61 protein-coding genes and 2 tRNA genes (1 of these 63 cut by a window edge) are annotated in these 55675 nt (G+C 40.1%); 49 read left to right on the top strand and 14 right to left on the bottom strand.

Annotated elements, in window-relative coordinates:
- From cysN to nadA, 15 genes are all read left to right on the top strand, one after another.
- Nucleotides 1-1221 carry the 3' portion of a sulfate adenylyltransferase subunit CysN gene (gene cysN, locus ACMUMJ_RS09450; protein ID WP_414678589.1) on the top strand. It extends 393 nt beyond the left edge of the window, so the window shows 1221 of its 1614 coding nt (coding positions 394-1614); its start codon lies beyond the left edge, outside the window; the stop codon is at nucleotides 1219-1221.
- A gap of 307 nt (nucleotides 1222-1528) precedes the next feature.
- On the top strand, nucleotides 1529-2011 hold the full coding sequence (locus tag ACMUMJ_RS09445) for an FKBP-type peptidyl-prolyl cis-trans isomerase (RefSeq protein ID WP_414678588.1): 483 nt from the start codon (nucleotides 1529-1531) through the stop codon (nucleotides 2009-2011).
- A gap of 112 nt (nucleotides 2012-2123) precedes the next feature.
- A complete protein-coding gene (locus tag ACMUMJ_RS09440) occupies nucleotides 2124-2609 on the top strand; it encodes a GreA/GreB family elongation factor (protein ID WP_414678587.1) in 486 nt (161 codons plus the stop codon).
- A 304-nt stretch (nucleotides 2610-2913) separates the two neighbouring features.
- Entirely contained in the window at nucleotides 2914-4683 is a 1770-nt protein-coding gene (aspS, locus tag ACMUMJ_RS09435; protein WP_414678586.1) for an aspartate--tRNA ligase, read from the top strand.
- 160 nt (nucleotides 4684-4843) lie between these two features.
- Complete coding sequence (gene ruvC / locus ACMUMJ_RS09430) at nucleotides 4844-5404, top strand: crossover junction endodeoxyribonuclease RuvC (RefSeq protein WP_414678585.1); 561 nt, start codon at nucleotides 4844-4846, stop codon at nucleotides 5402-5404.
- The gene (gene ruvA / locus ACMUMJ_RS09425) at nucleotides 5401-6009 is read left to right on the top strand and encodes a Holliday junction branch migration protein RuvA (RefSeq protein ID WP_414678584.1); all 609 of its coding nucleotides are present in this window, start codon (nucleotides 5401-5403) and stop codon (nucleotides 6007-6009) included. The genes ruvC and ruvA overlap by 4 nt, the downstream gene beginning before the upstream one ends.
- Complete coding sequence (gene ruvB, locus ACMUMJ_RS09420) at nucleotides 6009-7022, top strand: Holliday junction branch migration DNA helicase RuvB (RefSeq protein WP_414678583.1); 1014 nt, start codon at nucleotides 6009-6011, stop codon at nucleotides 7020-7022. Before ruvA ends, ruvB begins: the two co-directional genes overlap by 1 nt.
- Before the next feature lie 9 nt (nucleotides 7023-7031).
- Nucleotides 7032-7712, top strand: coding sequence for a protein TolQ (tolQ, locus tag ACMUMJ_RS09415; RefSeq protein WP_414678582.1), 681 nt, complete (start codon nucleotides 7032-7034; stop codon nucleotides 7710-7712).
- Between the two features lie 35 nt (nucleotides 7713-7747).
- On the top strand, nucleotides 7748-8140 hold the full coding sequence (tolR, locus tag ACMUMJ_RS09410; protein ID WP_414678581.1) for a protein TolR: 393 nt from the start codon (nucleotides 7748-7750) through the stop codon (nucleotides 8138-8140).
- Complete coding sequence (gene tolA, locus ACMUMJ_RS09405) at nucleotides 8140-9162, top strand: cell envelope integrity protein TolA (RefSeq protein WP_414678580.1); 1023 nt, start codon at nucleotides 8140-8142, stop codon at nucleotides 9160-9162. The genes tolR and tolA overlap by 1 nt, the downstream gene beginning before the upstream one ends.
- Nucleotides 9162-10454, top strand: coding sequence for a Tol-Pal system beta propeller repeat protein TolB (gene tolB / locus ACMUMJ_RS09400; protein ID WP_414678579.1), 1293 nt, complete (start codon nucleotides 9162-9164; stop codon nucleotides 10452-10454). Before tolA ends, tolB begins: the two co-directional genes overlap by 1 nt.
- A 20-nt stretch (nucleotides 10455-10474) precedes the next feature.
- Nucleotides 10475-11032, top strand: coding sequence for a peptidoglycan-associated lipoprotein Pal (gene pal, locus ACMUMJ_RS09395; RefSeq protein WP_414678578.1), 558 nt, complete (start codon nucleotides 10475-10477; stop codon nucleotides 11030-11032).
- Between the two features lie 2 nt (nucleotides 11033-11034).
- Entirely contained in the window at nucleotides 11035-11793 is a 759-nt protein-coding gene (gene ybgF / locus ACMUMJ_RS09390) for a tol-pal system protein YbgF (protein WP_414678577.1), read from the top strand.
- 44 nt (nucleotides 11794-11837) lie between these two features.
- Nucleotides 11838-11913, top strand: a tRNA-Lys gene (locus ACMUMJ_RS09385).
- Between the two features lie 72 nt (nucleotides 11914-11985).
- A complete protein-coding gene (gene nadA, locus ACMUMJ_RS09380; protein ID WP_414678576.1) occupies nucleotides 11986-13035 on the top strand; it encodes a quinolinate synthase NadA in 1050 nt (349 codons plus the stop codon).
- Between the two features lie 34 nt (nucleotides 13036-13069).
- Here nadA and ACMUMJ_RS09375 read toward each other — a convergent pair whose 3' ends face one another.
- Entirely contained in the window at nucleotides 13070-14482 is a 1413-nt protein-coding gene (locus tag ACMUMJ_RS09375; RefSeq protein WP_414678575.1) for a M48 family metalloprotease, read from the bottom strand.
- Nucleotides 14483-14508: 26 nt separating this feature from the next.
- Here ACMUMJ_RS09375 and ACMUMJ_RS09370 point away from each other — a divergent pair, with 26 nt between their 5' ends.
- The gene (locus ACMUMJ_RS09370) at nucleotides 14509-14754 is read left to right on the top strand and encodes a sulfurtransferase TusA family protein (RefSeq protein ID WP_414678574.1); all 246 of its coding nucleotides are present in this window, start codon (nucleotides 14509-14511) and stop codon (nucleotides 14752-14754) included.
- Between the two features lie 12 nt (nucleotides 14755-14766).
- Nucleotides 14767-15840: an AI-2E family transporter gene (locus ACMUMJ_RS09365; RefSeq protein WP_414678573.1), complete on the top strand. Its 1074-nt coding sequence runs from the start codon at nucleotides 14767-14769 to the stop codon at nucleotides 15838-15840.
- A gap of 58 nt (nucleotides 15841-15898) precedes the next feature.
- Here ACMUMJ_RS09365 and bcp read toward each other — a convergent pair whose 3' ends face one another.
- The gene (gene bcp / locus ACMUMJ_RS09360; protein ID WP_414678572.1) at nucleotides 15899-16351 is read right to left on the bottom strand and encodes a thioredoxin-dependent thiol peroxidase; all 453 of its coding nucleotides are present in this window, start codon (nucleotides 16349-16351) and stop codon (nucleotides 15899-15901) included.
- A gap of 172 nt (nucleotides 16352-16523) precedes the next feature.
- On the opposite strand from bcp, the gene dapA reads away from it, so the two are divergent.
- The 5 genes from dapA (at nucleotide 16524) to ACMUMJ_RS09335 (ending at nucleotide 21239) form a co-directional block, all read left to right on the top strand.
- Nucleotides 16524-17402: a 4-hydroxy-tetrahydrodipicolinate synthase gene (gene dapA, locus ACMUMJ_RS09355; protein WP_414678571.1), complete on the top strand. Its 879-nt coding sequence runs from the start codon at nucleotides 16524-16526 to the stop codon at nucleotides 17400-17402.
- Entirely contained in the window at nucleotides 17402-18478 is a 1077-nt protein-coding gene (locus tag ACMUMJ_RS09350) for a hypothetical protein (RefSeq protein WP_414678570.1), read from the top strand. The genes dapA and ACMUMJ_RS09350 overlap by 1 nt, the downstream gene beginning before the upstream one ends.
- Nucleotides 18479-18512: 34 nt before the next feature.
- Complete coding sequence (purC, locus tag ACMUMJ_RS09345) at nucleotides 18513-19229, top strand: phosphoribosylaminoimidazolesuccinocarboxamide synthase (protein WP_414678569.1); 717 nt, start codon at nucleotides 18513-18515, stop codon at nucleotides 19227-19229.
- Nucleotides 19230-19312: 83 nt separating this feature from the next.
- Nucleotides 19313-20557 carry a lipoprotein-releasing ABC transporter permease subunit gene (locus ACMUMJ_RS09340; RefSeq protein WP_414678568.1) on the top strand — a complete coding sequence of 415 codons (1245 nt, stop codon included), beginning with the start codon at nucleotides 19313-19315 and terminating at the stop codon, nucleotides 20555-20557.
- On the top strand, nucleotides 20550-21239 hold the full coding sequence (locus ACMUMJ_RS09335) for an ABC transporter ATP-binding protein (RefSeq protein ID WP_414678567.1): 690 nt from the start codon (nucleotides 20550-20552) through the stop codon (nucleotides 21237-21239). Before ACMUMJ_RS09340 ends, ACMUMJ_RS09335 begins: the two co-directional genes overlap by 8 nt.
- 31 nt (nucleotides 21240-21270) lie before the next feature.
- On the opposite strand, the gene ACMUMJ_RS09330 is transcribed toward ACMUMJ_RS09335, so the two are convergent.
- Nucleotides 21271-21813 (bottom strand): DUF2062 domain-containing protein, encoded by a 543-nt coding sequence (locus ACMUMJ_RS09330; protein WP_414678566.1) that lies wholly within the window; start codon nucleotides 21811-21813, stop codon nucleotides 21271-21273.
- A 17-nt stretch (nucleotides 21814-21830) separates the two neighbouring features.
- Between ACMUMJ_RS09330 and ACMUMJ_RS09325 the strand changes: the two genes are divergently transcribed.
- The 7 genes from ACMUMJ_RS09325 to murB are packed head-to-tail and all read left to right on the top strand — an operon-like array spanning nucleotide 21831 to nucleotide 27326.
- The gene (locus ACMUMJ_RS09325; RefSeq protein WP_414678565.1) at nucleotides 21831-23522 is read left to right on the top strand and encodes a ComEC/Rec2 family competence protein; all 1692 of its coding nucleotides are present in this window, start codon (nucleotides 21831-21833) and stop codon (nucleotides 23520-23522) included.
- 25 nt (nucleotides 23523-23547) lie between these two features.
- Nucleotides 23548-24180, top strand: a complete 633-nt coding sequence (locus ACMUMJ_RS09320) for a MotA/TolQ/ExbB proton channel family protein (RefSeq protein WP_414678564.1) — start codon at nucleotides 23548-23550, stop codon at nucleotides 24178-24180.
- Nucleotides 24177-24599: an ExbD/TolR family protein gene (locus tag ACMUMJ_RS09315; RefSeq protein WP_414678563.1), complete on the top strand. Its 423-nt coding sequence runs from the start codon at nucleotides 24177-24179 to the stop codon at nucleotides 24597-24599. The genes ACMUMJ_RS09320 and ACMUMJ_RS09315 overlap by 4 nt, the downstream gene beginning before the upstream one ends.
- Nucleotides 24596-25642, top strand: coding sequence for a tetraacyldisaccharide 4'-kinase (gene lpxK / locus ACMUMJ_RS09310; RefSeq protein ID WP_414678562.1), 1047 nt, complete (start codon nucleotides 24596-24598; stop codon nucleotides 25640-25642). The genes ACMUMJ_RS09315 and lpxK overlap by 4 nt, the downstream gene beginning before the upstream one ends.
- Nucleotides 25639-25836 (top strand): Trm112 family protein, encoded by a 198-nt coding sequence (locus ACMUMJ_RS09305; protein ID WP_414678561.1) that lies wholly within the window; start codon nucleotides 25639-25641, stop codon nucleotides 25834-25836. Before lpxK ends, ACMUMJ_RS09305 begins: the two co-directional genes overlap by 4 nt.
- The gene (locus ACMUMJ_RS09300; protein ID WP_414678560.1) at nucleotides 25833-26312 is read left to right on the top strand and encodes a low molecular weight protein-tyrosine-phosphatase; all 480 of its coding nucleotides are present in this window, start codon (nucleotides 25833-25835) and stop codon (nucleotides 26310-26312) included. Before ACMUMJ_RS09305 ends, ACMUMJ_RS09300 begins: the two co-directional genes overlap by 4 nt.
- A 3-nt stretch (nucleotides 26313-26315) precedes the next feature.
- Nucleotides 26316-27326: a UDP-N-acetylmuramate dehydrogenase gene (murB, locus tag ACMUMJ_RS09295; RefSeq protein ID WP_414678559.1), complete on the top strand. Its 1011-nt coding sequence runs from the start codon at nucleotides 26316-26318 to the stop codon at nucleotides 27324-27326.
- A gap of 32 nt (nucleotides 27327-27358) precedes the next feature.
- On the opposite strand, the gene ACMUMJ_RS09290 is transcribed toward murB, so the two are convergent.
- Both ACMUMJ_RS09290 and rne read right to left on the bottom strand, forming a co-directional pair.
- On the bottom strand, nucleotides 27359-29023 hold the full coding sequence (locus ACMUMJ_RS09290) for a SulP family inorganic anion transporter (protein ID WP_414678558.1): 1665 nt from the start codon (nucleotides 29021-29023) through the stop codon (nucleotides 27359-27361).
- Nucleotides 29024-29169: 146 nt separating this feature from the next.
- On the bottom strand, nucleotides 29170-32454 hold the full coding sequence (gene rne, locus ACMUMJ_RS09285; RefSeq protein WP_414678557.1) for a ribonuclease E: 3285 nt from the start codon (nucleotides 32452-32454) through the stop codon (nucleotides 29170-29172).
- Nucleotides 32455-32936: 482 nt separating this feature from the next.
- Here rne and rluC point away from each other — a divergent pair, with 482 nt between their 5' ends.
- A complete protein-coding gene (gene rluC / locus ACMUMJ_RS09280) occupies nucleotides 32937-33911 on the top strand; it encodes a 23S rRNA pseudouridine(955/2504/2580) synthase RluC (RefSeq protein WP_414678556.1) in 975 nt (324 codons plus the stop codon).
- A 111-nt stretch (nucleotides 33912-34022) separates the two neighbouring features.
- Here rluC and ACMUMJ_RS09275 read toward each other — a convergent pair whose 3' ends face one another.
- Nucleotides 34023-34439 carry a MaoC family dehydratase gene (locus ACMUMJ_RS09275; RefSeq protein ID WP_414678555.1) on the bottom strand — a complete coding sequence of 139 codons (417 nt, stop codon included), beginning with the start codon at nucleotides 34437-34439 and terminating at the stop codon, nucleotides 34023-34025.
- A 68-nt stretch (nucleotides 34440-34507) separates the two neighbouring features.
- Here ACMUMJ_RS09275 and ACMUMJ_RS09270 point away from each other — a divergent pair, with 68 nt between their 5' ends.
- Complete coding sequence (locus ACMUMJ_RS09270) at nucleotides 34508-35158, top strand: HAD-IA family hydrolase (RefSeq protein ID WP_414678554.1); 651 nt, start codon at nucleotides 34508-34510, stop codon at nucleotides 35156-35158.
- On the top strand, nucleotides 35155-36189 hold the full coding sequence (locus tag ACMUMJ_RS09265) for a S49 family peptidase (RefSeq protein WP_414678553.1): 1035 nt from the start codon (nucleotides 35155-35157) through the stop codon (nucleotides 36187-36189). Before ACMUMJ_RS09270 ends, ACMUMJ_RS09265 begins: the two co-directional genes overlap by 4 nt.
- A 104-nt stretch (nucleotides 36190-36293) precedes the next feature.
- Here the strand turns inward: ACMUMJ_RS09265 and ACMUMJ_RS09260 are convergent, their stop codons facing one another.
- Complete coding sequence (locus ACMUMJ_RS09260; protein WP_414678552.1) at nucleotides 36294-36914, bottom strand: Maf family protein; 621 nt, start codon at nucleotides 36912-36914, stop codon at nucleotides 36294-36296.
- 117 nt (nucleotides 36915-37031) lie between these two features.
- Here ACMUMJ_RS09260 and ACMUMJ_RS09255 point away from each other — a divergent pair, with 117 nt between their 5' ends.
- The 7 genes from ACMUMJ_RS09255 (at nucleotide 37032) to fabF (ending at nucleotide 42156) form a co-directional block, all read left to right on the top strand.
- Nucleotides 37032-37577, top strand: coding sequence for a YceD family protein (locus ACMUMJ_RS09255; RefSeq protein ID WP_414678551.1), 546 nt, complete (start codon nucleotides 37032-37034; stop codon nucleotides 37575-37577).
- Between the two features lie 15 nt (nucleotides 37578-37592).
- On the top strand, nucleotides 37593-37772 hold the full coding sequence (gene rpmF / locus ACMUMJ_RS09250; RefSeq protein WP_414678550.1) for a 50S ribosomal protein L32: 180 nt from the start codon (nucleotides 37593-37595) through the stop codon (nucleotides 37770-37772).
- Between the two features lie 14 nt (nucleotides 37773-37786).
- Nucleotides 37787-38722: a fatty acid synthesis protein gene (locus ACMUMJ_RS09245; RefSeq protein WP_414678549.1), complete on the top strand. Its 936-nt coding sequence runs from the start codon at nucleotides 37787-37789 to the stop codon at nucleotides 38720-38722.
- Nucleotides 38722-39654 carry an ACP S-malonyltransferase gene (gene fabD / locus ACMUMJ_RS09240; RefSeq protein WP_414678548.1) on the top strand — a complete coding sequence of 311 codons (933 nt, stop codon included), beginning with the start codon at nucleotides 38722-38724 and terminating at the stop codon, nucleotides 39652-39654. The genes ACMUMJ_RS09245 and fabD overlap by 1 nt, the downstream gene beginning before the upstream one ends.
- A 55-nt stretch (nucleotides 39655-39709) precedes the next feature.
- Entirely contained in the window at nucleotides 39710-40453 is a 744-nt protein-coding gene (gene fabG, locus ACMUMJ_RS09235; RefSeq protein WP_414678547.1) for a 3-oxoacyl-ACP reductase FabG, read from the top strand.
- Nucleotides 40454-40581: 128 nt separating this feature from the next.
- The gene (acpP, locus tag ACMUMJ_RS09230; protein ID WP_414678546.1) at nucleotides 40582-40815 is read left to right on the top strand and encodes an acyl carrier protein; all 234 of its coding nucleotides are present in this window, start codon (nucleotides 40582-40584) and stop codon (nucleotides 40813-40815) included.
- A 102-nt stretch (nucleotides 40816-40917) separates the two neighbouring features.
- Nucleotides 40918-42156, top strand: coding sequence for a beta-ketoacyl-ACP synthase II (gene fabF / locus ACMUMJ_RS09225; protein ID WP_414678545.1), 1239 nt, complete (start codon nucleotides 40918-40920; stop codon nucleotides 42154-42156).
- A gap of 45 nt (nucleotides 42157-42201) precedes the next feature.
- Here the strand turns inward: fabF and ACMUMJ_RS09220 are convergent, their stop codons facing one another.
- Nucleotides 42202-42621, bottom strand: coding sequence for a PA2817 family protein (locus ACMUMJ_RS09220; protein WP_414678544.1), 420 nt, complete (start codon nucleotides 42619-42621; stop codon nucleotides 42202-42204).
- Nucleotides 42622-42679: 58 nt separating this feature from the next.
- Between ACMUMJ_RS09220 and ACMUMJ_RS09215 the strand changes: the two genes are divergently transcribed.
- From ACMUMJ_RS09215 to queF, 3 genes are read left to right on the top strand one after another with little or no spacing between them, the layout of a single operon-like run.
- Nucleotides 42680-43600 (top strand): ABC transporter ATP-binding protein, encoded by a 921-nt coding sequence (locus tag ACMUMJ_RS09215; protein ID WP_414678542.1) that lies wholly within the window; start codon nucleotides 42680-42682, stop codon nucleotides 43598-43600.
- Nucleotides 43597-44370: an ABC transporter permease gene (locus ACMUMJ_RS09210; RefSeq protein ID WP_414678541.1), complete on the top strand. Its 774-nt coding sequence runs from the start codon at nucleotides 43597-43599 to the stop codon at nucleotides 44368-44370. The genes ACMUMJ_RS09215 and ACMUMJ_RS09210 overlap by 4 nt, the downstream gene beginning before the upstream one ends.
- 11 nt (nucleotides 44371-44381) lie before the next feature.
- Complete coding sequence (queF, locus tag ACMUMJ_RS09205) at nucleotides 44382-45209, top strand: NADPH-dependent 7-cyano-7-deazaguanine reductase QueF (protein ID WP_414678540.1); 828 nt, start codon at nucleotides 44382-44384, stop codon at nucleotides 45207-45209.
- Between the two features lie 248 nt (nucleotides 45210-45457).
- Here queF and ACMUMJ_RS09200 read toward each other — a convergent pair whose 3' ends face one another.
- Entirely contained in the window at nucleotides 45458-45580 is a 123-nt protein-coding gene (locus ACMUMJ_RS09200) for a hypothetical protein (protein WP_414678539.1), read from the bottom strand.
- 338 nt (nucleotides 45581-45918) lie between these two features.
- Between ACMUMJ_RS09200 and ACMUMJ_RS09195 the strand changes: the two genes are divergently transcribed.
- Complete coding sequence (locus tag ACMUMJ_RS09195; protein ID WP_414678538.1) at nucleotides 45919-46479, top strand: nitroreductase family protein; 561 nt, start codon at nucleotides 45919-45921, stop codon at nucleotides 46477-46479.
- A 90-nt stretch (nucleotides 46480-46569) separates the two neighbouring features.
- Nucleotides 46570-46657, top strand: a tRNA-Ser gene (locus tag ACMUMJ_RS09190).
- Between the two features lie 282 nt (nucleotides 46658-46939).
- Here the strand turns inward: ACMUMJ_RS09190 and ACMUMJ_RS09185 are convergent.
- Entirely contained in the window at nucleotides 46940-47419 is a 480-nt protein-coding gene (locus ACMUMJ_RS09185) for an FKBP-type peptidyl-prolyl cis-trans isomerase (RefSeq protein WP_414678537.1), read from the bottom strand.
- A 716-nt stretch (nucleotides 47420-48135) separates the two neighbouring features.
- Between ACMUMJ_RS09185 and ACMUMJ_RS09180 the strand changes: the two genes are divergently transcribed.
- The 5 genes from ACMUMJ_RS09180 (at nucleotide 48136) to ACMUMJ_RS09160 (ending at nucleotide 51813) form a co-directional block, all read left to right on the top strand.
- Entirely contained in the window at nucleotides 48136-48567 is a 432-nt protein-coding gene (locus ACMUMJ_RS09180; protein ID WP_414678536.1) for a GNAT family N-acetyltransferase, read from the top strand.
- 361 nt (nucleotides 48568-48928) lie between these two features.
- Nucleotides 48929-49543: a PAS domain-containing protein gene (locus ACMUMJ_RS09175; RefSeq protein ID WP_414678535.1), complete on the top strand. Its 615-nt coding sequence runs from the start codon at nucleotides 48929-48931 to the stop codon at nucleotides 49541-49543.
- A 24-nt stretch (nucleotides 49544-49567) separates the two neighbouring features.
- A complete protein-coding gene (locus ACMUMJ_RS09170; RefSeq protein WP_414678534.1) occupies nucleotides 49568-50776 on the top strand; it encodes an aminotransferase class I/II-fold pyridoxal phosphate-dependent enzyme in 1209 nt (402 codons plus the stop codon).
- Between the two features lie 21 nt (nucleotides 50777-50797).
- The gene (locus tag ACMUMJ_RS09165) at nucleotides 50798-50941 is read left to right on the top strand and encodes a hypothetical protein (protein WP_414678533.1); all 144 of its coding nucleotides are present in this window, start codon (nucleotides 50798-50800) and stop codon (nucleotides 50939-50941) included.
- On the top strand, nucleotides 50938-51813 hold the full coding sequence (locus tag ACMUMJ_RS09160) for a Rossmann-fold NAD(P)-binding domain-containing protein (protein WP_414678532.1): 876 nt from the start codon (nucleotides 50938-50940) through the stop codon (nucleotides 51811-51813). Before ACMUMJ_RS09165 ends, ACMUMJ_RS09160 begins: the two co-directional genes overlap by 4 nt.
- Nucleotides 51814-51915: 102 nt before the next feature.
- Here ACMUMJ_RS09160 and ACMUMJ_RS09155 read toward each other — a convergent pair whose 3' ends face one another.
- The 4 genes from ACMUMJ_RS09155 to ACMUMJ_RS09140 form a co-directional block, all read right to left on the bottom strand.
- Nucleotides 51916-52989, bottom strand: coding sequence for a flavin monoamine oxidase family protein (locus ACMUMJ_RS09155; protein ID WP_414678531.1), 1074 nt, complete (start codon nucleotides 52987-52989; stop codon nucleotides 51916-51918).
- A complete protein-coding gene (locus ACMUMJ_RS09150; RefSeq protein ID WP_414678530.1) occupies nucleotides 52989-53672 on the bottom strand; it encodes an SDR family NAD(P)-dependent oxidoreductase in 684 nt (227 codons plus the stop codon). The genes ACMUMJ_RS09155 and ACMUMJ_RS09150 overlap by 1 nt, the downstream gene beginning before the upstream one ends.
- 209 nt (nucleotides 53673-53881) lie before the next feature.
- Entirely contained in the window at nucleotides 53882-54274 is a 393-nt protein-coding gene (locus ACMUMJ_RS09145) for an acyl-CoA thioesterase (protein WP_414678529.1), read from the bottom strand.
- A 115-nt stretch (nucleotides 54275-54389) separates the two neighbouring features.
- Entirely contained in the window at nucleotides 54390-55397 is a 1008-nt protein-coding gene (locus ACMUMJ_RS09140; RefSeq protein ID WP_414678528.1) for a GGDEF domain-containing protein, read from the bottom strand.
- Nucleotides 55398-55675: the final 278 nt, after the last annotated feature.

Raw genomic sequence — 55675 nt, 5'->3', positions numbered from 1 at the left:
ATTATTTTGATTGATGCTCGATACGGTGTTCAAACACAAACTAAGCGTCACAGTTATATTGCTGCTCTTCTTGGTATTAAGCATTTAGTTATTGCTGTCAATAAAATGGATTTAGTTGATTTTTCAGAAGACCGATTTAACGAGATTAAAACGGACTATATGGCATTTAATGGCCAGCTTGGTGGTCGTGCAGTAGGTGATATTAACTTTGTTCCTTTATCGGCATTACAAGGTGATAATGTTGTCAACATATCTGAGCATACGCCTTGGTACAAAGGCGATTCTCTAATGTCGATACTTGAGAATGTGAAAATTAATCGAGACGTTAAGCGTGATGCTTTTAGGTTCCCAGTTCAGTACGTTAATCGCCCGAATCTAGATTTTAGAGGTTTCTCTGGAACGATTGCTTCCGGATTAGTGAGACAAGGTGATGAAATTATTGCTTTACCTTCTGGTAAATCCAGTAAAGTAAAAGCGATTGTTACTTATGATGGTAACCTTGAAGTCGCCAAGTCTGGGCAAGCCGTAACCATTACCTTAGAAGATGAAATTGATGTGAGTCGTGGGGATATGTTGGCTCATAAAGGTGATGAACCTTTGATGGCTGCGAGTTTAAGGGCCTCTATTGTGTGGATGGCTGAACACCCCCTTATTCCAGGCAAGCTTTATAATTTCAAAGTCGGTACTCAATCGGTTCCCGGTAAGGTCCATCATTTCGAGCATAGGGTGGATGTTAATACGTTAGAGAAAAGTAATATTGATCAACTAGAGCTAAACGGCATTGCTGAATGTGTTATTCAGTTTGATGCTCCTGTTGCGTTCGATTCTTATGTTGATAGCCGTTATACAGGCTCAATTGTTGTTATAGATCGACTAACTAATGTAACCGTTGGCGCTGCAATGGTAGAAGACGTTGCTGCTGATCTAGACGCAGATACTGTTGTAACGGCAGAAGATAGAGCGGCGAGATTAGGACAAAAACCAGCGGTTATATCATTGTCTAAAAGTGCTTTAGAGCAATCTGATTCAATTGAACATGTGCTTCTTAAAAATGGCATTGTTTCTATCATTAAAGCAAACGCCACAGCGGCTGAAGTTGCTCTTTTGAAACAAACGGGTTTGATTGTGTTGATTGGTGATGAGTCATTGTCAGACTCTCATAAGGTTGAAAGCAAGCTTGATGATCTTGTTAGTAGTATTATTGAGCAAGTACGATTGTAGCGTTAAGAAAAGTGATGTGATTAGGTATTATTGAATTAATGTAAGTTCGTAAAAAATCCCAGTGTAAGCTGGGATTTTTATTTGAGCATTTTATCAGTATTGAGAAACCAGAGTTTTAGAGAAAAAAGACGTATTTTTTAACTAAATCAAAATGGAAAATCGTGTTTTAAGGTAGTTTTCGAAAAAATTGACAGCTATTATATGTTCAATTATCTAACAAGGTACGTGAAGTCTCACAGGTTTGGGCGGCTTTTACTGAATGAAAGTTTCGTTCCTCATATCTACAAATGAAAGTAAGGAAGTTACAATGCAAATAGCGTTAAATACTGTAGTCAGTATGCACTATACCTTGGTTGATGAAGAAGGTACGGAGCTGGATTCTTCAATTGGTCAAGAGCCGTTGGTTTTTTTGAGTGGTGCTCAAAATATTATAGATGGTCTTGATAAAGCACTTCAAGGGAAGCAAGTTGGTGATAAAGAGTCTGTTTCTGTTTCCCCTGAAGAAGCTTATGGCCCTGTTTATTCAGAAATGGTTCAAGAAGTGCCACGTGATAATTTTCAAGATGTTGATGTTATAGAGATCGGCATGCAGTTCATGGCTCAAACTCCAGGCGGTGAGCAACCTGTAACGGTTATTGCTGTTGGTGAAGAAGGTGTAACCCTAGATGGTAATCATCCTTTGGCTGGAAAGACATTGAATTTTGAAGTTGAAATTATGGATGTTCGTGAAGCGACTCAAGAGGAGTTAGATCATGGGCATGTCCATGGAGAAGGCGGTCATCATCACTAGGCTTCTATTAAAATAATTGAATTTATTTAGTGGCGCTTTTTGCGCCATTTTTATTTTAAATAGGCTGCTTTGTATTCTTGTTGTGAACTCAAGCCTTGAAAAGTTGATATCTATGTTAAAAAAAGAACGTGTGCTTGAATGTATTAAATGGTGTCTTGATGAACGTATGGAAATGGCTAGAAAAGCGGCTTTGCAGGCGTATGAACAAGCTACAAGTCAAGAAACCATTGCAGAAAATAAGTACGATACGTTTGGATTAGAAGCCTCTTACTTAGCGCATGGGCAGTCTCAACGTGTTATTGAGTGTGAAAATGACGTCTCTGTATTCTCCAAGGAAATGGCTGTGTATAAAGAAAATCACTCTCTAATTCGTGTTGGAAGTTTAGTTGCGTTACTGAATCAAGATGATGAGACGATTCATTTCTTTATCAGTCCTGTTGCTGGTGGAACGAACCTTGTTTGTGATGGCGTGTCTATAATGCTGCTTTCAATGACGTCTCCTATGGGGAATAGTCTTTTAGGGAAAGAAGAGGGCGACGAGATCGAACTGAATGCGATTCATACTCACAAAATGTATGAGATTGAGTATTGCTTATGAATATTGAGATAATGTTTGTTTTTTTACCGTATTTGGGGCAATCATTTGACACTGTTATTGTGTAGAAGCGAATACAAATTCATCAACAAACGTCTAAATTCATAAAGGACATTGATTTTTTCCTTCGTCCTCTAGAGTGAACTCGCTTGTTCGCTTATAATGCGGGACTTTTAAAATTTGCACAGCCTAAAAGTGACAGCATCAAATCGATTTTACTGTTTAAATGTCCTCAGTAACCTGTAAAAATCGAATTTTTAGGCATTAATAAACGCTTTTACTGAGCCAGTAACAGGATATAAATATTATGCGCAGCCATTATTGCGGCGAATTAAATGCTACAAACGTTTCTCAAGAAGTCACTTTATGTGGCTGGGTTCACCGTAGGCGTGATCATGGGGGCGTTATTTTTCTTGATGTTCGTGATCGTGAAGGTATTACACAGGTTGTTTTCGATCCTGACCGTGCAGAAAGCTTTGCTCTAGCAGACAGTGTTCGTAATGAATATGTTGTTAAATTGACGGGGAAAGTGCGTGCTCGCCCTGAAGGTACCGTTAATCCGAACATGTCTACTGGTGAAATTGAGATTTTAGGGCTTGAGTTAGACGTTCTAAACGCATCCGTTACGCCTCCTTTTCAGTTGGATGAACATCAATCTGTTGGTGAAGATGTTCGCTTGAAAAATCGCTTTATCGATTTGCGTCGTCCTGAAGTTCAACAAAAATTACGTTTCCGCTCAAAGGTAACATCAGTATTGCGTCGTTATCTTGACGATAATGGCTTCTTAGATATTGAAACGCCTATTTTAACGAGAGCAACACCTGAAGGTGCGCGTGATTACTTGGTGCCAAGTCGTACTCAGCAAGGCAATTTCTTTGCGTTACCTCAATCGCCGCAGTTATTTAAGCAGCTGTTGATGGTTTCGGGTTTTGATCGTTATTATCAAATTGCAAAATGTTTCCGTGATGAGGATTTACGTGCAGATCGTCAACCAGAATTTACACAGGTTGATATTGAAGCGTCATTCATGACAGAAGAAGAAATAATGCAGATGGCGGAATCTATGATTACTGGCATGTTCAAAGAGCTCATGGGTGTTGATTTGGGTACCTTCCCTCGTATGCCTTATTCTGAAGCAATGGAAGCATACGGTTCAGATAAGCCAGATTTACGTATCCCATTAACGATTGTTACTGTTTCTGATTTGATGACAGATGTTGATTTTAAAGTATTCTCTGGCCCTGCTAAAGATGAAAAAGGCCGTGTTGCTGCATTAAAAGTGCCGGGTGGAAATGCGCTAACCCGTAAACAAATTGATGAATATACTAAGTTTGTTGGTATTTATGGTGCGAAAGGTCTGGCTTATATCAAGGTAAACGATAAGTCTAATCTAGAGGAGGGCTTGCAGTCTCCAATTGTTAAGTTTTTACCGATCGAAGTGCGTCAGCAATTGCTTGATCGACTTGACGCACAAGATGGCGATTTGATTTTCTTCGGTGCAGATTCTGCAAAAGTAGTGAATGAAGCGTTAGGCGCTCTACGTTGTAAAATCGGTGAAGATCTTGATTTATATACAGCGAAATGGGCTCCTCTTTGGGTTGTTGATTTTCCAATGTTTGAAGAGACGTCTGATGGTGGCATTACTGCAATTCACCACCCATTCACAGCGCCATCTTGTTCCGCAGAAGAACTTAAGGCGAATCCACTAACGGCGCTATCTCAAGCATACGATATGGTTTTAAATGGTACGGAGTTAGGTGGTGGTTCAATTCGTATTCATAAAGGCGATATGCAGGAGGTAGTATTTGAGCTGTTGAACATTTCATCTGAAGAGCAAGAAGAGAAGTTTGGCTTCCTATTGGATGCTCTGAAATATGGTGCTCCAACTCACGGTGGCTTGGCATTTGGCTTAGATCGTCTTGTGATGTTAATGACAGACTCTCAATCTATTCGTGAGGTCATTGCGTTCCCTAAAACACAAAGTGCAACGTGTTTGTTAACTCAAGCGCCTGGTGATGTAAGTGAAAAGCAACTAAAAGAGTTGAGTATTCGCGTTCGTAAGCCTGTTGTTGAATAAAATTGATGTTGTTAGATGAAATGTTATTAATATTATTTTATTTGCATTAATTGTAAAGAAATCATAAAAAAGGTCGCTTACTGCGGCCTTTTTTAATTATGATTAATGATTAAGTGAAATACTGTTAAAATATACAGTTTTTAGATTGGAAGGTGGTAGTGTGTCGACGCGTATTTTGGCCATCGACCCTGGCTCAAGAATAACGGGCTTTGGTGTCATTGATGTGGATGATAGAAGTAAAATAAAATACGTAACAAGTGGTTGTATAAGGCTTCCTGATGAAGCGCTTTCTATAAGGTTAAAGAATATTTATCTCAACGTGCAAACACTTTTCGCTGAGTATCAGCCGAATGAATTTGCAATAGAAGAAGTCTTTTTGGCAAAGAATGCGAACTCTGCATTAAAGCTTGGTCAGGCTCGTGGCGCGGCGATTGTTGCTGCGGCCTTAAATGAGCTTTTTGTATATGAATACTCAGCTAAGCGTATAAAGCAATCTGTTGTTGGTAATGGCGCAGCGGAAAAGAGGCAGGTTCAGCAAATGGTTCAACTTCTGTTGTCATTAGATAGTCCTCCTCAAGTCGATGCAGCAGATGCTCTTGCTATTGCATTGTGTCATGCTCATACAAGAACGGCCGCTGGGTTAGAATATGGTGTTGGTAAACGTGCTGCGAGAAGTTCAGGGAAACGCTGGACTGAATCAGATGTAAGGAAAATGAAGTGATTGGTCGTTTAGTTGGAAAATTAATAGAGAAAATGCCACCGGATTTGATGCTTGATGTTGGTGGTGTTGGGTATGAATTAAGTGCTTCCATGACGACCTTCTATGAGTTGCCAGCGATTGGTGAAAATGTGGTGTTGTTTACTCATTATCAAGTCAAAGAAGATGCGCACTCTTTATACGCCTTTATCGATAGAGAAGAGAGAGCGCTCTTTCGCATTTTGATTAAAGTAAATGGTATTGGGCCCAAAATGGCTCTGGCTATTTTATCTAGTATGTCTTCCAATGAATTGGTAAGGTTCGTGCAAGAATCTGATGTGACGGCTTTGACGGGCATTCCCGGTGTGGGCAAAAAGACAGCCGAACGCTTAATCGTGGAATTAAGAGATAAGCTTGGTAAAGCGGCTAAGCGTGATTTGTTTTCTACGCCTGAAGTGTTGAAACAAGTTCAAACTGATCCAAGGCAAGAAGCCGAGTCTGCTTTAATTGCATTAGGCTATAAGCCTCAGGAAGCATCTAAAGCAATTGCTTTAATACCCGTTTCAAATGCAACCAGTGAAGAAGTAATTAAGGCAGCATTGAAAAATATGTTTAAAAAGGCGAATTAATGATTGAGTCAGATCGCATTGTATCGAGTGAGTTAAAGGGCGGTGAATTTCACCATGATCGTGCTATTCGTCCTCAAATGTTATCTGAATATGTGGGTCAGTCTGCAGTTCGTGAGCAAATGGAGATTTTTATACAGGCAGCAAAGCAGAGGAATGAGGCATTGGATCATTCTCTTATTTTTGGGCCTCCTGGTCTTGGTAAAACGACGTTAGCTAATATTATTGCCAATGAAATGGGAGTGGAGATTAAAACCACGTCAGGGCCTGTTCTCGAAAGGGCGGGGGATTTAGCTGCTTTACTTACTAATTTAGGTGAAGGAGATGTGCTTTTTATTGATGAGATTCATCGATTAAACCCTGCAATAGAAGAAGTGTTGTACCCAGCAATGGAAGACTACCAATTAGATATTATGATAGGGGAAGGGCCAGCGGCTAGATCTATTAAAATCGAAATCCCACCTTTTACATTAATTGGCGCAACAACAAGAGCGGGTTCGCTCACATCTCCATTAAGAGATCGCTTTGGAATAGTACAAAGGTTGGAATTTTATGATGTAGAATCTCTCACTTTCATTGTTCGTCGTTCTGCTGAAAAATTAGGTATTACTATGGATGATACAGGAAGTTTTGAGGTTGCTAGGCGCTCTAGAGGAACGCCACGTATTGCGAATCGTTTATTGCGTCGCGTGCGAGACTTTGCGCAAGTGGATGGTGATTTATGTGTGACTAAAAAGGTTGCTGAGCGTGCGCTGAACATGTTGAGTGTTGATTCTCAAGGGTTTGATCATTTGGATAGGCGTATGATGCTGACCATGATAGAGAAATTTGACGGACGGCCTGTAGGTCTAGATAATGTCGCTGCAGCGATTGGAGAAGACCGAGATACGATTGAGGATGTAGTTGAACCTTTTTTAATTCAACAAGGGTTTATCATGAGAACACCAAGAGGTCGTCAAGTAACAAAAAAGGCATACCAGCATTTTAATTATCAATTGCCATCGGATTTAACATAGAGGTAGAGAATGTCAGTTTGGGGACTTATTGCAAGTGCAAGTTTGGTTGTTCAGTTAGTAATGTTATTGCTGCTGACGGCTTCCGTTGTTTCTTGGGTTATCATATTTCAAAGAATACGCGTTTTGCGGAAAGCGAAAAAAGTTCGAAATGCGTTTGAAGATTTGTTTTGGTCTGGAATGGATCTTAGTCAGTTATATCGTCAAATTACAACAGAAGGGCGTACCGTTGATGGCATTGAAAATATATTTACGTCCGGAATTAAGGAGTTTACTCGTTTAAGACAAACGTCTAATGTCGACCCTGATGCTGTTATGGAAGGGGTTCAGCGTTCAATGCGGGTTGCTATGTTTAGAGAGGAAGAGAAGTTAGAGAGGCATTTATCGTTTCTTGCCACAGTAGGTTCAACCAGTCCGTATGTCGGGTTATTCGGGACTGTATGGGGGATTATGCATTCTTTCATTGGTTTGGCTGAAGTGCAGCAGGCAACGCTTGCAACAGTTGCTCCTGGGATTGCAGAGGCGCTTATTGCTACGGCGATTGGTTTGGCTGCTGCTATTCCTGCTGTTATTTCCTATAACCGTTTTGCTTCATTGTCCGATTCTTTATCATCAAGTTATGAAAATTTTTCTGATGAATTTGCCAGTATTCTTCATAGGAAAGTGCATGTTCGTGAGGGGGGGATTACGTAGTGCCTCGCTTAAAGAGACGTAATAAAAAGCGGCCGATGTCAGAAATCAATGTTGTCCCCTACATTGATGTGATGCTCGTACTGCTTGTTATTTTTATGATTACAGCTCCTATGTTGACTCAAGGGGTAAATGTTGAGTTGCCAAATGCAAATGCAACGCCAATACAAAACTCTGATACAGATGTTTTAATTGCATCTATAGATGGCCAAGGTAATTACTTTTTAGATTTTGGTGGATCACAAGATGCTATCAGTCTTGAAGATTTGCAGGATAAAGTAAGAAAAGTATTAACTCAAAATGCATCTCTTCCTGTTTTAGTGAGGGGAGACAAAAGTGTGTCTTATGGTGAAGTGGTTAGTTTAATGGTGGCTTTGCAGGCGGCAGGTGCGCCAAATGTTGGTCTTGTGACGGAGCCTGAGTCAAAGTAATGAAGCTGTTAAATCATAATAGTTATGCTTTACCTATTGTTCTCGCCGTGGCTTTGCATCTTCTTATCGTTTTGAGTGCTGTTTTCGCTTGGGATTTTACGGAGACAGAAGAATTGAAACCTAAGAGGGCGCCTATTGTTCAAGCGACGGTTGTGGATATAAAGCAAACTGTCATTGGTAAGCGGATTGAAGAAGAGAAAAAGGCTCAAATTAAAAAAGCACAAGCTGTTGTTGCAAAGAAAGAAAAAGAGCAAGCTAAGAAAAAGCGTGATAATGAGCGTGCCGCTTTAGAAGAGAAGAAAAAGCAACTGGCGCTTACTAAGAAAAAGCAAGAAAATGCGAAAAGAAAGGCCGAAGAGGCAAGAAAAAAACTGGAAAAAATAGAGGCGGATAACAAGCTTAAGAAAAAGCAAAAAGAAGAGGCAGCTAAACTGAAAAAGCAAAAAGAAAAGCAAGCTCAAGAACTCAAAAAACAAAAAGAAGCAGAACTGAAGAAGAAAGCGGCGGCAAAAAAAGCTGAAGAGAAAAAAAGATTAGAACAAAAGAAAAAAGCAGAAGCAGAAAAAAAGCGTAAAGAAGCGGCGAGATTGGCAGATGAAGAGAAAAAACGCCAAGAAGAGTTAAGGCGTAAGCAAGCAGAGGATCAGAAAAAACTGGCAGAGCAGCAAATGCTTCAGGCGCTCGCTGAGGAAGAATCAAGAGAGAGAGACATTGCTGAGCAGCAAATGGTTCAGTCATTAAGTTCCTTGATTAACGATCGGGTGGCTCGAGCTTGGATACGCCCACCAAGTGCTAGAAATAATATGAAAACTTTCTTAAAGATCTTCTTTTTACCTACAGGGGAAGTGAGTCAAGTTAATATTGTTGAAGGAAGCGGTGATGCTCTCTTTGATCAAAGGGCAGTGGATGCTGTAAAGCGTGTTGAAAGGATCGAGGAGCTAGCAGATTTGGATTCTTACGTTTTTGAGCGTAATTTCCGACAAGTTGATTTAATTTTTAATCCACAGGATTTGAGGCGTTAATGAAAAAAATACCATTATTGTTACTTTTTTGTGCTCTTTGGTTTTCGAGTTTCGCTCGTGCTCAATTAGTCATCGAAATTACTAATGGCGCAGATCAACTGTTGCCAATAGCCGTGGTTAAATTTGGGAGGCAAGGGACAGAGATTTTACCTGATATTGCTCAGATTGTTGAAAACGATCTTAAAAGAAGTGGTTTGTTTTCTGCAATACCAAGAAATGTCATGTTGAGTCAGCCAACAAAAAAAGAGGATGTTTTTTATCGGAACTGGCGTTTATTGAAAGCGGATTATGTATTGATAGGGTCCGTAAAACTACTTTCTGGTGATACATATGAAGTCGAGTTTGAGTTGCTTAATGTGCTGGCTCAAAAAAATGTTCAAAATAGAGAAAGTATTAAGGTTAAGAAAAGTAACTTTAGAGACGCGGGGCATTACATTAGTGATAAGGTATACGAGCTTTTAACTGGTGTTCGTGGAGCATTTAGCACTAAAATTCTTTATGTGACAGCTGAAGGCGATAAGGCTGCTCCAACATTTCAATTGCAAGTAGCTGATGCTGATGGTTTTGATCCTCAGGTTATTGTTGAGTCAAAGGAGCCTATATTGTCTCCGTCGTGGAGTAGTAATGGGCGTTTTATTTCGTATGTTATGTTTCGGGAGCGTAGGCCGAATATATTTATTCAAGAATTAGCAACAGGAAAGCGTCAAAAAATTGCTCAGTATAAGGGGCTTAATGGCTCTCCTTCTTGGTCTCCAGATGGGAAAAAATTAGCATTAGTCTTGTCGAAAGATGATAATCCAGAGATATATGTGCTGGATATTGCTACACAAAAGCTAGATAGAGTAACAAACCATTATTCAATTGATACAGAACCAAGCTGGGATCCAGATGGTAAGGGTATTATTTTTACTTCGGATCGGGGAGGGAATCCTCAAATCTACCGCGCGGATCTTCAGACCAAATCTGTTGAGCGTATTACCTTTGAGGGAGAGTTGAACTCTAGGGCAAGGATGACGCCCGATGGTCGTTTTTTGGTGACGGTTCAAAAGAATAATGGGCAATATAATATTTCATTACAAGACATGAGGTCGGGTCGGGTGCAGGTACTAACGGAGACGTATTTAGATGAGTCCCCAAGTATTGCTCCGAACGGTAGTATGGTCATGTATGCTACTACACATAATGGTAAAGGTATTTTATCCGTCGTTTCCGTTGATGGATTGGTTAAATATAGGTTACCATCAGCAGCGGGTGAAGTAAGAGAGCCCGCTTGGTCTCCTTATTTCAAATAGATCACTTAAAGGAGTGAAGAATGAGTATTACAAAATTAGGTAAAATTGCAGTAGTTGGTTTGTCAGCGGCTTGGATCGTGGGTTGTAGTACAACAGCTTCCGAAACTGATTCTTCTGCATCAACTGTAGAAACGTCTGAATCTACAGATCAGGCTTTTGGTGCTGGTGATGATGGTTCTTTGACAAGTGTTATTATTGCCGATGATTCTGCAAGCACAAATGCAAATGGTATGGACATGCTTGATGGTGTAGAAACTGTCTTTTACTTTGATTTTGATAAATCAATTGTGCGTCCTGAGTCTCGTGAAGCATTAACTAAACATGCTCAGTTTTTAGTTGCCAATCCAGATGCTCGTGTTGTACTTGAAGGTCATGCGGATGAGCGTGGGACTAGAGAATACAATATGGCATTGGGTGAGCGTCGCGCTAAAGCAATTAGTCGTTATTTGACTATTCAAGGTGTTGCAGCTTCTCAAGTTGAGTCTGTAAGCTTTGGTGAAGAAGTACCTGTAGCATTTGGGCACGATGATAACTCTTGGAAGCAAAATCGCCGTGTTGAAATTCGTTACGAAAAATAATCATGATTGATGCTTTTAAGCTTCGCTCTTTTGCAATGGTGCTGTCTTTGACAGTGCCATCTGCTTTAGTTTATGGAGCAGATAATAATGGGTTAACGCCTGCCGCCGCCGCAGATCTTCTATACCAATTGGAAAGCTTGCAAGTTGAAGTTTCTCAATTAAGAGGCAAGGTTGAAGAGCAATCTCACGAACTCTCGAAAATGAAACGCAGTCAATTGGATCGTTATATTGATTTGGATAAAAGACTGACTTTATTATTGAATAAACCGTCTCCAGTATCGATAACCGAACCAATAAAGGCGTCTACACCGTCAAATATTGTTGTTGCCCCCCCAGTATCAAATGCAGTCATTGTGCCTGCACCTATTCAAATTGAGAAACCGACCGCTGAAATTCAGAGTGTGTATCGATCCGCTTATGATTTAGTTCGTAGGAAGGATTACAAAGCAGCCGACGCAGCGTTTACTGCCTTTGCAAGTAAATATCCTAGAAATGAGTTAACAGGAAATGCTTATTACTGGTTAGGTGAATTAAAACTTGTTCTCGGTAATAAAGAGCAAGCACTTGAAAACTTTGCTGTTGTGTCTTCACGTTTTTCAGGGCATGCAAAAGAAGCGGACGCTCTTTATAAATCAGGTATTATTTATGATCAACTCAACCAGAAAACGAAAGCAAGGTCGTTACTTTCTCAAGTTATTGATCGCTACCCTGATACAAATACATCAAAACTAGCATCGGGTTATTTATCTAATATAAAATAATTTCTTGTGTTTTTTTTGTAATTCTATACTATGCGTTACCCCGTGGGTCGTTAGCTCAGTTGGTAGAGCAGTTGACTTTTAATCAATTGGTCACTGGTTCGAATCCAGTACGACCCACCACTTTATACTGCTTTAATCATACTCTTTCATAGTTTAGTCAGTACCCGCAAATTAGATAATAGGGTTTGTGAAATGCCTAATGTTGTTGATAAGTCATCACTAAGAAAAACTGTCCAAGAATATCTCAATTCTGCTGAGCAACTTATAAAAGATCCTTCTCCTGATTCAGGTTCATTGCGACAAGAGATAAAGTCTTTATTGATAGAAAAGGACGCTGTTTTAGTTGCTCACTATTATACTGATGATGATATTCAGTCTCTCGCTGAAGAAACGGGCGGTGTTATTGCTGATTCTTTAGAGATGGCTCGCTTTGGTGCGAACCATTCAGCCTCAACTCTTGTTGTTGCTGGTGTTAAATTTATGGGTGAGACATCTAAGATATTAAGCCCTGACAAAATAGTTATTATGCCGACATTAGAGGCAACGTGTTCTCTGGATATTGGTTGTCCTATTGATGAGTTTTCGAAGTTTTGCGATCAATATCCAGATCGAAAAGTAGTAGTTTATGCTAATACATCGGCGGCGGTTAAAGCAAGAGCGGATTGGGTGGTAACATCCAGCATTGCGTTGCAGGTGGTTGACTACTTAGTTGAGCAAGGGGAAAAAATTGTTTGGGGGCCTGACCAACATTTAGGTGCTTACATTCAAAAACAAACTGGTGCTGATATGATACTTTGGGATGGTGCATGCATCGTTCATGAAGAATTTAAAGCTCAAGGTATTTTAGATCTAAAAAAAGTATACCCTGATGCTGCAATTTTAGTTCATCCTGAATCACCTGATCCAGTTGTAGAAATTGCAGATGTTGTTGGTTCGACCTCTCAGTTGTTGAATGCGTCCAAAGAAATGCGCAATAACGCGTTTATTGTTGCTACAGACAGGGGGATTTTTTATAAAATGCGTCAAGCGTCCCCACATAAAGCTTTTATTGAGGCGCCTACCGCAGGTTCCGGTGCATCTTGTAGAAGTTGTGCTCATTGTCCTTGGATGGCGTTAAACAGTTTGGAACTGCTTCGAAACGCATTAAAATATGGGGCTGATGAGATTCATGTTGAAGAAGGTCTAAGGCGAAAAGCGCTTGCTCCCTTACAAAGAATGTTGGATTTTCAAGTCAAAAAATAATTTAAAGAGCAGACAAAGGTCTGCTTTTTTATGGTTAACCATCTGGTAAGTCTAGTTTTTTTTGAGCCTCTATAATAATTGTTATATCTAATAGTATTTTACTAATCACAATTAACTCATCTTTATTTGCTAATTGTTTGGCCCTTTGCAAGTGCGCGAGAGCTTCTTGTGTTTTTCCTTGATGAAATTTCTTTTGAGCTATGTGCGCAAGAGTTAGTGGAAGATTTTGGTGATGTGTGTGATGATCAATTAAAGCGTCTATTACTTGTTTTTTCTGATATTGATAATAACTTCTATCAAGAGAGAGCGTCTTATTGGAATGGGTTAGTTCTGCTAATAATACTAAGTAATTCACATCTTCTGGGTTGAGAGACAACTTTTCTCGAATTAGTGTGAGAGCATTATGGTCTTCATTGTTTTGTATGTAGAGTTTTGTTTTTAGGTAGGCTTCGAATGGATTGCTTTTGTTCAAACTGTTTATCATAGAATTAATGTTTTCGAAATTTCCTGTTAGCCAAGCATAAAGCGCGTCGGTATAATGTTTTACAGATGGGTTTATGTTTTCTTGGTGTGTAGTATAAGGGGTTTTATTTAGCAATGACCGATAGACTAGCAAGGTTGCATTGAAATAATTAAATAAATGGCTTTCTTGCTTGAATAAAATGCTCTTTGGTGACTCTGTTGAGAGCGCATCCGCTGCTCTATTTTGAGGAACTGGATGGGTTGATAAAAACTCATTTTGTTCTCTTCTTGGAGATGCTTTAGAGAAAGATTGAAATAGCTTGTTCATTGCAGAATCATTAACGCCGAGTTGATTTAAATAGTGTTTAGCAATCCTGTCTGCTTCCTGTTCTTGGGAGCGACTATAGGATAGGGCATTTTCGCTATGGTTGGCTATGCCGCCAAGCCACAATGCTGAGCCTGCTTCAATATCGGATCCTGCTAATGTGAGGGCGATACTTGCGCCAATGAGTGCGAGTACTTTTTGTTGTTCTTGTAATGAATTTTGTTGTTGTCTTTCGTAGTGTTTTGCATCAAGGTGTGCAACTTCATGAGCCAGTAAAGCAAGTAATTTTTCCTCTGTATCAAGTAGTTGAATAATGTCAGAATATAGGAATAAGTGATTGCCTGGTATGACAAAAGCATTGCTGATTGTGTTGTTTAGTAGGCCTATTTCTATATGCTTATTTTGCAAGTTAGTATATACGAGAATGGCGTTCAGCTTTTCTGTTAAATAATCGTATGCTGGTGGAAAATCAATAAGTTGATTGCTGCTATTAAGGCGCCTAAACCAATATTGACCAACGACGTAAGATGGATTGCCTAAGCTTCTTTCAGAAACATCTTTTTGAAGATTGGGCAAATTGACGTTGTTTGATTTTGTGTATGGTATGGTTAAGAGGAAGATAAAGAGCAGTGATTTTAATACAGTGGAAAATTGCTTCATGATAGTATATTTAATAGGTAGGTTTTATGTGTGTAAACACAATACACAAATACGATGTATTGGTCGATGCTAGAGATGACCGATGTCCAATGCCTTTATTGAAAATGAAAATGGCTTTGGCGAAAATGAGTCCAGCAGGCGTTTTGTGCATAGTGGCAAAAGATGTGGGGTCGAAAAGAGACATTCCATATTATTTGAGCTTGACTGAGTCGTCTCTTCTAGAGCAAAAAGAGGAAGGGAATGAGTTTATTTTTGTTATCCGTAAAAATTAGAAGTGGAGTGATATGTTAAAGATAGTTGATAGCTTAGTTAGGCGTTATTTCTCTGATGAGGAAGCCGTCATCTTTCTTTTGTTGTTAATTGGTATCATCGGAGGACTCTTTTTTCTTGGTAATATACTCGCCCCTGTATTGATTGCAATTGTGTTAGCCTTTTTGTTGCAAGGAATTGTAGAGAAATTAAAGAAAATAGGTATTAGTCATATTTTTTCGGTTTCTTTAGTGTTTTTCTCGTTCTTAATTGCTTGTGGTGTTTTTATTGGGCTTATGGTGCCTATTATATGGCAGCAATCGGTACGTTTAGTAAATGATGTTCCAAGAATGTTGGTTGAGTTACAAGAGCTTCTTCGTTTACTTTCTGAAGGTGCAAACCCAATTATTAGCCAAGGTTCTATCGATGATGTTTTGAATGACCTCGCTTCTGAATTAACTAATGTAGGGCAATGGCTTTTGTCGTTTTCTTTGTCTAGCATACCTTCGTTATTTTCTATTATTATTTATGCGGTATTGGTGCCTTTGGTTATGTTCTTCTTAATGAAAGATCAGGCCAAAATAATGCTTTGGTGTACTGGTTGGTTACCAAAAGAGCGCAGCATGATGGAAAATATAGCGCAAGAAATGAATGATCAAATTGCGAACTATATTCGGGGTAAATTTATAGAAATGTTTGTAGTTGGACTTGTCACTTATATGGTTTTTGTTGTATTTGGCTTGAGATATGCTGAATTGCTGGCTTTGTTGGTAGGGCTTTCTGTATTAATTCCTTACATTGGTGCTGCTGCGGTTACTATCCCAGTAGTATTGGTTGCATTTTATCAGTTTGGGATAAATGATAACCATTTTATTTATGTGGTGGTTGCCTATTTAGTGGTTCAGGCGCTAGACGGTAACGTGTTGGTTCCTTTGTTGTTTTCTGAGGCGGTTAACTTACATCCATTAGCCATTATCGTCGCTGTTCTGTTTTTTGGTGGTATTTGGGGGTTTTGGGGTGTTTTCTTTGCGATTCCGCTAGCAACCTTAGTGAAAGCCATTCTTAATGCGTGGCCTAAAGAAAGTTTGGCTGAATTGCCTCGTCTTTAGAGTAGGTATAAAACCAAATAACGCGCTTATGAAAAGGCGTTATTTGGTTGGTGTTACTTTAAAGTGACAAAATTTGTTCGCTGTGTTCTTTTGTTTTCACTTTGTTGATGATGTTTTCAATCTTTCCCTGCTCATCAATAATAAATGTTGTTCTTACTGTCCCCATAAATTCTTTTCCCATAAATTTTTTAAGTTGCCAAGTGCCGTATAATTCATGCACCGATTTGTCTTCATCACTGATTAAAGTAAATGGAAGCTCATTCTTTTTAATGAAGTTTTGATGGCGTTTCTCTGGATCTGAGCTGACTCCAAGTACGACATAGCCTTTATCATTTAACTTGTCATAATTATCGCGTAAGTTTTTTGCCTGCGCGGTACAGCCCGGTGTAGAGTCCTTGGGGTAGAAGTAGAGTATGACTTTTTTCCCTGCAAAGTCTGTAAGTGATATCGGTTCTCCATTTTGATCTTTCGATGTGAAATTTGGAGCGTCTTGACCAACAAGTAATGACATAGAAATTGACCTTATATTGAATAAAAAATGATTAAAGCATGTGTGTCTATGTTTATAGTGCTAAAAAGTGCACTTTCAATCAATTATTTACAAGGCTTTACGTATTACTGTTATTGTTTCCAATCATGGTGGACGGTACTATATGTTCCGTTATTTTTTTTGGAGACTCTGAATGATTACAGGTAGCTTAGTCGCTTTAATTACCCCGATGATGGACGATGGTTCTGTTGATAAAAGCCAACTTAACGAGCTTGTCGAGTTTCATATTGCTCAAGGTACACATGGAATTGTGGCTGTGGGAACCACAGGTGAGTCAGCAACTCTGAATTATGAAGAGCATGCAGATGTTATTCGTCAGGTCGTGCAGTTAGTTAAAGGTCGTGTACCGGTTATCGCGGGTACAGGCGCTAATTCTACTCATGAGGCTATCGATCTTACGAAAAGAGCAAAACAAGCGGGTGCGGATGCCTGTCTTCTCGTAACCCCTTATTATAACAAACCTACTCAAGAGGGTATGTTTTTGCATTTCAAAGCCATTGCTGAGGCTGTTGATATTCCTCAGATTCTTTATAATGTTCCTGGCAGAACGGCCTGCGATATGTCAAATGAAACGGTTCTTCGATTGTCTACAATTAAAAACATTGTTGGTTTGAAAGATGCAACAGGCGATGTGATTAGAGGACAGTCATTGATTACGGCTGTTTCCGATCAATTTGCAGTCTATTCAGGTGATGATGGAACTGCTGTTGATTTGATGATTGCTGGTGCACAAGGAAATATTTCAGTCACGGCCAATATTGCTCCAAAAAAAGTTGCACAAGCGGCTGAGTATGCGATGTCCAATCAGCCAGAAAAAGCCAAAGCGATTGATGCCGAAATTACAGCGTTGCATGAAAGTTTGTTTGTTGAAGCAAACCCAATTCCAGTTAAATGGGCTGCTCATAAAATGGGTTTGTGTGGGGAGGGAATTCGTTTACCTTTGACCCCACTTTCGAAAGAATACCGTTCTCAACTTGAAGATGCCATGTCGCGTTCAGGGATTGCTATATAATGTTTAAACAGTGTGCTTTTGGTACTGTGTTATGTTTTATTGTGTCGGGTTGTAGTAGCTTTGATGTAATAGATGATCATCGTGAAGACTATAAATTATCTAAGGCTAATACGGTTGCTTTAAAATACCCTGAAGGTTCTGTTCAGCCTATTGATGTTTTGAGGATTCCGAATGAAAAGAGCATTGATCATGTTGGTGAATGGGACTCCATTCAAATACCTAAGCCTCCATCTGTTTTCCATTCATTAACGTCCATTCATATTGAGCCAACGGAGATAGACTACCAACTGTTTATTCCAGCGAATGTGTCCGTTACTGAAAATATTTTAATCAACTTTTTAACGTCTCTTTATGGTGACGGTAACCCTATTAGACTAAATGAAAATGGACGTATCGAAACAAAACTTTTAAAGGCGAGTGGTAAAGGTCAGTTGGCTTCTATTTGGCGCTGGATTACTCAGTTGCCTTCCACTGGTACGGTGTTAGAGTTTACGTTAACTGAACACAATGTCGGGACTAAAATACAGGTACGATTCCGAGAGGAAAAATCTGACGGTGAGTTTTCTTCTTGGATGAGTCCCACGGACAGCAGATTTGTAGAATCGACTGTTGTTCGGTTGTGGGGAGTATTTGGTCGACAACTAAGTGAAAATACAGCGTTTCTATCAAATCAATCTATGTCGAATACAACGGCTCTGTGGGTTGATCACAAAGGGCACTTTGTTTTTAGAATTCAAGATCGCGACATGAATAAATCAATTGAAGAGTTAATCTCATCAGCAAACCTTTATCTGCTATCAACCTCTCCTAATACTTTGGCATTAAAGCCCGAAAGTGAGCTGCCCAAAATTGGAGACATTGTTAATTTAAAGATTCCCTTCTTGAATCAAGAATTATCTTCGTCTAGCTCAATAAAAGGTCGAAGACGTAATCTTGATGATGTTGAATGGGATGAAAAAATTTACAATTTTAATCTTGATGAAAATACGTTAGGCAAATTTTTGGTTATTGACTTTACTGATGTCGATTACCCTGAATTACGTTCATATCAAGTTATGTCACGCTTTATAAATTAACCTCTCATAATAGAATTTACTCGGAGCCCTAATAATGGAAAAGCGACAAGAGCTTTATGCAGGTAAGGCGAAGTCTGTATTTCGTACAGATGACCCTGATAAGATGATTCTCGTATTCCGCGACGACACTTCGGCGTTTGATGGAAAAAGAATAGAGCAGCTTAATCGTAAAGGCATGGTGAACAATAAGTTCAATGCTTTTATCATGGACAAATTACAAGAAGCAGGTATCCCTACGCACTTTGAAGCGTGTTTGAGTGATACGGAGTCTTTAGTTAAAAGTCTGGATATGATGCCAATTGAGTGTGTAGTGCGCAACGTAGCTGCAGGCAGTTTGTGTCGTCGTTTAGGTGTCACAGAAGGTCAAGAGCTTAATCCACCGACATTTGAGCTGTTTTTGAAGAATGATGCATTGGGTGATCCAATGATCAATGAATCACATGTGGAGTCTTTTGGTTGGGCTAATGCAAGCGATCTGGCAAAAGCAAAAGAGCTGACTTATAAAGTGAATGATGTTTTAAAAGCGTTATTTGCTAGTGGTGGTATGATGCTTGTTGATTATAAGTTAGAGTTTGGATTGTTTCATGGTGAGGTAGTTTTGGGGGATGAGTTTTCTCCAGATGGTTGTCGTTTATGGGACAGTAAAACACGTGAAAAGTTGGATAAAGACCGCTTTAGACAAGGTTTAGGTAATGTTGTTGAGTCTTATGAAGAAATTGGTCGCAGAATCGGTATGGAGTTTCCAGCATAAGCCTACGATTAGGCTATAAGTGATAAGACGACATAACGGGAGGCAAATAACGCCTCCCGTTTTTACAGGAAAAAGGGATTAGATTGATTAATTTATTGCCATTGAGAATAGGGTTGCGTTACGCGAGAGCTAAACGAACCAATCATTTTATTTCATTCATTAGTTTTTCTTCTATTACAGGTCTGACATTAGGAGTTGCAGTATTGATTACTGTATTGTCTGTAATGAATGGGTTTGACCGTGAGCTAAGACAGCGAATTCTAGGTATGGTGCCACATGCGACGCTTTGGGGCATGCCTGCTCTAGATGATTGGCAGTCAGTGTCAGAGATTATCATGCAGCAACCGAACGTTATTGGTGTGGCCCCTCATACCCAGGCTCAGGTGATGTTTCAATCTAAGTCGGGTGTTCATGGTGCCTTAATGAATGGTATTGATCCTAAATTTGAAGAAAAAGTCTCTATTATTTCTCAAAGCATGACCCAAGGTAAGTTATCCGATCTTGATAGTGTGTCCTTCGGTATTATTTTAGGCGAACAATTGGCCCAAAGTTTAAGAGTTAAGGTCGGTGATAAAGTGACAGCCCTTCTACCTGAAGCCAGTGTTTCGATTGCGGGCGTGAGCCCTACGCTAAAGCGTTTTACCCTTGTGGGGACTTTTAAGGTTGGAGCAGAGCTTGACAGTAGTTTTGCGTATACCCACATTCGAGATGCGGCTAAGCTGAAGCGTTTACCTAAAGGTCAAGTTGAGGGATTGAGGGTATCGTTTGATAATCTTTTTGTGGCGCCTTCTCGTATATGGGAAATTGCAAGAGTTGTGCCTGGTCAAAATAGAGTGAGTGATTGGACGCGTACGCATGGCAATCTTTTCCAAGCGATTCAAATGGAAAAAACCATGATTGCACTTCTTCTGTTGTTGATTGTAGCGGTAGCGGCTTTCAATATTGTCTCTACATTGGTCATGGTAGTAACGGATAAACAAACCGATATTGCTATTTTAAGAACGATGGGATTGACGTCTGGGCAAGTAATGTGGGTTTTTGTGATTCAAGGAATATTCATTGGTTTACTTGGAACCTTATTAGGTGTTGTGCTTGGTGTGACTGCCGCTTTGAATGTTAGTGGGATCATTGGTTGGGTTGAAGGTGTGCTCGATATGCAGTTTTTGAATGCGGACGTGTATTTTATAAGTTATTTACCTTCAGAGCTTCAATGGGGAGATGTGAAAATTATTGTCATTGCAGCATTTATTATGACAGTGTGCGCAACGCTTTACCCTGCTTGGAGAGCGTCTAGAATAGAACCTGCTGAGGCATTGCGCTATGAATGATCATTCTATTGTCATGCAGTGCAGTGCTCTGTCTAAGTCTTATTCAGATGGAAAGCATTTGGTTGATGTGCTAAAGGTGATTGATTTTAGCTTGATGCTAGGGGAGACAACCGCCATTGTGGGTGCATCAGGATCTGGTAAGACAACGTTATTGAATTTGCTTGCTGGATTGGATCTTGCTTCCTCAGGAGGCGTTAGTCTAGCGGGCAAAGATTGGTCGACATTGAATGATAGGCAAAGGTCAAAACAGCGAAATCGAGAGTTGGGTTTTGTCTATCAATTGCATCATCTATTACCAGAGTTCTCTGCTTTGGAAAACGTGATGATGCCGATGTTGATCGCAGGAGAAAAAAGCGCAACAGCGAAAGAAAAATCGATGGCGCTTTTGTCTCAAGTTGGTTTGTCGGAGCGCTTAACGCATAGGCCGTCCCAGCTTTCAGGAGGAGAAAGGCAGAGGGTGGCGATCGCAAGAGCTTTGATTAATAATCCTTCGTGCGTTTTAATGGATGAGCCAACAGGGAACTTGGATGAAACAACAGCACTGGAAATTCAAAACTTAATACAATCGTTGAAGAAAAGTCAAAACATGGCTTTTCTTATTGTTACTCATGATGAAAAAATGCTGTCGTGGGTAGATTCTGCTTATAGATTGTCTCTGGGAGAGCTGGATAGAATTAAATAATATTGAAAGAAGTAAAGAGGAGGAAGGCTCTTTACTTCTTTTTAGGTGGACGTCGTAATTTCCAGCGTTTTATAACGTGCAGTCGCCATAATACTAAAATCGCAATGTAGGAAAGTGCTCCGATAATAAATCCTGTCGTAATGGAACCAACGTACAAAGGGAGCCAAATATGATCTATTTTATCCCAGATCCATTCGATGGACATTTGAAATGCTTTGTCTGTATGGCTTCCGACGAAAAGCGTACCGACAAGGTAGTTGCCATAAAAAACAAACGGCATAGTTAGTGGGTTGGTTACCCATACAAGAGAGATAGACAGTGGGATGTTGGCTTTAAACGGCACAGCGCAAAAAACGGCGGCAAGCATTTGAAAAGGTATTGGAATGCATGCCCAAAATAGCCCGACAAAAAAAGCTTTAGCTACAGATCTCCTATTAAGGTGCCATAGATCTTGGTCGTATATTTTAGAACCTAAAATAGCCAGTGTTTTATTGGATTTTAACTTCTCAGGGTTTGGAATGAGTTTTTTGAAGTAACGCTTTGGCATACTGAGGCTGTAATTAAAAGTCGCCATAACAACATGGAGGTTGTATGTTGCAACATTTGTTTCTATGGACAGGGGCGGTCATTGTCCCCAGCGAATTCGAGTACATCTATTCTACTTATATCTTCTTGCTCTGTCTCTATTTAATATACCAAAGAGACAGACTTGAGCAGGAGATGAAATTACTGTTTTTCATTTTTATGCATTTAATTTGTGTCTATATGTATCAAAAGTTCAATGAGTTAGTTAATAGTATTGTTTTTATATGTGACCGTTTGGTTGCAATAGAGCACTTTTTAATATCAATAAAAAGTGGTATCGACAATGCATTTTGGCAATTTGAATCATGGCGTTTCAGTCGAGCTTTGTTGTTTGGTGCTAAAAATCACATTGATCAGTCTGAAAAATGGGTTATTCAGGCTGTAGGAGTTGGTCATCTCTTCGTTGTTTCTGGTTTGCATGTTGGTTTTTTGTATGCGCTTTTGCGAATGTTAATCAGGTGGTGTTGGTGTGTTATTCCTAGCCAGTGGTTGATCTATGTGCCATCAAAGAAAATCTTGGAAGTAGGTGTTGGGAGTATTTTGATTGTTGGGTATGGTTTATTGATCGGTTGGGCTCCTGCCATTAGTCGAGCCAGTATAATGCTGCTGGTGTGGAATGTCGTTCATGCCTTTCATTATTCTGTGCGTGTAAGTAAATTGCTTTGGATTGCATTTATTTCTATAGTGATTTTGGATTTAGATAGCGTGTATCTACCTAGCCTCTGGCTTTCGTTTGTGTTGGTTTTCTTGATTGTTCATATGAGCCGCGTGCCTTTAAGTTTGATTTATCGATTGGGAGGGATTCAAGTGGTTCTGAGTGTTGGTGCACTTATAATGATTGCAGGTTGGCAAGATTACATTTCTATTTACACCATGCTAATCAACTTCTTGATGATTCCTTTTACTGCTTTTTTTTGGTTTCCGGTTGGCTTTTTTGCTGTAATCGAATCCATGTTGTTTGATTCATATTTTTTAATGACAATAGTGGATACGGTTGTCTTATTTGTATTTGAATTGCTTAAAATCACTGTGTTTGACTATCCGTTACTTAAGTTGAATCAGATATTGCCAATGCTGTTTAAAGTATTGGCGATCCTCCCTTTAGCGTTTTCTGTTTTGTTTTTTAATTGGAGGTCATTTTGTATTACGCTTTCTATGGTGTTGACTTTTTTATTGATTGGAACCAATACATTCTTGACTCCTTTTACCTTCTGTTCATGGGGTAATTTACTGTGTCCAAGTCAAGTTATTATGTTAAAAAATGATAATAATGATGTGGTGTTATTGGCAAAAGATCTTAGGCATGCTTCGAAAGAAAAGAGAGAGTGGAGAAAAAGTAGTACAGGTTGGTTTTCGGGGAAGTATGAATTGGATGATTATGTTAATCGATTTATGTTATTGGATAATAGCGTTGTGTTTTTGCTATGGCCTGATGCTCAAGAGAAGCTAACATCAAATGTTTTATTTGCTGTGTCTCCAGATGTGGTTGTTTTTAGCTTAGTTCCAAGTGAAAAACTTAAGAGTAGGTTGGAGGCGCTAAAAGTTGGTTGGTTAGTAATTGGGCTAAATCAAAATCTTATATTAGAAGAATACAGTGACTCTATAGATATTCGTTTTTCAGAATGCCATTTTTTATCTTTAAGTGAAGATCAAACGCTCTGTAAACGTGTTGAAATCTTTGAGAATATGATAAATTAAAGGCAAATTTTGGAAGGAGCTAAGCGTGCTGGATTTTATTAAGTCAGGTGGTTTTTTTATGTGGCCACTACTACTTTGTTCAATTATTACAATGGCAATTATCTTTGAACGTTTTTGGGTTTTGAGGCGAAACAAAGTAGCGCCTCACAATTTATTGTCTGAAATTTTAGGCATGCTTAGAGAAGATAGGTTAACGGTTGAGAGAATTCGACACTTACAAGTCGAAATTGGGCTAGGGTCTATTTTTGCAGCGGGTTTAATGAATTCAAAACATGGCCGTAATATTATGAAAGAAAGTGTGGAGGAAGCGGCAAGTCATGCTATTCATGAATTAGAAAAATTTATGAATACTTTAGGTACTATTGCTGCAGTTGCCCCTTTATTGGGTTTGTTAGGTACAGTAGTAGGTATGATAAAGGTGTTTTCTGTTTTAATGGCAGAAGGTGCGGGTAATACAGCGCTATTGGCTGGTGGGATATCGGAAGCGCTCTTAACGACTGCAGCAGGTCTTGGTGTTGCAATTCCTGCTTTAATTTTCCACCGTTTCTTTAGTCGGCGTATTGACGAGCTTGTTGTTACAATGGAGCAGCAATCGACCAAATTAGTGGAAGTGATTCACGGAGACAGGGATGTTGCGAATTTAGGAGTGAGAAAGTGAAGTTCCGCCGCCAAAAGATGGATGAAGTAAACATTAATTTAACGCCATTAATTGATGTTGTTTTTTTACTGCTTATATTCTTTATGGTTACGACGACATTTAAACAAAGTACGGAGCTGACTATTGATCTGCCAACGGCGACTTCTAGTGATCCTGTGACTGTGAGTAATGAGCAAATAGAAGTTGTGATTACTTCTGATGGTCAATACGTTATTAATGGGCTAACACTAATAAATGGTCGTGCAGACACATTGAAATTAGGGTTGGATGAAGCGTCAGAAGGCAACAATCAGTTACCATTAATTATTACAGCAGATGCAAACTCCTCTTATGAAATGGTGATGAAAGTATATGATGCAGCTACTCAGTTAGGGTTCACAAAGCTGGCCCATACAGCGGAAAGAGAAACCGCGCAGTGAGCCTTGAAACATTATTTAATGCGTCTTGGTATGGTAAGAGTCATTGGACAAAATGTTTTTATCCTCTAATGCCATTGGTTCGTCGATTTGTAAAAAAGAAGCGACAGGACTTTATTGACTCTGAGGATTTACTTTTTCAGTCTCCAGTCCCTGTTATTGTTGTAGGTAATATTACTGTTGGCGGTACGGGTAAATCGCCCATGGTGGTTGCCTTGTGTGAGTTTTTGCAATCAAAGGGATACTCCCCTGGCATTGTATCCAGAGGATACGGATCAAAAAATCAAGAGGCATTGCGAGTTGATTCATCATCGTCTCCTCATCAAGTTGGTGATGAGCCTCTAATGTTAACAAGACGTACTCAGTGTCCAGTTGTTATTGGTCGTCAAAGGGTTCAAGCGTTAGAAAAACTCCTGAAAGAATGCGATGTTGATGTTGTTATTAGTGATGACGGATTACAGCATTATGCGTTGAATCGAGACATTGAAATTGTCATGGTTGATTATGAGCGTGGTTTTGGTAATGGTGAACTTCTACCAGTAGGGCCGCTTCGTGAGCCTATTGAGAGATTGAAGGAAGTTAACTTTATTACGAGTGTGATTCAGTCTAACCAGTCTTCTGTTGTACCGGAGTATATGCCACAAAATTTGGCTGAAAGATTCTCTTGTTTGCAGCTTGACGCAGTGGATTTAGTCAATCTGAAGACGGGTGAGGTGGCCGGCTTAAGCATTCTTCAAAGACAAATTAGTTGGCATTTGATGGCGGCTATTGGGAACCCTAATCGTTTTTTAAATACGTTATTGTTGTTAGGGCTACGGGAAGGTTTTACGACTAACTGGCTGCCTGATCACTATAAACTTATGGTTAAGGATATTCCTATGCATGGCGCGGTTGTTATGACGGAAAAGGATGCGGTGAAATGTCTTGCTCTTGATTTTAGTAACCCTGATGTTTGGTATCTTAGAATAAAGTTACAGTTAAATGATGATTTTAAATTTAATTTGATAAATGCATTATCAAATTTTACAAAGGTGAGTTCAAAATGAATAAAGCACTACTTGATATTTTAGTTTGTCCTGTCACAAAAGCTCAGCTTGTATTAAACGATGAAGGAACAGAGCTAATCAGTAAAATGGGTGGAGTTGCGTATCCTATTCGTGACGGTATTCCAGTATTACTAGAAACAGAGGCTCGTACATTAACAACGGACGAGCGTTTGGATATTGATTCAAAAAAATGAAATCGATAAAAGTGCTAACAGTGTGCTTAGGGAATATCTGTCGATCCCCTGCGGCTCAAGGAATACTTGAAAATGTTTCTGCCTCTAGAAAGGGCTTTACGCTTACATTGGATTCAGCTGGGACAGCAGCATATCATACTGGATCCGCGCCTGATGTACGCTCCATTAAAGAGTTGAAAAAGCGTTCAATTGATATCAGTCAGCAGAAGGCTCGACAGGTTCAACAAAGCGATTTTGAATTCTTTGATTGGATACTTGCTATGGATAGAAGTAACTATCAGAACTTAATTAACATGGCTCCAGTTCACTATCATCATAAAGTAGTGCTCTTTGGAGAATTGCCAGGGATGAGTGTTTTAGGTTCTGTAAAGGATCCTTATTATGATGGTGATGAAATGTTTAAAGTAATGGCTGATCATCTGGTTGAGCTATCAACCAATTTTTTAAACTTTCTTGACCAGCCTCAAAATAAGTAGATTATGTCCCTTAGTATTCTTACCGACCATTCTTTACAGCGTTATAATTCATTTGGTTTTGATTACCGTGCAGAGTATTTCTGTATTATTCATACCCTTGATGATTTGATTGAATTGTCTGAGTGGGTAACGACCAGCCAATGCTCTTTGATTGTTATTGGTTCAGGCAGCAACCTTCTTATACAAGGTAATATAAAAGGCATTGTCGCTGTGAATGCTTTAAAGGGAAGGTCTTTTTCTGCACAGGGGGTTGATGAGTGTCTATTTGAGGTGGCTGCTGGAGAAAATTGGCATGATGTTGTTCGTTCAAGTGTCCAAGAAGGGTGGTACGGCATTGAGAATTTAGCTTTAATACCAGGTACGGCAGGTGCTGCGCCAGTACAAAACATTGGGGCATATGGTGTTGAGATAAAAGACACCTTGAAAGAGATTCAGGTATTTCATCTCGAGACGAAGGAATTATCTTGGGTGGACGCCGAGGCGTGTCATTTTTCTTATAGGGAGAGTCGGTTCAAGCACGAATGGAAGTCTACTCACATTATTACTGCTCTGCGCCTCTCTTTATCGAAAAAAGCGAAGCCTATATTAAGTTATTTCCATGAAGGCGAATTTTCATCGGCAATGCCATCGCCTCTTGAAGTGTTTGAGAGAGTGTCTGATATTAGGCGATCTAAGCTGCCTGATCCAAGTGAATTGGGGAATGCGGGAAGTTTTTTTAAGAATCCCATTGTTACTGATGAAACGTATCAAAAACTTAAAATGCTGCATCCTAATGTGGTGTCTTATCCACAGGGGGATTGTTGGAAATTGGCCGCAGGTTGGTTAATTGATCAAGCTGGATGGAAGGGAAAACACTTCGAGGGAGTTGGAGTGTATGCAAAGCAAGCCTTGGTGATGGTGAATTATTCAGAAACAACGGCAGATAATTTAATCATTTTGCAAAACACAATCATTGAAGATATTAAGCAACAGTTTGGTGTCGAACTTGAGAGAGAGCCTATTTTGTTGGGCTAGGCTCTCTTCCATCTAATTAATTGCAATAAAGGTTAGCTTTCTCCTTCCTTTGATTCAACGCAGGTAAGGGCGTTCTCTAGAGCGATTAATCGAGAGTCTACAAAGGCACTTTCAGGAAGTTGTTTATTTACACCAAGCTTGTGTAATCTTTCTTTTGTTTGTTCGTTGGGTGCAAAAATATAGACTTTACAGTTAGTCTCTAGTGCATCTTTAATCGCATTCTCTAGTGCCAGTCCTACCGTTAAGTCCATCATAGGAACATCGCTTAAATCAATGACTATTGCATTATAGTGAGTGGTTGCGTTGTGGTGTCTTGCAATGGCTCTGCTGACGCCGAAGATCATTGGGCCAGACAGATAGAAATAAAGTACTTTGCCTTCAGCTTGGTCTAGCAATGCTCTTTCTTGCTTATTTAGTGGAACATCGTCATCAGCGTCGCTGATGGATTTAATGTTTCCTTCTTGGATGCGACTGAGTTTTTCAATGGTTATAATGTTAGCAATAAAAACGCCTATGCCTACCGCGACCATTAGGTCCACAAAAACTGTGAGAATCATTACTCCATACATAATAATTGTTGGGGACCAAGCCACTTTATGAGCGCGCTTTAAGAAGCTCCAATCGAGTATGTTTAATCCTACGTAAAGAGCAATGCCTGCTAATACAGCCATCGGGATAGGTTGAGTTAACTCGGCGGCCCATAAGACAATAAATAATAAAATCAAGGCTCTGATCATGCCTGAAATGGGAGATCTTGCGCCAGATTGAATATTTACAACAGTGCCCATTGTTGCACCTGCACCTGGTAAACCACCAAAAAAGCCGGACAACAAATTTGCGATGCCCTGTCCAATCAATTCTTTATTGGAGTCATGCTCCTTGCGGGTGAGGCTGTCAGCAATAACCGCAGTGAGTAATGTGTCTATGCAACCTAATGTCCCAAGAACAAGGGCATCCATAATCATTGTGCCTAACAAGTCGAAAGAAACCGTTGGCCATTGTATTGATGGTAGTCCTGACGGAATTTCGCCAATTCTACGGATGGAGTCTGTGTCAAAAAGGACGATAGAGATCAGTGTGATAACAACGAGAGCAACTAACTGAGGTGGGACGTATTTCTTCCAACTTTTTGGGATATAAAAAAGCACTGCAAGTGTTGCGATGCCTAAAAATAGTTCTGCAAAATCCATGTTTTTCAGGAGAGAGGGAAGGGTTGTTAATGTACCGGGAACCCCACCACTTGGGCTTGCTTGCCCCAAAAAAGGCGCGAGCTGTAGAATGATTAAGATGACGCCAATTCCAGACATGAAGCCTGAAATGACGCTATATGGCATTAAAGTGATGTATTTTCCAAGTTTGAGTTTCCCTAGAAGTATCTGAAAGCAACCTGCCATCATAACGACCGTAAATGCCATGGCAAGCCCTTGATCTGGATGTTCAGCCATCACGGTTGTTAAAACAGCGGTCATAACGACGGTCATTGGACCTGTTGGCTCAGAAATTAATGAAGTAGAGCCTCCAAAGAAGGAGGCAAATATGCCAACTAAAATAGCTCCCCATAATCCAGCTTCTGCGCCTGCTCCTGAAGCGACACCAAATGCAAGAGCTAAAGGTAGAGAAACAATGGCGGTTGTGGCTCCACCAAATAAGTCTCCAACCAGGTTGAAATCTTTAAAACGAGAGTCGGCAAAAATCATGTATTTTTCCTGATCAATTTTTGTCTAGGTAAAACAAAGGGTAACTACTTGCTATATAGGGGTGTTGTGCTCTAAATAAAGGTGTTTACTGAAGTTTGATAAAAAAGAACCCGCATTATGCGGGCCCTTTTTTATTTCAAATTAAACTACTCAGGAATACTTTCTGTTGCAGTGTCATTTGAGTTCTCTTCTTTCTCTCTCTTCAGCCTCGGATCGTTTTTCGCTCGACCTGAAGTTTGACGTCTAGGTTTGTGTTCAGTAGCACGTAGTTCTCGTTCTAGCTTTATTTTTTCCTGTTGGTCAATGATGGATTGAGGAAGTACGACAGGTTCGCTGGTTGTTTTTGTTTGCGGTGCTGGCTTACCACGACCACGGCGAGGCTTACGAACCGTTCCAGTGGAAGGAGGAGTGACTGCTTCCGAAGTCGTGATTGCCGCTGAAGTGGTCTTCTCATGTGTTTCAGTTGTGGCTATCGCTTGAGTCTCGTTCTCAACAGATGTTGCCGCTTCAGTTGTAGAGGTTGTTTCAATCGTAGCGGGTGGAGCGACTACAACATCGGCAGTGTTGATTTCTACGTCTGCTTTAGGGGCTGTTACTGTGAATTCTGCAGCCTCTGTCTCTGTCTTCTCAGCAGGTGAAGCATCTGTTACCGAGCTATTACCTACAGGAGCACTTGCTGTAAAAGGTGTTTCTTTTTCAGGTGCGTCTTTTTTAGAAGTTTCTTCTAGAGGTGCTTCTTCAGCTTTTGCTTCAGCAGTGGTAGCAGCGCTGTTGTCCTTATTTGATGCGTTAGTATTGCTCTCTTCTGCTTGAGGTGTTGCTTTTTGTTGGGCTGCTGTCTCATCTGAAAGAGGCAATGCATTATCTGTTTGAGTGGCTTCATGAGTCGTTTTAATTTGAGACTCGTTGACCTCTACTTTAGATGTATCCTTTTCGTCTTTTGCTTCGTCTTTCGTTGGTTCAGTTACTGCATTTTGGAGCTCATCTAAGAGAGATGTATGAGCTTCTTTGTCTTGAGCAACGAGTGTGATTTGTTCAGGAGTCTGTGTGTCAGCGACAGGCGTTGTTTGCGCTACTTCTGCGTTTTCAGTCGTTTGCGCTAATTCTGCGTTTTCAGTCGTTTGTACTTCTTCTGTGCTGGTTTCTTTTTCTGTATTTTGAGGGCCGCCGCGACGTGTGCGTCGGTTGGTGTTTCGCTTTTCCCTCGGTGCACGGCCATCTGCATTTTTATTTGCATTGGCTTTTACTTCAAGAGTGGCTTCTTCTTTTTTGTTGTTGTCTATTTGCTGTTGTTTTGCTTCTTCAGCAAGTAGAGCTTCTTCTTTTAGCTTGCCACTACGACGCTTATTTGTGTTTCTTTCGCGTTTACGCTCATTGATTTCAGGGATGACCTTTTTTGGCCGTTCTGCACGAGCAGGCCTTTTATCGTTTGCCTGAGAGTCATTAGCGGAGTCGTCACTTCGGCGGTTCTCTTTTGTGTTTTTTGGGTTGTTTCTGTGATGTCCAGTTCTTTCTTCGGCTTGCTCTCTACGGGATTGACGAGTTGAACGTGGTTTTGCCTGAGCCTCTTCTGCGTTCTCAGTCGTGTTTTGGTGTTTTACTTTTCGTTTTGCATTACGTGCTGTGTTGCGAGGGTTCTTCGTAGTGCGGCTCGTAGTTTGTTTAGGGGTACTCTGCTTCGGTCGTTCAGCGGACTTTTCGACTGCGCTTTCTGTTTCACTGGAGCCAAACAAAGCAGTAATAATGCGGCTTAATAAACCTTTCTTCACTGCTTTCGCTAGTATGTTTGATTGAGTTACCTTTGGCGCTTCAGGTGTTGGAGCAGGTGCTTTAGGTGCAATGCTTGTTACAACGGCTTTAGGTCGAGCTTCTTCGCTTTGTTGACGAGGCTCGTAAGGGGGTGTGACAGGTGCTTCAACAAGATTGTAGCTGCTATCATCTTGTAGGACAGAAGTGCTGTCGTCACGAATTCGTTCAACTTCAAAGTGCGGCGTTTCCATGTGAGGATTTGGCACAAGAATAATATGAACTTGATTGCGTTTTTCAATTTTAGCAATGTTTGTACGTTTTTCGTTTAGCAAGAAGGTAGCGACTGAAACGGGTAGAATTGCACGAATTTGTGCGGTACGCTCTTTTGCACACTCTTCTTCAATTAGTCGTAGTACAGACAATCCAAGAGATTCAACGTCGCGAATAAAACCTTGCCCATTACAACGAGGGCAAACTATGCCGCTGGTTTCACCTAAAGAAGGGCGTAATCGTTGACGAGACATTTCCAGAAGGCCAAAGCGAGAAATACGACCTAGCTGAACGCGAGCACGATCTGCTTCTAGGGCATCTTTCATGCGATTTTCGACTTCTTTTTGATTGCGAATAGGTGTCATGTCGATGAAATCAATAACAACTAAGCCACCAATATCGCGCAGGCGTAATTGACGGGCGATTTCGTCTGCCGCTTCTAGGTTTGTTTGAAGTGCTGTTTCTTCTATGTCTCCGCCTTTGGTTGCGCGAGCGGAGTTGATGTCAATAGAGACAAGCGCTTCAGTAGGGTCAATAACAATAGATCCGCCTGATGGGAGGCGAACTTCGCGTTGAAATGCGGTTTCAATTTGAGTTTCAATTTGGAAGCGATTAAATAGAGGTGTTTGATCTGTGTACAATTTAATGCGAGATTTGAAATGAGGCATAACCTGCATAACAAAATTGATGGCATCTTGATAAACGCTTTTTTCGTCAATCAGTACTTCGCCAATGTCTTCGCGTAAATAGTCGCGAATGGCTCGGATGACGATGTTACTTTCTTGATAAATTAAGAAAGGGGCAGGCTTTTCTGTCGCTGCTTGTGTGATGGATAACCACAATGTATTTAGATAGTCTAAATCCCATTGTAGTTCTTCCGTAGAGCGACCTACACCAGCTGTGCGAACAATTAAACCGCCGTTGTCGGGCATGTTTAACCCTGACATTGCTTCTTTTAGGTTGGTTCTGTCATCGCCGTCAATGCGACGAGATATGCCGCCAGCACGAGGGTTGTTTGGCATGAGTACTAGATAACGGCCAGCAAGGCTAACAAATGTGGTGAGTGCTGCGCCTTTATTGCCACGCTCTTCTTTGTCTACTTGAACAATAACTTCTTGGCCTTCGGTAAGAACATCTTTGATGTTGATTCGATTGTCAGAGTGATTTGTTCTTTTAGAAAAATACGTTTTCGAAATTTCTTTAAGTGGAAGGAAGCCATGGCGTTCTGCACCATAGTCAACAAAAGCGGCCTCAAGACTAGGCTCGATACGAGTGATTCTGCCTTTGTAAATGTTGGATTTCTTCTGTTCGCGAGAACCAGATTCGATGTCAAGATCATATAGACGTTGGCCGTCAACTAGGGCGACTCGCAGCTCTTCTTGTTGAGTTGCGTTAATTAGCATTCTTATCATTTAAGTGTGAACTCTTTATGGCCGAGTCGGTTCACCTTATAAAGACGAGTTAAATGTCCAAAATATGGATTAAAGTCCTATTTTAGGATCGTATTTCGTTGGCTTTCTTGGGTAATGGAGTGCGCCTTGCGTTTCTTATGGAGTTGAAGGAAACGATTTTATGCGATCAATACCTTTTAATAGTAACAAAACGTTAATCCTTGAGCAGGTCTCATGAATATTTAAAACTAGAGACATCGCATTTGCGTAGCCAAGGATGACATTTACCTAATCTTGACAAGGTTTTTTCCGAATCAAGCGGTTTATTATTTAAGCTTACTGTATACAGAGGTAAGATAGGTGACCGGAGTGTCGCTCCAGCTGTGTTCTTTGTGTAAGTTCTTTTGTTCTTCGAGGCGTTTTGGTGCCTCTTACCCTCTGCGGTATAGAATATAACAGTAAAAACTAAGTGCTTCAATTATAAAGGAAACCATTCTTTGGTTATGTCCAATTCAGAACGAAATAATACCGACTATTCTAAAGTCACATTTGTCACCATTGATGAAAATAATCATGATCAAAGAGTAGACAATTTTTTAATGACTCATCTTAAAGGCGTACCTAAAGGGAGGATATACAACCTCTTGCGTAAAGGTGAGGTAAGAATCAACAAAAAACGTGTTAAACCTGAAGTGCGTTTGCAATCCGGTGATGTTGTTCGAATTGCACCGATTCGAATTGAGCCAGCATCAGATAAACCCATACTTTCAGACCGTTTGAAAAATGAGATTGACGATAGAATTGTTTTTGAAGATAAGAAGCTTTTAGTCGTTAATAAACCATCTGGTTTGGCTGTGCATGGGGGAAGTGGTCTAAGTTTTGGTTTAGTTGAAGTGATTCGTCAAATGAGACCGAATGAGAAATTTATTGAGCTAGTGCATCGACTCGATCGTGATACTTCTGGTTTGATCATGGTGGCAAAAAAACGTGCGGTCTTAAAAGAGCTGCATACTGCGCTAAGAGAGAAAGAAGGTATTCAAAAGACGTATTTGGCTTTAGTGCATGGCAGTTGGTCAAAGCGTAAGTTGCAAGTAAATGCGCCACTTCTTAAAAATGAGTTGAAGTCTGGTGAGCGTGTTGTAAAAGTCCATACAGATGGAAAGGAATCTTTGACTCGGTTTAAGCTGGTTCGTCAGTTTGAAGGCTTTAGTCTAATTGAATGTGAGCCTGTGACAGGTCGAACGCATCAAATTAGGGTGCATGCTCAGTATGCTGGGCACTCTATTGTAGGTGACGAAAAGTACTCCTCAGATGATGAGTTGAAGTTGGCCAAGTCGTTAGGGTTTAAACGGCTTTGTTTGCATGCAACTCGGTTGGATTTAAACTTATTAGATGAGAGGGTTTTATTGGAAGCGCCATTAGATGATCAATGGCGAGACCTGATGAATATGGCATTAACCCCAGTCCATTCTAACTAATCGATTTCCTATGAGATGAGGCCTCTATGTGATGTTGTTAATTCAAATGTTGGGCACAGGTCTCATTTTATGAAAAGGAAATGGCTAATGTTACCGGGATGTTATTCGTCGTTACGCTGGTATCATGATAATGGCTTCACCATTTACGACGACTTTACTGTCAACGATGCATTCTGTTTTGATTGTTAGCCGTTTACGTCGAGTGTTGATGTCTGTAATTGTTACGCGAGTCATCACTGTGTCGCCAATATATACGGGAGCGCGGAATTTTAGGCTTTGTTCTAAATAAATGCATCCAGGGCCAGGAAGTGCTGTGCCAATAACAGCAGAGATAAAGCCAGCGGTTAGCATGCCGTGAGCAATGGGTTTTTTGAAACTTGTCGAGGCGGCATATTCTTCGTCTAAATGAACTGGGTTGGTGTCCCCTGTGACTTGTGCAAAAAGCTGTACATTTTCTTTTGTGACTGTACTTTCAACTTCAGATGTTTGATCAATTGAGAATGTGTTTATATCTAGCTTTGCGGTCATAAATAGGCTCCATATTGTAATGTGTTACCTATAGTACCTGTTTTATAATGAAAAAATTAAGGGGTGAAATGATTAAATTAGTGATTTTTGATTGGGATGGAACCTTGTTTGACTCAATTGATATGATTTGCCAATGTATGATGAAAGCAGGTAAGGATGTTGGGGTTGCTTTTCGAGCCGCTAATGATATTAAGGATATTATTGGGTTGGGTTTGACTGAAGCAATAGAGTCGGTTTGGCCGGAGGAGTCAAAGGAAAATCAAACTTTAGTGGTGGAGCGCTATAAGACCTTGTTTATGGCAGGAGATCATGATTCTCCTTTGCCTTATAGTGGTGTTTTAGCGTCGCTTGATACCTTGCTTGATAAAGGTTTCATGATGGCGGTGGCAACGGGCAAAAGTAGAAGAGGGTTAAATAGAGCTTTGTTATCCACTGATACTCAGAAATATTTTTCCGCTACACGTTGTGCGGATGAAACAACATCAAAGCCTAACCCACATATGTTAAAAGAATTGTTGGATGAGCTGGGTGTCTCTGCTGAAGAAGCTGTAATGGTGGGGGATACCGAATACGATTTGATGATGGCGAAAAATATTCGAATGCCTTCGGTTGGTGTTTCTTACGGTGCGCATACAAAGGATAGGCTGGTTAAATGTGATCCTGTGATTATTCTGGATGACTTTGCTGAATTAATAGACGTAATAGAGAAAATGGTATGAGTTGGACAGAGGAAGAAGATAAATTGCGACATGAGAGTGTGCCATCACAGGTTGAAAATGATGCTGAGAGTCATGCGGCGCCAAGTAATGAAGGCGAAAAAAATGCAGAGGAAGATCGTTCTGTAATCACCTTGTTGGAAAAGGTGTTGCTAGAAAATGTTCAAGAAAAGCGACGGGCAAGACGGTGGAAGATATTTTTTCGATTTGCTTTTCTATCGTTGTTTGTAGGTGTGATTTTTTTATCTATTAGTAAAACAGAGTACGTAGAAACAGGGCTTAATAAACCATTTGTTGCAGTATTGCCTTTAAATGGTGTTATTGGGGCGGGTGAGCAAATTGATTCCGATGTTGTTATTGACCTGTTAAATGATGCTTACAGCGAAAGCTCTCTGAAAGGTGTTGTAATTCGTCTTAACAGCCCAGGAGGGAGTCCTGTTCATTCTGGTATTATTTACGATGCAATTAATGAAAAGAAAATACAGTATCCATCTGTCCCTGTTATTGTTGTTGTGGAAGATGTGGTGGCTTCAGGTGGATATTACATCGCTGCTGCCGCAGATGAGATTTATGTGGATAAAGCCAGTTTAGTTGGATCAATTGGTGTTATTTCCTCTGGATTTGACTTATCTGGGTTAATTGAAAAGGTTGGGATCCAGCGCCGAACTTTTACGGCAGGGGAGAATAAAGCCTTTATGGATCCATTTGTGCCGATGTCGGAAGACGCAAAAGGTAAGTGGCAGTCTGTTTTGGATGAGACGCATCAACAATTTATCAAAGCTGTAAAAGACGGCCGTGGCGATAAACTGCAAGAAAATCAGGAGATATTTTCAGGAATGGTTTTTTCTGGGGCTCAATCTGTCACTTTAGGGTTGTCTGATGGCTTATTAAGTTATCACAAGGTCTTAGGTCAAAAATTTGAAGGTTTGGATGCTATATATTTTGAGCCGTATAAAAAGCCTTGGGAAGAGTTTGCGAAGTCTGTAGGTGTTGGTGTTATGGTGGAGTTAATATCCACGCTGGATTTGCGTTAATGTAATTAAAGAAGAATGGGCTTTCCTCATAAAGCATGCGATCTGATAAATTGTGCTTTATGAGGAATAAAGTTGCTTTAACCTTCTTCTTTAATTAACGTATTTCAGGTTTTGTTGATGTTTGTTCTAGATTCCGAGTCAAGTAAGGGGTTGATGTTGTGTCTTTTGAGCAGCTTGCATAAGGAGATAAGAGGTAATCCAATAAGGCTGTTTGGGTCACTGCCTTCCATTTTTTCAAATAATACAACGCCCAGTCCTTCGCACTTAAAGCTGCCCGCGCAATCTAGAGGGCGTTCTAGTAAAACGTAATTAGTGATTTCCTCTAGTGACAGCGCTTTAAAGTAGACGTGGTACTCATCTATCGACATTTCAGTCCGATTGGTTTTTGAATTGAGCACACATAAACTGGTTAAAAAAGTGACTTTCTTTCCGCTAAATTCTAATAATTGTTTTATTGCGTTTTCAGTAGTATGCGGCTTCCCTAAAATACAATCGTTTAATAAGGCCACCTGATCGGATGCAATAATTATAGAGTCGTCTTTTAGGGTTTGTTTAACCGCTGATGCTTTTTCTATGGCGAGCCGAGTGACCAGTGCCGATGCGGGCTCATTTGGTAAACGAGACTCGTCAATCGAGGGAGATATACACTGAAAATCCAATCGAAGTCGATTTAATAGTTCTTTTCTATAGATAGAGGAGGACGCTAAGATAAGAGTGGGCAACACTGTATTTATCCCTTTTGTAAGTTATGAAGCTCTAAAGTTGAGTAATTTACATGTTAATTCGAAAAAAAGCATAAAAAAGATGAATTTAAAACAATCATGCTTTGACAACCGTGGCACATGTCAATATTATTTGCCGCCATGTTGAATGACTCTTTACCTAAATATTTTGATCCTCGAAAAGAAGCCAGCAATGAGCTTTCTATCAGTGGGACTTTGCCCCTTAACCAGTTTAAGGATCTTTGTGCTGCCTTGGCGTCAGATGTTGGGGATGTTGTTGTTCATCTGAACTTTAAAGTTGACGAAGATCGGCGCTATATTGCGATGGGTAATCTAAAAACACAAGTTCAAATCATCTGTCAAAGATGTCTTGGGCCTGTGCCATTCGATTTGGATATTGATTTAAGTTTGGCTTTTGTTTATGACGAAGATCATGCTAAAAAAATACCTGAAGAATATGACCCAATTGTCATGACTAATGGAGAGGTGGTTCTATCAAAACTGGTAGAGGAAGAATTAATTCTTGCTTTGCCTATAGTCGCTTATCATGAAGAAAGTGGTTGCAACCCAGCAGCTTTAAAGTACGCATCGTCTACCGATGACGCAGAGGATGAGGTAATTAAACCGAATCCATTTAGTATTTTGGCAGAATTAAAAGCCAAGTAAGTTAGGAGCTCCAAAATGGCAGTACAAAAAAGTAAAGTGACTCGTTCACGCCGCGGCCAACGTCGTTCACATGATGCATTGACTGGACCAACTTTATCTGTAGATCAAACTACAGGTGAGATCCACCGTCGTCACCATGTATCAGCAGATGGTTTTTACCGTGGACGTCAAGTTATCACCCCTAAAGGTGAGTAACTAAGATACCCAATATGATTAGGGTAGCTATAGACGCTATGGGCGGGGACTTAGGTCCCCGCATTGCTTTTGAGAGTGCGTTGAAGGTACTTCAAAAATACGATGATGTGGATATATCAATCTACTATCACGACTCCTTTTCTTCTTTTATACCTCATTTACATATTAATGCGATTTCTTGTGCGGATTTTATACTCCAAACTGATACCGTTGACAGAACCTTGTTTCGCAGAAAAGAAACCACATTATACAAATCATTAAAAAGCCTTTCTCAACGCGAAGTTGATGTTGTTATTACCTTGGGTAATACCGGTGTTATGGTGGCATTGTCTCGCTTTATTCTTGGGCTGGTGCGTCCAAAACTGTATCCAGCTCTTATTCGAGAGCTAGAGAGTTCATCTTTTCGCTGTTTGGTTGATCTGGGCGCAAATGTTCACTGCCAAGCAAATATGCTTGAGGGTTTTGCTTGTTTAGGGTCTGCCTACATAGAATCTAAAAGTGATCTGGAAGCGAAAGTCGGGTTATTAAATGTTGGAGTGGAATCCAGTAAGGGTAGCTCTGTTATTCGTGAAGCGGATCAAGCGCTCAGTGCAAGATTGTGGCCTATTTATGCGGGTTATGCTGAGGGTGATGAGATCTTTACCGGGGAAAAAAATGTCATTGTATGTGATGGAATGGTTGGAAATGCCGTTCTAAAAGCATCTGAAGGGCTGTTATCTTTTATCAACAAGCAGTTAAGTACCGCTCATGATAAGCAAATTATTAATGCACTATTTAGCGGTGGTCGTCATCATGGTGCATGTTTAATTGGTGTGAATGGTAATGTGGTTAAAGGACATGGAGGCTCTGATGAGGTTGCTCTAATCGGAGCCATTGAATATGGTATTGATGTGGCAAAAAATAATCTGTGTGAAAAAATTGCTGCCAAGATTAAAAAAGAGGTTGTTTAATGAATTCTACGTTAGCGTTTGTTTTTCCTGGTCAAGGATCTCAACAATTAGGCATGTTGTCTGATATCGCAGCTGAACATGCGGTTGTTCAAGCGACGTTTCAAGAAGCATCTGATGTTTTGGGTTACGATTTATGGGATTTGGTTCAAAATAATGCAGAGTTATTAGCACAAACAGATAAGACTCAGCCTGCATTGTTAACTGCAAGTGTGGCTTTATGGCGCTTGTGGCAAGAGCAGCAAGGCGTGTTGCCAGAATACGTTGCAGGTCACAGTCTTGGTGAATACTCTGCTTTGGTATGTGCTGGCGTATTAGATTTTAAAGATGCCGTGAATTTGGTTCGATTGCGCGGTGAATACATGCAGCAAGCTGTACCTGCTGGGAAGGGGGCTATGGCGGCGATTATTGGTTTAGATGATGCTAAAGTCGTTGAGGTGTGTGCATCCATAGAGGGTGTTGTGAGTGCGGTGAATTTTAATTCGCCAGGGCAGGTTGTTATTGCGGGAGAAGCCGATAGCGTCAACTTTGCAATGGTCGCGATGAAAGAGGTAGGTGCCAAACGAGCATTGCCATTGCCTGTTAGTGTTCCATCCCATTGCGAACTGATGTTGCCTGCTGGAGAAAAACTAGCTGCAGAGTTGGAAAATATTGAGTTTAAAACGCCTTTGTGTAAATTGATACAAAACGTTACTGCTGAGGCGGTTTCAGATCCGTCATTGCTAAAGAAAAATCTGATTACTCAGTTGAGTGAACCTGTTTTATGGACGCAATCTATAGCATTGATGTCCAGCTTGGGTGTCACTCAAACAATTGAGTGTGGGCCGGGTAAGGTACTGAGTGGGTTGAATAAGCGTATTGTTACAGGGCTTGACGCGGCCAGTATTGGTGACCTGAAGGGTCTTACAGCTGTGTTAGAAAAGAATAATGCCTAGTTTTAGACGCTTACATAAAAGTATTTTTGTAAAATAATTAAAGACGGAGACGTATATGAGTCTTGATGGAAAAGTTGCTCTGGTTACTGGAGCAACGCGCGGTATTGGTAAAGCAATTGCCCAGCAGTTAGCTTCTCAAGGTGCTATTGTTATTGGAACGGCAACAAGCGAGTCTGGCGCACAAAGCATTTCTGGTTACCTCAGCGAACTAGGTAATGTGGGAAGAGGATATGTTTTGGATGTGGCTTTTTCAGAATCGGTTGATTCAGTGATTAAGCAAATCACAACTGATTTTGGTGCACCTACAATATTGGTTAATAACGCCGGTATTACGCGTGATAATCTGATGCTTAGAATGAAAGATGATGAATGGAGTCAAGTTCTTAATACAAACTTAACGTCAGTCTTCCGTGTCACTAAAGCCTGCATGAGAGGCATGACGAAAGCACGATTTGGCCGTATTATTTCAATCAGCTCTGTTGTCGGATCAATGGGTAATGCTGGTCAAGCAAACTACTCAGCTGCAAAAGCAGGTCTTGAAGGGTTTAGTCGATCTTTGGCAGCAGAAATTGCATCTCGCGGCATTACTGTTAACTGTGTTGCTCCTGGTTTTATCGAAACGGATATGACAAAAGACTTGCCAGAAGAGCACAAAGCAAAGTTAGTAGAAAAAGTGCCTGCATCTCGTTTAGGTCAACCACAAGAAATTGCATCCGCTGTTGCCTTTTTGGCGTCAGAAGGTGCTGCGTATATAACTGGTGAAACGCTGCATGTCAATGGTGGCATGTATATGACGTAATTTGGGTTGAATTTTGTTTAAAGATCAACGAAAATAGCCAGCCGGTTCATTGAGAAAAATCTTTTAAAGAATTTGAACAATTAATCATGCTCAATTGAGCTTTATAATGATAATAGTAGGAACTTCTAATGAGTAGCATTGAAGAACGCGTTAAAAAAATCGTTTGTGAACAACTTGGTGTTAAAGAAGAAGAAGTAGTGTTAGCTGCCTCTTTTGTTGATGATCTAGGTGCCGATTCTCTTGATACAGTTGAACTAGTAATGGCTTTAGAAGAGGAATTTGAAACTGAAATTCCTGATGAAGAAGCTGAAAAAATCACTACAGTTCAAGCGGCAGTTGACTACATCAACGATAACTTGTAATTCATAGTGCAATAAGTTTTTAGGAAAGCCGCTTGTAATTCTTACAGCGGCTTTTCTTCTTTATAATAAGATTGAACATAATTGCGTGTTTAGGAGAAAAATATGTCACGTCGTCGGGTCGTTGTCACAGGCATGGGAATGGTGACGCCTCTTGGCAATAATGTTAAAGAGACTTGGGACAATGTGCTTGAAGGAAAAAGCGGTGTTTCTGATATAGTCGCTTTTGATGCACTTCAATTCTCTACTCGTTTTGCTGCACAGGTATCTAATTTTGATTCATCTGTTTACATGACTGCAAAAGAATCTAGAAAAATGGATCTTTTTATCCAATACGGTGTCGCAGCGGCTGTTCAAGCTTTAGATGATGCTCAAGTGAATGAAAATACCGTTGATCTAAATAGAGTAGGGTGTGCGATTGGTTCTGGTATCGGTGGTTTGCCGATGATAGAAAAAAACGTGGGATTGTTACAAGAGTCGGGTCCAAAACGAATTTCTCCATTTTTTGTACCAGGCGCCATTATTAATATGATTTCTGGTCATATCGCAATACGGTTTGGTTTTAAAGGTCCGAATATTTCCATTGTCACGGCTTGTACTACTGGCACTCATAATATTGGTATGGCTGGCAGAATGATTGCTTATGGCGATGCTGATGTAATGGTTGCGGGCGGTTCAGAAATGGCCATTACTCCATTGGGTATTGGCGGATTTGGTGCAGCTAGAGCGCTTTCAACACGTAATGATGATCCTAAAACAGCGAGTCGTCCATGGGATAAAAACCGCGATGGTTTTGTTATGGGAGACGGTGCTGGAATCTTAGTACTAGAAGAATACGAACATGCTAAAGCACGAGGCGCGCAAATTTATGCGGAGTTGAGTGGCTTTGGTATGAGTGATGATGCTTTTCATATGACAGCGCCACCTGAAAGAGGTGTGGGTGCGTTATCTGCAATGAAATCAGCACTAAAAGATGCAGAGATAGACCCTGTTGATGTTGATTATATAAATGCTCATGGAACATCGACCATGGCTGGGGATTTAGCAGAAAGTAATGCTGTTAAGGCACTAATGGGGGCAGATGCTTCTGATGTGTCTATTAGTTCCACCAAATCTATGATAGGGCATTTGTTGGGTGCTGCTGGTGCTGTTGAGTCTATTTTTTCTATTTTATCTATTAGAGACCAACTTGCGCCACCAACGATTAATCTTGAAGAACCAAGTGATGGCTGTGATTTGAATTTCGTACCATTAACGCCACAGAAAAGAAAAATTGATGTAGTACTGAATAATTCTTTTGGTTTTGGTGGGACAAACGGAACGCTTGTGTTTAAGAAAATGTAATAGTTGGCATAATTTGTTTGTTAAAAACAAATTATGCCAATCATTTTAATGGGTTGTTGAGCTAGTGCTTCCGTTTTTATCGCGTAACGCGCTAATTAAGGTTGCAATATCGTAGTCTTTTCCATTTTGTTCATATTCATAAGCGGCTTCTTCAAAATTTTGATATAAGTCCAATTCCTTATCGCCTAAGAAATGGAGGCATTCTCCTCCCACAAACCAGAGCAGTTCTCTTTTAATAAGAACGGTAAGGTTAGGGTAGCAGCGAATAAGTCTCGCTAATAGCTCTTGAGCATTAAAAAGGTAGTTAGGAGAGAGTGATTCTGTTTCTTCCATTAGACCTTGCCATTTCTGTAAAAAATCGGCCTCTTCTTCCGCCAGTGAATCTGCGTTGAAAGGGGCGTGATCAAGCATTCTTTTTTTGAGTTCAGTGAATGAATCTAAAATATATTGGGTACGTAAGTTCACTAAAAAACCTGTTTAATTATTGATGGACAACTGGGCAATTTGCCTGCTGAGATAGATTATGACACATGCAATAGAAATAAGTGATCTTAAAAAGCGTTATGAGAGCGGATTTGAAGCGCTCAAAGGCATTAACTTAAAAGTTGAGGAGGGTGATTTCTTCGCATTGCTAGGGCCAAATGGTGCGGGTAAGTCTACCACAATTGGTATTTTATGTTCACTGATAAATAAAACAGAAGGTAAAGTATCTATCTTCGGAGTAGACATAGATGAAGATTTTGCCAAAGCGAAAAAGTATTTGGGCGTTGTTCCGCAAGAGTTTAATTTTAATGTGTTTGAAACGGTTTTAAATATTGTTGTGACACAGGCAGGTTTTTATGGAATAGACAGAGCTTCGGCCTTTGAAAGAGCAGAAAAATATTTAAGATTATTGGATTTGTGGGACAAAAAAGACACCCAATCACGAATGCTATCAGGTGGAATGAAAAGGCGCCTAATGATTGCAAGAGCTCTGATACATGAGCCTCAAGTTCTGATTTTGGATGAACCTACCGCGGGTGTTGATATCGAGCTGCGTCGTTCAATGTGGGAATTTATTAAAAAACTTAATGAACAAGGCACAACCATTATTTTAACTACGCACTATTTAGAAGAAGCAGAGCAATTGTGTCGTAATATAGCCATCATTAATCGCGGTGAAATTATTGAAAATACCAGTGTGAAATCTCTGTTAAAAACATTAAACATGGAGACCTTTATTTTTGATGTTGAAGCAAAAATATCGTCGTCTTTTGTTATCGATGGTTATCCCATTAAGAGGATTAACGAAGGGCATTCTTTTGAGGTGGAAGTGTCCAAAGGTCAATCTATTAATTCTGTATTTTCCCATTTATCTGAACAAGGTATTAATGTGATCAGTATGAGAAATAAATCCAATCGCCTTGAAGAGTTATTCGTTAAATTAATTAAGGATAAAGAATGAATCAGTCAGAAATACTTATTGCGTTTCTTACCATTGTTCGTAGAGAAATTCGTAGGTTTATGCGTATCTGGCCACAAACCTTACTTCCGCCGGCGATTACGATGACATTGTATTTTGCTATTTTTGGTAATTTGATTGGTAAACGAATAGGTGAAATGGGCGGATTTAGCTACATGGAATACATTGTTCCTGGCTTGATCATGATGTCTGTTATTACAAATTCGTACTCTAATGTTTCAGCGTCTTTTTTCTCTGCAAAATTTCAACACAGTGTCCAAGAGTTGTTAGTTTCCCCAACGCCTAACTGGGTGATTTTAATGGGGTACGTTTTGGGTGGTGTTGTTCGTGGCTTACTTGTAGGTTTGATTGTCACTATTCTGTCATTGTTTTTCACTCAGCTACAAGTTGAGAATCTCTTTGTGACTGTTTTGGTGGTCTTTTTAACGGCAGTATTATTTTCACTGGGAGGGTTTATAAATGGTTTGTTCGCCAAAAGTTTTGATGACGTCTCTATTGTTCCTACTTTTATATTGACGCCGTTGACCTATCTTGGTGGTGTATTTTATTCGATTGATCTGTTATCAGAGGTTTGGCAAAATTTATCATTGTTAAACCCAGTTTTATATATGGTGAATGCATTTCGTTTTGGCATTCTTGGTGTTTCTGATATTAATGTGTCGTGGGCTATTTTCATCATTGTGTCATTTATAGTGGCATTGTTCAGCTGCGGTTTGTATTTATTGGACCGTGGGCATGGCATTCGAAATTGAGGTTAGAGTAAATGGGATTATTACCTTTAGGACAACAAACTGAATACGTTTCTCACTATGATGTGGATTTATTGTTTCCGATTCCGCGAGTCGATAAGTGGTCTGAAATGGGCATAGAGTCTGAAAAGTTGCCTTTTTATGGGGAAGATATTTGGAATGCTTATGAAGTGTCTTGGTTAGATCAAAAAGGCAAGCCTATTGTAGTGGTAGCTGAGTTTCGTTTCCCATGTAATTCGCCTAATATTATTGAATCAAAATCCTTCAAATTGTATTTGAATTCGTTTAATCAAACGTCTTTTGAAAATCAAGACACTGTTGTGGCCTTGTTGACTGATGATTTGACAAAGGCCGCTGGAGCTGAAGTGACTGTGATGATTCGTGATCTTGATGCCACTCAGTCTCTGGTTGTTATTAAGCCTGATTACTGTATTGATGATCTTGATGTTGAAATCAATGCTTATCATCCTGATTCATCATTATTGAAGCTTGTTGAGAGTGATGATGCAAATGACGGTGTGGTTGAAGAGAGTCTAGTAAGCCATCTACTGAAATCAAATTGCCCGGTAACCAGTCAACCTGATTGGGGTTCTGTGCAGATTGGATACAAAGGCAAGGCGATTGATCACGAATCTCTTCTGAAGTATGTTATTTCTTTTAGAGAGCATACCGATTTTCACGAGCAATGTGTTGAACGTATGTTTATTGACATTATGAGCCACTGTCAGCCTGAATCTCTATTGGTCTCGGCTCGTTACGTAAGGCGTGGTGGGCTAGACATTAATCCATATCGTGCATCTTATGACGTAACATTAAATAATGATCGTTTAACTAGGCAGTAGACATTGTAAACTGTGATTATGCAAAAGGAAGCGATTAAGTATCCATTGCTTCCTTTTCTGCTAATGCTTTTGCATATTTCTTTTCCAAGTCAGCATCAGCAAATTCCAGCCTTTCCCACTCCATTTTTTTGCATCGTATTGCTCTTTTATAGCATCGTAATTATAGGGTGCAGGGGTATTTAAAAGATTTATTTTTGCGTCACTTATTTCTTTTTTTAATTTAATGATCTCGTTGTTAAGATGAGTGGTCAGCTCTCATCGTTACTCTTAGAAGGTGCTTCCCCTCTCACACTGCTTTTTTCTGTAAGTTTCTGAGCCAATTCACGATTTTCTTTTGTTGCAGAATGAAGTTCATTATTCAGTAAATCCACACAGGTTTCAGACTCGTGTAATAAGTGCTCTAATTGGGCAACTCCATCTGCTTCTTTTTGTGCGTGCTCATTGGCTTTAAGATGATTGTCTTCAAGCTTATTCGTTTCAGGGTCATTAAATGATTCTTGCTTTTGACTTTCTATAAAGTGCCAGTGTGCGCCAGATCAGACAACCTGCGATAAAAAATAAAATGGCAGCGCTTTCGAGTAGGTCCCACAATAACCATTTATCCATTAGGTTGTTCTCTCATATAAACGTGCGGAAATCGCTACAATATGCCAATATCCAACATTAAATTTAGTCCATAATGGCCAATTAATAAATAAAAAGGGTGTATATGAGCAATGATATTATTCAAGCAATGCGTATGCGTGCTTCACAAAATCAATTGTCAGGGCAGGGGCCAACAAAAGAGCAATGGCTTGACGTGCTTGATGCGGCCAGTCGAGCGGCGGATCATGCTGGAATCAAACCATGGCGTTTTCGAATTTTTGAAGGGGATTCCAGAGATAAATTAGGCGAATGTTATTGGCAGTGTGCCAAATCTGAAGTCAGTGAATTACCAGAAAGTAAAAGAGAGAGCTTCATTAAAAAAGCGCAGCGTGCCCCTGCAGTATTAATGGCTTATGCGAGTATAGATACTCATCCTAAGGTCCCTACTATTGAACAAATAATGGCGGTGGCGGCATCCTGTCAACAAGTATTGCTAGGTTTGGAATCTTTGGGATACGGTGCTATTTGGCGTACAGGCCCTGTTGCTCACAGTGATATAACGAAATCTTTATTAGGTCTTCAAAGTAACGATCAAATAGTCGGCTTTATTTATGTTGGTCAAAGCACAGAAGTAAAACCTTATGTAGAAGACACAGGCATTCAATCACGGGTAACATGGGCTTAGTGAATAAAAAAATAATTCAGTGATAAAGTGCTTGCTTTTCAATTACTTCGTACTTATTATACGCGCACTCTTTATTGAGTAGGCCGTACTGGTGAGCTGTCCGAGTGGCCGAAGGAGCACGCCTGGAAAGCGTGTATGTCGAAAGGCATCAAGAGTTCGAATCTCTTGCTCACCGCCAAATTTTAAAAAAGACGTCTTAAGGCGTCTTTTTTTTCGTCTGTTGTTTATGCTTTTTCTCTCTATCTCTTTCCATATGACTTTTTCTTGAGCTTTTCGCTTCAAACTGGCTAGTCTCGAAAATTTCCCTATATCTTCTTTTAAAATCATTGATTACGTAAGGCATTTTAGTCTGTGTGTCGCAGCTAAACTTAAAATCAAAAATGCCCTTACGATGTAATCATAAGGGCATTTTTTTGTATGGTGCTTAACTAAGCATTTAAGCACTAATGTAGGTAGCCTATTACTCAGGGTTGATTTTCAGCAACTCCACATCAAAGATCAGCGTTGAGCCTGCGGTGATAATCCCCGTTGAGTTTTCACCGTATGCAAGGTGGCTTGGGATGTAGAAACGTCGTTTCTCACCTTCTACCATCAACTGAACTCCTTCTGTCCAGCCTGCGATGACTTGGTTTAATCCAAAGGTAATGGGTTCGTCGCGATCTACTGAGCTATCGAAAACACTGCCATCAATTAATGTTCCATGATAATGGACTTTCACTTGATCACTGGCTTTTGGATGTGTTGAACCCGTGCCCGATGTTAGTATTTTGAATTGCAGACCTGATTCCGTGGTGACTATGGTTGGGTCTTTTTTATTCTCTTCAAGGAAAGCGCTGCCTGCTCTGGCATTTTCAATGGCCATTTCTTTGTTCTTTTTCGTTTTGTTATAAAAGAAGAAGGCAACAACTACAATAATGATTAATAAAAAGACTTTTGACATAATGCTCGCTCGGTAAACGTGTGTTTAAAAATTTAATCCGTGACTTTATATGGGATAGCGCCGTTGCTCAAGTAAGAATTTCTCTTAGTGTAAAATGATTCCTTTGGAATAACGTGGTTAGGGGGGTGTTTCAATGCACAATCTATTTTAAGGGAGACGGTTACATAGTACGCCCCCGTAACATGTTAGAATGCCGAGACACTCATGCGGAAGCATGTTTATGAATGCGTATTAAATAATGAAGTCATTTGAATCGTCGTCTTTGCTTTTCATATGTGGAAAGCTTTGGTCAAAATATCGACCAAGAAATTTCTCATCATAGTTCCCATCAGAGCGAGCGGTACCAGCGTAAACGTCAAAAAAAATATCATCACAACTGGATTCGGCTGTAGAAGAAACGCAATGACGTTTAGTCAGTAGTAATGATCAAGCGTGCTTTTCCATAATCCTTAAGAAAATCAAATAAGGCTCTATTTAGCCATGTAAACAGCGATATATTGTAACCGTAGGATGAGCCTATCGAAATAAAAGGTGTAAAACATCATTAGGTGGGTTAATTTTTTAATTGTACTGTAAGGAAAATAAGAGCTTTTGTAATAGATAAAGGGTTTTTCAGGCTAAACTGAACCCTACTATAAAAGAAATGCACAATTGTACAGTAATGCATCAATAGCCTTATTAGGTAGCTTGGATTCGGTGACATAGAGGAGGTCAAATTGACTAAAATACGAATGGCTATATTGAGTGATTCACCTGCAATTAACGCTTTGTCTGTCCATCTTGGTTACGCGCAGCCATTACAAGACATTGCGGATAAAAGGCTACAATGTCTGCTGGATTCAAACACTGATTGGGTTTGGGTGTATGAAGAATCCAACGTTGTACTTGGGTGGATTCATGTGTTCCAGGCGAATCGTGTAGCATCTGCCCATTTTTTTGAAATTGGAGGGCTTGTTGTTGACCTTACAATGAGAAAAAAAGGCATTGGCCGACGGTTGATTGAGTTTGTTCATCATGAATGTAATATAGAAGAATCTGAGCTACGGGTAAGATGCAACGCTAAACGAGAAGGGGCACATCAATTTTATCAAAAAGTAGGCTTTCACCGTTCTAAAACACAGTATGTTTTTAAAAATGAATTAACCTGAGAGAAACGTTAAAAAGTGATCGGAGACAGTGAATGACATTTAATGGGATATTATCATTCAAATGAACTGGATATAAGATAAATAGGGTCAAAGGTGAATTACCACCTTGTTACTTTGAATCTTATTAGGAATGTATTATAAATAACACACTCCATCTTTTTAGTTTCCCTCTCTCTGGTCTCTTTCATAAACTTGATCCGATCTAAGGCTAATTATTTCTGTGATTCAATGAATGCGGTTTAGCTCAAAAGGCATTTACCCAGTAAAGAGAGTAAATGCCTTTTTTTATGATTTTAGTTTGTGTTGTCATAAAAACATAAGTAGAATAAAAGTATATATATATACATTAAGTCTAATTTTTATGCAAAAAATACTTGACCGATACATGTTAGTCGCCCATTCATACCGTGTATTTTTTCCAGACCTAACGGAAGTCGTAATACATAATCTAATCGAAAATCGCATTCATTATATTGAAAATGCGTTTACTGCTCGTCGTGTTGGCGACGACTCTCTCCTAGACACCGAAAACTACGAAAATGAGATGAATGATGATGGTCTAATTGGCCCTTATGTAAAATTCAATCCCGATGGTAGTAAGCTAAAATCGCTTTCGCTGCTGATACGAGATGACGATGGACAGCCAATTGGACTTATGTGCCTTAACATGAGAGTCGACGGGCTAGAGCTCGCATCGCGCCATTTACAACGTTTAATCTCATCCTCTGTCATCGAAGACCAACCTATTTTAAAAAATGACTGGCGCGAAATGGCCAATCGTGTTATTGCCAATACTTTATCAGAGCGAAAAGTCGCGCTGTCCCATTGTAAAAAAACGGATCGTTTCGCCATCATAAAAGCACTGAATGACGCGGATATCTTTCTTTCAAGAGGGTCTTCCGATTACGTAACAGAGGCGTTGAGTATATCTAGGGCCAGTTTTTATCAGCTATTAAAAGCCGTCAAACAAGATTAACTCACTTACAGAAAGGTGACCATAATGCTAATAAAGAAACAACCAATGCGTGACTTTAGTCTTGAAGTCTTTTTTTCTGAATGGGAGTTCGCTGCGAAACACCATATGACGGCATCGGATCTGGAGAGTATGACCCTTGATGAGCTGCTTTCTATGGCAAGTGAAGAAGAAAAGGCGGCATTCAATAACCTTTGGCTTGGGTATACCGAGACGTGGGGAGCGCCAGCGTTAAGAGAAGAAATTGCTAAAACTTACGCTATGGAAGGTGAACAAATATCATCAACAATAGAAGCAAAGAACATTCTTTGTTTGGCTGGTGCCGGGGAAGGTATCTACAGTGTGTCAAAGTGCTTATTAGGGCCTGAAGATCACGCAATTGTACCGACACCCAATTATCAAAGCGCTGAAACCGTGCCTTTATCTATTTGCGAAGTAACGGGTGTTCCATTACTGACTCAAAACACAGAAGGGCAAAAAGGGTGGTTTTTGGACATGGATGCCATTAAATGCGCTATTCAGCCTAATACAAAACTATTGTCTTTAAACTTCCCTCATAATCCAACAGGTATGCTGATCAGTAACGCTGAAATGCATGAGCTGATTGTGCTGTGTAGGGAGCATGGGATTTATATCTTGTCTGATGAAGTTTATCGTGGAGTGGAGCTCGATGAGTCAGATCAAATGCCACAGATTGCTAATCTTTATGAAAAAGGCATCTCTTTGAATGTGGTGTCAAAAGCCTATGGCTTGCCGGGTTTGCGTATTGGTTGGATTGCTTCTCAAGATCAAGATCTATTGCAAAAGGTTGAGCGGTATAAACACTTTTTGTCTATTTGTAATTCGGCACCGTCTGAAGCATTGGCCCTGATTGCTCTAAAAAATAGAGACACGATTTTTGCTCGTAATCGAACTCTAATGAAGCGCAATGTTCTGTTACTGGAAGCGCTCTTTGATGAATTTTCCGGTCTGGTGGAATGGCAAAGACCAAAAGGTGGATGTGTGGCTTTTCCTCGTTATATCGGCCCAGAAAACGTTGAGGTTTTTTGTCGATTTTTATTGGAAGACAGTGGCGTGCTGCTGCTACCTGCATCGATTTATAGGTCTGATTTATCGGCAGTATCGCAAGACCGTTTTCGTATTGGTTTTGGGCGAGATGAAGTGTTTAAAGACGGTATAAAGGCGATGCGTCAACACTTTGAATCCCATTATAGCGACTTCAAGAAAACAGTGTGATGGGTTAATCAAGGAACAGCTATGCGTATTGTATCGTTAACAGAAATTATGGACGCGTTATCGACTAAAAAGCACTCAGAACTGAATGCCGCATCCCCAATCGATGCAGTACGTCAGGCATTTATTGATTATTCTCAGGCATTTATTGATTATTCTCAGGCATGATTGAACAGACTCAGCCAATGCAAATTTTGTTTAAAGATTCGCAAGATGAGTTTATTGGTGATTGTCATGTAAAAGCGGCTCAAAAACGAGCTCATCCGTACTTTGTTATTAAAGTGGCGGCAGGGTTCTATCAAAGCGTTGCCAATGGGTTGCCTGCAAACAGTGGGCTCATGCTGGTTATGTCTGCAAAAACGGGGTACCCAATCGCACTTTTGCAAGATGAAGGTTGGTTAACGCAAATTAGAACGGCGGCGGCTGGCGCGTTAGCTGCGTCGCTTAAACCCGTTAAACAAACAGACTGTTTGGGTGTGATTGGAACAGGGGACCAAGCGTATTTACAAGTAAAACTAATCAGTAACATATTGGGGTTACAACGTGTTGCGGTGTTGGGTCGATCATTCGAGAAGAGCAAAGCATTTTGCGACACACTTGCTGAAGAGTTGAATGTATTGGCGACGCCAATGGATACCGTGAAAGGGGTGTGCCATGCCAGTCAAATACTGATCACAGCAACGCCATCAACAACCGCGTTAGTAACGGCGGATGATCTACCCGAATCATTGCATATTGTTGCAATTGGCGCTGACAGCCCTGGTAAGAGCGAAATCGCGCCTTCTGTCTTTGCTAAAGCGAGCATTGTTATTACGGATAACCACGAACAGTGTTTGCATCATGGCGACTTCGGCGCGGCGGTTACGGCGCAAGCGATTGAAGAAAACGGTGCCATTGCTTTTGGTGATGTATTAGCAGGGAAGTATCCGAACATGAATTTCCAGCAAGCTGGTATTTCTGTGGTGGATCTTACTGGAATAGGGGCGCAAGACCTTGCGGTTGCGTCTTTAGTGGTGGATTGTCTCGAAATTGAGGGCTGATATTTATGGAATGCGAATCTCATGGTGTGGGTTCTATTGATTAAATATGACATTGCTTGATGGAAGAGTGCATGCCTTTGGATGGGAGCACTCTTTCGTTTTTCAATTTTTTATATGTTTATTGATTAGTTTTTGCGTTAGTAGAAGTGAAAGCTCTTCTGCTCTGGCTAGAGCGCCTTCCATGTAGCCACCGCAATCATTGGTAAACTCGGTGGCCCCCAATAAAATTTTCTCTTCCCAGACAGAACTCAAGGTGGTCGGCAAACCATATTCTGGGTGATGATACAAAGGTTGTAAGTCCAGGTTGCTGGCACTTTGTGGTTCCGTTGCCCAGTCCTGTAATTGGTATGAGATAGGCGTTAGGGCTTGTTCACCAAAAAGCCTGCTTAACTGATGTAGTGATGCTTGTTTTATTTCTTCTTGGTGATTGATGCGAGCGGATGCGGGAATACCAACAAAACCAAATAATGCCGCAGGCGTACCAGTAATAGAAGAGGCATCGTGTATTTCAATCATTGGCCCTCGGCGACTTATGGCATCACCTGATAGGCCTTCCTGACGCCAAAAGGGAGTGTCATAGGTGGCGACAAATTTTGCTTGTCCCCCCATCCAAGTAGGAATATTTTCTAAGGCATTTAATTTCTCTTTGTCTAATTGTGGCGAAAAAGTCAGATCGGCAATGACTCTTGGAGGGATGGCTAACACAATGTAATCGGCAGAATGCTGTTTGCCATTGGAAAAGTGTAATTGACCAGATTGCTCAATCTTATCGACATGAGTGTTTGTGTGAAGCTTCTCATTGGGTAAAGATTGTCTGAGTTTTTCAATCAGAGCGCTAACCCCGCCTTCAATTCTATATGAGCCTTGCATAGAGGCATGTCCCATTCCTCTATGCACTTGAGCACGTTCATCTTCATAAAGTAATTCTCCGATTGAATATTGTTCAAAGACACCGAGAGATAAGGATTGTGTTAATTTTTCCATTCTATACTGTCCTGGCCAAAACCAGGAAGGGCCAAGGTCAATGCCTGATGTCCCCGTTTTTAATGATTTAATACGACCACCATATCGGCTTCGTGATTCATACAATTGGTAGTCGATGCCCTTTTCTTGTAGGTGTAGGGCAAGCATTAACCCTGATAAACCGCCACCAATAATTGCGACTGAAGAATGCATTAAAATTTCTCGCTGCTTGGCCTGAGGTCTAATTCGTGTGTCCAAATGGATTGAGGTTGTTGGCTTAATTGCAAATACATTTGGGCGATATCATTGGGTTCCATCATGCTGTCTGGATGAAGTGTATGCAATTTCCGACTGTTTTCTGTATCAACGATGCCATCTAAAATGGCGTGTACGACATGAATACCATCTGTCTGGAACTCTCTAGCTAAGGACTGAGTGAATCCTCTTAGGGCGAATTTTGCGGAGGCAAACGCAGAAAAATTTGCGCCACCTCTTATGCTGGCCGTTGCGCCCGATACGATAAAACACCCTTCGTTTACTTCTTGCATATCAGGAATAACAGCATGGGTGAGATTTACGGCGCTTAATGTCATAGATTGCCAACATGATTGGAAATCATCTGTTGTGGTGTGCAAGAAAGGCTGAATAACAAGTTGAGCCGTGTTGTGAACGACAACCTTAGGCGTACCAAATTCGGTAATTAAGGCGCTAATAATGTCTTTGGTTTGCTGTGCATTGGCTAAGTCACATTGTCTAATATCAAATGCTTCTAACGTTTCATTTAGGGATCGATTGAGACCAATGACGGTGTAGCCGTTTTCTTGAAATGTTGCCATAAGAGATTGGCCTAACCCAGTGCCCACTCCAGCAATAATAACCAGTCCTTTATTGCTCATGATATTGTTCTCTTTGTTAAATGGAATATATCTATCGATTGATAGGTTGATAAATCGTATTCTTTTTGACTTTTAAAGTCAAGGGAGTCAAATTAAGAGTAGATTTTTCAAAAAGGTATTTAAAAGGGAGAAAATTTGAAAACTGTAAATAACGATAAGGAAGTCCAAATTTTTGTTATTTACAGATTTAATAGAAGGAGTGTCAGATCTTAAACTAAATCATCTAAGCCCGTGAAACGAATTGGTCTGCCTTTTTCATTAATGGATGTGCCTGTTACTATTGCTTGAACAATGGTGCGGCTGTCGCTAGGACGGGTGATGGTTTGATGAAAACAAAATTTAATTTTGCTCAGTTTCTCCACGTGAGTGGTCACAACAAACTCATCTTGGCTGACCAGTGGAGATTTGTAATCTATTTCCGCTCTAATAACGACCAAGTTAATGTTATTCATAGCAAGTTTAGTAAAATTAACGCCTTTACTCTTGAGAAATTTATGACGAGCGTGTTCTAAATAATTCTGATAAACAGAGTTATTTACAATTCCTTGAATGTCGCATTCGTAGTCTCTTACTTCAAAGTGGGTAATGTGTTGTTCTTCCATGTTGTCCTGCTTTTTTATATAAAATTTTCGTTTGAAGCTGATTGCCAATTAAAATCGGCAATCCTTGTTAATTTGTTAATTTGTTAATTTGTTAATTTGTTAATTTGTTAATTTGTTAATTTATTGATACTTGATTTCCTCCTTTGTCTTTTGCGTGGATTAGATTATCTTTTGCCCGTTCCAAAAGATGTTCACCAAGCTCTTGTCCAACCAATGTGGCAATACCAATAGATACAGTTAAAGTAGATAGAGGTTCTTGTGTTCTCTTTGTGCGAATGACTTGCCTTTCAACTTGAAGGCGGATCTGTTCGGCAAGCTGTGAGTTAAAACTGAGGCTTTCTTCACAAACCAAAATGGCGAAAGTCCCTCCCTCAAGGCGTGCGGTAACGCTATTTTCAATATTTTTACTTTGTAGAAATTGGCCCAAAAAGCGAATGATAGCTGTGCCGACTTTTTTACCATACTTTTTATTGATACGCGAAAGGTCGTCAATATCAATTAAGATTATGGAGAGGTCATCTTCCGCCGTATTGATCCATGAAAATAGGTGTCTTTCTAAGCCCCGATTGTTTAATAACCCTGTAACGGGGTCGGTGTCAGAGCTTTTTTTGGCTTGATCGATTTCTCTCTTTAATGAAGTAATCTGATGCTGTACTTCTTGTAAGCTTTCTTGAAAAAGGTGAGTTTGATCTGAGGCTTTTTTTGAATCAACTTCAAGATAGTGAATGATTTTTTTGATATTCTCCATTCGATTGTGACTTTTTAACGCTTTTTTTGTTTTTTCTAGTGAACTATTAAGTGCTTCTAGCTCCTGATTCATTTTCTCTGAGCTGGTTTCTATCGTCCCTATCATGCTATCTAGTTGATTTATTTGCCCATGATTAACTTTTAAATCCTCATCCAAAATGAATTCTTGAAAGAGCTCTTTTGAAACAAAGTCGGGTAAGCTTCCAAGCTTTTGAATGGTCGAGTCCATCATGTGATTAAGTTTTTTATTTCGATTGGAAACGTAGGTATACCAAATACCATAATTATATGGTGTTGGTGCAATTTTCAGTTTGATCATCAAAGGGACGGCTTTACGCAGTAAGCTCACCGCCTGAGAAGGACTTTCTTGGCGCATCTTAACCTCTTAAAGAAGATAAAACGCTAAATCCGTTTGGCGTAAAATAAGTGACATAATTATGTATCTGTAGAAGATATTTCATTGATCTAACTTAAAATTCTCAACAAATCCTAATCGTATCGACAGCTTTTTTTGAGACTTTAGTATTATTTTTACCCGTGGTGCATTTGGAAAATAAGGTGAAAGGAGTAAGTTACTCACCCTCAATAAGAGATTATCATTAATTATCTAGAAAAATGGTAATACGATGAGTAACTTACAGACTGTTTATAACA

The organism is Marinomonas phycocola, from assembly GCF_047525455.1.
Classification (GTDB): domain Bacteria; phylum Pseudomonadota; class Gammaproteobacteria; order Pseudomonadales; family Marinomonadaceae; genus Marinomonas.
This window is presented reverse-complemented; position numbering and strand designations above follow the sequence as displayed.

Excerpts from the sequence above, each read along its gene's own strand:
- ACMUMJ_RS09445 (WP_414678588.1), top strand. The coding sequence starts at position 1,529 with ATGCAAATAGCGTTAAATACTGTAGTCAGTATGCACTATACCTTGGTT.
- ACMUMJ_RS09440 (WP_414678587.1), top strand. The coding sequence starts at position 2,124 with ATGTTAAAAAAAGAACGTGTGCTTGAATGTATTAAATGGTGTCTTGAT.
- aspS (WP_414678586.1), top strand. The coding sequence starts at position 2,914 with ATGCGCAGCCATTATTGCGGCGAATTAAATGCTACAAACGTTTCTCAA.
- ruvB (WP_414678583.1), top strand. The coding sequence starts at position 6,009 with ATGATTGAGTCAGATCGCATTGTATCGAGTGAGTTAAAGGGCGGTGAA.
- tolQ (WP_414678582.1), top strand. The coding sequence starts at position 7,032 with ATGTCAGTTTGGGGACTTATTGCAAGTGCAAGTTTGGTTGTTCAGTTA.
- tolR (WP_414678581.1), top strand. The coding sequence starts at position 7,748 with ATGTCAGAAATCAATGTTGTCCCCTACATTGATGTGATGCTCGTACTG.
- tolA (WP_414678580.1), top strand. The coding sequence starts at position 8,140 with ATGAAGCTGTTAAATCATAATAGTTATGCTTTACCTATTGTTCTCGCC.
- tolB (WP_414678579.1), top strand. The coding sequence starts at position 9,162 with ATGAAAAAAATACCATTATTGTTACTTTTTTGTGCTCTTTGGTTTTCG.
- pal (WP_414678578.1), top strand. The coding sequence starts at position 10,475 with ATGAGTATTACAAAATTAGGTAAAATTGCAGTAGTTGGTTTGTCAGCG.
- ybgF (WP_414678577.1), top strand. The coding sequence starts at position 11,035 with ATGATTGATGCTTTTAAGCTTCGCTCTTTTGCAATGGTGCTGTCTTTG.
- nadA (WP_414678576.1), top strand. The coding sequence starts at position 11,986 with ATGCCTAATGTTGTTGATAAGTCATCACTAAGAAAAACTGTCCAAGAA.
- ACMUMJ_RS09375 (WP_414678575.1), bottom strand. The coding sequence starts at position 14,482 with ATGAAGCAATTTTCCACTGTATTAAAATCACTGCTCTTTATCTTCCTC.
- ACMUMJ_RS09370 (WP_414678574.1), top strand. The coding sequence starts at position 14,509 with ATGTGTGTAAACACAATACACAAATACGATGTATTGGTCGATGCTAGA.
- ACMUMJ_RS09365 (WP_414678573.1), top strand. The coding sequence starts at position 14,767 with ATGTTAAAGATAGTTGATAGCTTAGTTAGGCGTTATTTCTCTGATGAG.
- bcp (WP_414678572.1), bottom strand. The coding sequence starts at position 16,351 with ATGTCATTACTTGTTGGTCAAGACGCTCCAAATTTCACATCGAAAGAT.
- dapA (WP_414678571.1), top strand. The coding sequence starts at position 16,524 with ATGATTACAGGTAGCTTAGTCGCTTTAATTACCCCGATGATGGACGAT.
- ACMUMJ_RS09350 (WP_414678570.1), top strand. The coding sequence starts at position 17,402 with ATGTTTAAACAGTGTGCTTTTGGTACTGTGTTATGTTTTATTGTGTCG.
- purC (WP_414678569.1), top strand. The coding sequence starts at position 18,513 with ATGGAAAAGCGACAAGAGCTTTATGCAGGTAAGGCGAAGTCTGTATTT.
- ACMUMJ_RS09335 (WP_414678567.1), top strand. The coding sequence starts at position 20,550 with ATGAATGATCATTCTATTGTCATGCAGTGCAGTGCTCTGTCTAAGTCT.
- ACMUMJ_RS09330 (WP_414678566.1), bottom strand. The coding sequence starts at position 21,813 with ATGGCGACTTTTAATTACAGCCTCAGTATGCCAAAGCGTTACTTCAAA.
- ACMUMJ_RS09325 (WP_414678565.1), top strand. The coding sequence starts at position 21,831 with ATGTTGCAACATTTGTTTCTATGGACAGGGGCGGTCATTGTCCCCAGC.
- ACMUMJ_RS09305 (WP_414678561.1), top strand. The coding sequence starts at position 25,639 with ATGAATAAAGCACTACTTGATATTTTAGTTTGTCCTGTCACAAAAGCT.
- ACMUMJ_RS09300 (WP_414678560.1), top strand. The coding sequence starts at position 25,833 with ATGAAATCGATAAAAGTGCTAACAGTGTGCTTAGGGAATATCTGTCGA.
- murB (WP_414678559.1), top strand. The coding sequence starts at position 26,316 with ATGTCCCTTAGTATTCTTACCGACCATTCTTTACAGCGTTATAATTCA.
- ACMUMJ_RS09290 (WP_414678558.1), bottom strand. The coding sequence starts at position 29,023 with ATGATTTTTGCCGACTCTCGTTTTAAAGATTTCAACCTGGTTGGAGAC.
- rne (WP_414678557.1), bottom strand. The coding sequence starts at position 32,454 with ATGATAAGAATGCTAATTAACGCAACTCAACAAGAAGAGCTGCGAGTC.
- rluC (WP_414678556.1), top strand. The coding sequence starts at position 32,937 with ATGTCCAATTCAGAACGAAATAATACCGACTATTCTAAAGTCACATTT.
- ACMUMJ_RS09275 (WP_414678555.1), bottom strand. The coding sequence starts at position 34,439 with ATGACCGCAAAGCTAGATATAAACACATTCTCAATTGATCAAACATCT.
- ACMUMJ_RS09270 (WP_414678554.1), top strand. The coding sequence starts at position 34,508 with ATGATTAAATTAGTGATTTTTGATTGGGATGGAACCTTGTTTGACTCA.
- ACMUMJ_RS09265 (WP_414678553.1), top strand. The coding sequence starts at position 35,155 with ATGAGTTGGACAGAGGAAGAAGATAAATTGCGACATGAGAGTGTGCCA.
- ACMUMJ_RS09255 (WP_414678551.1), top strand. The coding sequence starts at position 37,032 with ATGTCAATATTATTTGCCGCCATGTTGAATGACTCTTTACCTAAATAT.
- rpmF (WP_414678550.1), top strand. The coding sequence starts at position 37,593 with ATGGCAGTACAAAAAAGTAAAGTGACTCGTTCACGCCGCGGCCAACGT.
- ACMUMJ_RS09245 (WP_414678549.1), top strand. The coding sequence starts at position 37,787 with ATGATTAGGGTAGCTATAGACGCTATGGGCGGGGACTTAGGTCCCCGC.
- fabD (WP_414678548.1), top strand. The coding sequence starts at position 38,722 with ATGAATTCTACGTTAGCGTTTGTTTTTCCTGGTCAAGGATCTCAACAA.
- fabG (WP_414678547.1), top strand. The coding sequence starts at position 39,710 with ATGAGTCTTGATGGAAAAGTTGCTCTGGTTACTGGAGCAACGCGCGGT.
- acpP (WP_414678546.1), top strand. The coding sequence starts at position 40,582 with ATGAGTAGCATTGAAGAACGCGTTAAAAAAATCGTTTGTGAACAACTT.
- fabF (WP_414678545.1), top strand. The coding sequence starts at position 40,918 with ATGTCACGTCGTCGGGTCGTTGTCACAGGCATGGGAATGGTGACGCCT.
- ACMUMJ_RS09215 (WP_414678542.1), top strand. The coding sequence starts at position 42,680 with ATGACACATGCAATAGAAATAAGTGATCTTAAAAAGCGTTATGAGAGC.
- ACMUMJ_RS09210 (WP_414678541.1), top strand. The coding sequence starts at position 43,597 with ATGAATCAGTCAGAAATACTTATTGCGTTTCTTACCATTGTTCGTAGA.
- queF (WP_414678540.1), top strand. The coding sequence starts at position 44,382 with ATGGGATTATTACCTTTAGGACAACAAACTGAATACGTTTCTCACTAT.
- ACMUMJ_RS09195 (WP_414678538.1), top strand. The coding sequence starts at position 45,919 with ATGAGCAATGATATTATTCAAGCAATGCGTATGCGTGCTTCACAAAAT.
- ACMUMJ_RS09185 (WP_414678537.1), bottom strand. The coding sequence starts at position 47,419 with ATGTCAAAAGTCTTTTTATTAATCATTATTGTAGTTGTTGCCTTCTTC.
- ACMUMJ_RS09175 (WP_414678535.1), top strand. The coding sequence starts at position 48,929 with ATGCAAAAAATACTTGACCGATACATGTTAGTCGCCCATTCATACCGT.
- ACMUMJ_RS09170 (WP_414678534.1), top strand. The coding sequence starts at position 49,568 with ATGCTAATAAAGAAACAACCAATGCGTGACTTTAGTCTTGAAGTCTTT.
- ACMUMJ_RS09165 (WP_414678533.1), top strand. The coding sequence starts at position 50,798 with ATGCGTATTGTATCGTTAACAGAAATTATGGACGCGTTATCGACTAAA.
- ACMUMJ_RS09160 (WP_414678532.1), top strand. The coding sequence starts at position 50,938 with ATGATTGAACAGACTCAGCCAATGCAAATTTTGTTTAAAGATTCGCAA.
- ACMUMJ_RS09155 (WP_414678531.1), bottom strand. The coding sequence starts at position 52,989 with ATGCATTCTTCAGTCGCAATTATTGGTGGCGGTTTATCAGGGTTAATG.
- ACMUMJ_RS09150 (WP_414678530.1), bottom strand. The coding sequence starts at position 53,672 with ATGAGCAATAAAGGACTGGTTATTATTGCTGGAGTGGGCACTGGGTTA.
- ACMUMJ_RS09145 (WP_414678529.1), bottom strand. The coding sequence starts at position 54,274 with ATGGAAGAACAACACATTACCCACTTTGAAGTAAGAGACTACGAATGC.
- ACMUMJ_RS09140 (WP_414678528.1), bottom strand. The coding sequence starts at position 55,397 with ATGCGCCAAGAAAGTCCTTCTCAGGCGGTGAGCTTACTGCGTAAAGCC.